Origin of the sequence: Streptomyces sp. NBC_01298 (genome assembly GCF_035978755.1) — a bacterium.
Classification (GTDB): domain Bacteria; phylum Actinomycetota; class Actinomycetes; order Streptomycetales; family Streptomycetaceae; genus Streptomyces.
Genome location: NZ_CP108416.1, coordinates 114,671 through 161,412, shown reverse-complemented (window position 1 = coordinate 161,412; position 46,742 = coordinate 114,671). Strand labels below are relative to the sequence as shown.

Below are 46,742 nucleotides of genomic sequence, written 5' to 3'. Positions count from 1 at the left end.
CAGCGCTGCGCGCTGGGGACTAGAACCGCCTCGCTGCGCTCGGCGGGCTGCGCTGAGCGCAGCTAGAGCCCGCTCCTTCGGAGCGGGTACCTGAGCGCTGCGCGCTCAGGACCGAAGGCCCTGGCTGCGCTCGGGCGAGGCCCTTCGGGCTTGCCTCTCCGCTTCGCTCCGAGTCATAGCCGGGCCTTCGGCCCGGAGTCCTGCGCTTTGCTCTGGACTGCCACCGGTTCCGCTGCGCTCCACCGGTGGGGGCCGCTTTGCGGCCCAGAGCCTCTCGCTTCGCGAGGGGACCCCTCCGCTTCGCTCCGGGGCTGGGAGCTTTGGGCCAAGGGGTACCGAAGCGCTTCGGACTGAAGCTGCCGGCTGAGTTCGGCGGAGGCCGCTTTGCGGCCTGGTGCCTCGCGCTTCGCGAGAGGGCCCCTCCGCTTCGCTCCGGAGCAGTGACATGCCTCGCTTCGTTCCGGGGTCCTTCGCTTGGCTGCGGACTGGCTCTGGTGGGAAGAGCCTGCTTGGGGGCCCCAGTGACGTTGTGTCACATAGTCAGGGCTGGCGGTTGGGAGAGTCATTCTTACTCGCTCATGGACGAACATGTTGGGCTTCGCCTTGTGAACTGTGGCAAGCGTGGAGTGTTGAAAAAGGGCTGTTGGACCTTGAAGGAATCGGCCACCGCGGTTTCCTACAGGGTTGAGGTCGTTTCCTGGGCAAGCATCGGGGTTAGCACACGTGAAGGGTGGTTCTTGGGGTGCGTCGGGTGAGGTTGAGAGTGAGGGGCTGTCACCTCGGGTTTTGGTTGTGGTCTTAACGGCGTTAACGGGTCTGCTGAGTGGGTTGTTAACGGCGTTAAGGGTTGTAGATGAGGGCTGCTTCAAAATGATGGGTGGATAGAGATGGGAATCAGTCAGATTCTGCGGGGTTGTGGCTGAGGAGCGAGGGGTTCCGGTGGGGTGGGCGGGCTTGGGGAGGGGGTGGTTTTTGGGGCGGATGGGAGGTCTTGCGTGCGGGTTGAGACGGTGTTTAAAGCTTGGGCGGGAGCGTCCACCGGCCTATAGAAGGTACGGAGATGCGTCGTTGCAGGTCAGAGGGGGTACGGGGGAAAAGATATGTCCCCTCAGGAGGGACATATCTCGGGTGTTGTGTCGCTGCTAGGGGGACACAACGACTGCAAAATGTCAGTGGTACTGACGTAAAATGCGCTAAAACGTCGGCGGGGCTGACGTATGGGGGGAGATCTGCCGGCTAACTGGTGGTGGGGTGGGTGCGGTTGGCCGGGGAGGGTCGGGAGGGGGTCCGGGGGGTGTGTGGCTGAGATATGTCACCTGTGAGGGGACACAAGACACGCCGAACGTCAACGAGCGTGACACTTGTGTCACCCTTGTTGACATACTGATCTCCGCAGATCAACGGAGTGGAGAGCAGCCTCGTGTCATCAGAGCCACAGCGCCGCCGGGGCAATCCGGTAGGGACCCCGCGTCCCGATCTGCCGGTGGACGATGCGATCTCCGCGTGGAGTCAGCCCCTGGCTCCGGTCAAGGATCTGGACAGCCTCGCGAAGCGGTACCCCACGCGGAAGCTGACCTTGGACGGTGAGCGCAAGCCGCTGGAGTTCTACGGGACCGAGAATCAGCCGAATGCGTTCTCGATGGACAGCCTCGAGTTCTTCCTCGTGATCGCCCAGTACTTCCGCGAAGCGCTGCCTCTGCGGCTGATCCTGCTGCTCATCGCCTGCCAGCGGGCGGGGGGGCGGATTCCACTTACCCAGGAGGAGATGGCTACCATCCTGGATGTCAGTCGGACGAAGACGTCGGAAGCTCTGCACACGGTGATGTCTCATGGGATCGTCTTCAAGGTGCGGCGGGGTGTCTATCAGTTCAACCCGCCCTACAGTTACCGGGTAGCGGAGTTCATCCCGGGTACCGAGATGACGGGTGAGTTCGTGAAGGTGGAGCAGCACGGGACCATCTCGCAGATTCGTAGCGATACGAGCCTGCCGGACCTGGTGCGCTTCCCCTCGCTGGACCACATGAGGCAGGCCATCGCGGAACTGCGGGCCGAACGGGCAAGAGAGCGCGCTGCGCGTCGGGTGAGCCGGACGAAGCGCACGGGAGAAGGGACGGCTCAGTGAGTACCTTGCGATTCGCTGCGGTCAACGCAGACGGGCTGCTCTCCGACCTCGACCTGCCTCCGGCGGCGTACCGGGTGTTGCTGAAGTTGCGCTCGCTCAGCGAGCCGGGCGGGCGGATCCTCATCGACCAGGCGACGGTCGGCGGGATGCTGGACCTGAGCCGGCCGAGCGTGAACGCCGCGCTGCGGAGCCTGGAACTGGCGAAGTTGGTCAGGAAGATCCGGAACGGGGTCTACCAGATCAACCCGATGCTCGCCGGTTACACCTCGTTCGAGGATGCGGTCGCGGCCGTGAACGAGATGGACGCGGAGGAGCGGCTGGACGCTCGGGGCTATGTGGCCAGCTACCACCGGGCAGTGGCGGCGTATCAGGACCAGCTCGCCGAGCAGCGCAAGAAGCGGGCGGCTCAGGCCGTCGCCAAGAAGGCGGCTGAGTCGAAGCGGCGTAGGGCGCTGCACGCGGTTGGCTGAGTGAGTGGTGTTTGCAGGGCTTCTGAGGGGTGCTCAGGGGCTTGTGGGGGCCCCGGAGCACTCCGGGGCCCTTTGTGTTGGCTGAGGGGCTCAGGGGGGCTTGGAAGGGCTCGGGGGTGGGAATTGGCCACGGTGCCCTCGGTGCCGTTGACAAGTTGCCCCCTGCTGCTTTGCGGGGGGCGTTGTCCGGTTTCTAGAAGTTGAGCTCCACGTAGTCGATGTCGGTGAACTCGACCAGGAGGCCCTGGGCGCGGGCGCCGTTGTCCTTGAAGTAGATCTCCTGGAGCCCTTCGGCGGTGATGCCGCGGAGCTGGGCTTCGGAGGCTCCGGCCTCGTGGGCGCTGAAGAGGCGGGAGGCGTACTCCGGGGGGAGGTGCTGGGTGATGCGGCGCATCCGGCCGTCGTCGGTGGTGCCGGGGGCCGCGCTGAAGCCGAAGCGGGCGCGGGTCTCGATGACCAGCCCGGTCTGCTTCGCGGCCTTGTCGCGGGCGCGCTTGCGGACCAGGGGCTGCCAGCGGCGGCGCACCTCGCGCTCCAGGCGGGCGGAGAGGGCCGGCTTGGGCTGTTTGATCTGGTCCTTCACGTACCGCTCGACCGTGCGCCGGGAGATGGCGAGGAGGTCGGCCACGGCCTTGGTTGATTTGAGCTGTTTGACGAGGTATCGGATTTGGGCGCCGGCCGATTTGGGGATGGGACGGGTGAAGTTCTGTTCGTCGGCGCGGTCGAGGCTGTCGCTGATCTCGGACATGGGTGGCTCTTACTCTCCGTCGGCCGCGGCGTCGTGGCCCTTGATGTGACGGGCGGGGTTGTGGCGTTCGTCGAGTAGTTGAACGGCCCAGAGGAGGGGTTGGGTGCCCTCGTGCTTGACCATGCCGGGGCTGACGCCGAGACGGAAGCCGCCGGGCAGGGGCTTGCCCTCGGGGGTGCGGGGGAGGAAGTCGAGGGGGCTGGGGCCGTTCGAGAGGTAGACCGCGCAGTCGGAGAGGACGGCGATGGGGTAGAGGTCCGCGGCTGTCGCGAGTTTCTGCATCTTGCGGTGCATGTTGACTCGGGCCGTGGAGATGACGGCGGCTCGGATGTCGGGGCGCCAGGTGGGGCGTTCGAGGGCGGGCCAGCTTTCGCCGGGGCGGTAGCCGGCGCCCTGCGGGCGTTCGCGGAGCTTGCCGATGCCGCCCTTGACGGTGGACTTGATCGCGGAGAGGACCGCTGTCTGCGGGGCGGGGGAGTCGGGGTCGCCCTTGTACTCCGCCATCGCTTGGAGGAAGGCGGAGTCCGTGAGGGAGGCGTGGACCCCGAGTTCGGCCATCGTCGCCATGTAGGCGTCGCGCAGGCGGGTGTACCAGGCGTCGAGGTACGGGCCGTGCTCCGGGCGGAGCCAGGCCTCGGTGGGCCGGACGGTGAGGCCGAGCTCCTGGGCGTAGGCGAGGGTCGGAGTGGCGTACCAGGCGGGGCCGGTGGGCGGGAGGCCCTGCGGGGTGAAGGGGCTGGGGAGCCGGGGGTCCATGGCTGCGGCTTGGGCGGAGAGGTCCACCAGCCAGGAGCCGGGGAGCTTCGGGTCGAAGCGGGGGCCGTCGGTGTGGACCGCGGGGCCGGTGCCGACGAGGAGGCGGTTGGCGGCCGCGGCGAAGGCCATGTTCACGTCGATGCCGACGGCGTGGGTGCGGGTGCACTCGGCGTCGCTGAGGAGCTGGGGGTCGCGGATCCAGTCGTACGCCTCCTCGTCGAGGACCTGGTCCGGGGTGCGCTGGTGGGACCGGGGGTAGAGGGCCGCGACGACCGGGTGCTCGTCGGGGGCCTCCGGGGGAGCGGGGTCGACGGGGCGGGTCAGGGAGCCGGGTACCGGGGCGGAGACCCAGGTGTTCGTCGACTCGTCGCGGGCCGCGCGGGTGGGCGGGCGGAGCGCCGTCATGAGTTCCAGGCCCGAGACGGCCGTGGAGCCGCGGGGGGTGAGGACGCGGGTCGCGTAGGAGGTGAGGAGCTCGGCGAGTTCCGGTGCGGGGAGGTCGGCGGTGTGCTCGCCCCAGGCGCGGGGGTCGAGGGCGCCCCAGGGGAGGATCGCGAGCTGGACGCACTGGCGGCCGGTGGTGGGGGTGGCGGGGCGGTAGATGCGGGGCCACGGGCCGAAGCCACGGCGGGTCAGCTGCCATTTCGCCTTGGTGAGCTGCTTGATGACCGGGTGGTCGTCGGGGAGGCGCAGGCCGCGGCGGTCTTCGAGGACCAGGGGGAGTCCGAGTGCCTCGGTGGCGGCGGGGGTGAGGACGAGGAGGGGGTCGCCGTCCTTGCCGTTGCGGTGGAGGCGGGGGGAGCGGAGGTCGGCGGCGGGGGAGAGGGCCCATTCGACGAGGGCGGGGAGGGTGGGGGTGGCGGGGGGTGAAAGGACCGCGCCGTGGGCCGCGTGGGCCTTGCCCGCGCCGTCCAGTACGGCCAGGGGGCCGTTGCCCTCCGGGTGGGGTGTGAGCCTTCCCGCTCCCGTTTGGGGGTGGGGGGCGCGGGGCGCGGGGTGTGGGTGGGTGGGGGGTGTGGTGGGGCTCTGCGGGGCTGTTGCCCTGCCCGTGCCTTCCCGGAACTGGGGCTCCGCCCCAGGCCCCGGGTGCGGGGGTGAGGCCTCGGGGCGGGCGTCCATGGAGTGGGGGGTGGCGTTAACGGCGTTAACGCCGTTAACGGGGGTGGCCGGTTGAGGGGTCTCGGCCTCAGGGACGACAACCTGCGGTGCGGGGGCCTGCGGGGCGTTAACGGCGTTAATGCTTGGGGTGGCGTGAGGGGCCGCGGGCCGGGGTGGGGCGGGGGCGTTAACGGCGTTAATGCCGTGGAGGTCTGCCAGGCCGTTGAGGAGGCGGGCGTAGGCGGCGCGTTTCGGGGGGCGGGGGGCCGTGCGGCCGGTTTCCCAGGAGGTGACCGTTTCGCGGCGGACGGCCAGGGCCTGTGCGATCTGGTCCTGGCTCAGGCCCGCGGCCTCGCGGAGGCGCTTGCGCTCGTCCGGGTGCGGGAGGGCGTCCTGTGCCGCGGCCTCTTCCAGCAGGGCATCGACCGCGGCGAAGAGCGAGGTCTGTTCGTTTTCGTGCGCGTTGGGCATGGGCACCTCCAGGCGCAGCTTATGCGAACCGCACCATGGAACGCACCTGAAACACACGTGGGGGCGATGGTGGTCCGACCGGGCCAACGCCCCCTTCGTGTCGAGTGGGGTCGGGTCTGGGTGGGGTGGGGTGGGTTAGATGCGGGTCAGGAGGAGTTCTGTTACCGCCTTCAGGTCGTCCGGGGTGAGGTGGGCGGTGAGGGCGTCCGCGATCGTGTCCGGGGAGTCCGCCGCGATGGTGATGCGGCGGGGGGACGCGGAGGGGGAGAGCTCAGGCCCGGGCTCGGGGGTGGGGGCGGGGGCCGGGCGGGTGCGTTGGCGCGGGGGGTTAACGGCGTTAACGGCCTCCTCCGCCGCGGACGCCTGGTCCCCCTGGGGGAGGCGGCCGATGCGGCGGGCCGGTTCCACCTTGAGTTCGCCGGTCTCCACCTTGTCCTGGAGCTCCGGGGTGAGGTTGAGGAGGGTCAGGCGCTGGGAGACCCAGGCCGGTGTCTTGCCGAGGCGCTTGGCGACCTGGGCCTGGGAGCCGTGCACCTCGACGAGCTCCTGCAGGGCGCGGGCCTGGTCCATGGGTGCCACGTCGACGCGGTGGACGTTGGCGATGAGCGCCGACTCCAGGATGTCCGCCGCCGAGGAGGCGAGGGAGTCGTTGACGTGGATCTGCATGGTGCGCAGGCCGGCGCGCTGGGCCGCCGCCAGGCGCCGGTTGCCGTCGATGACCACGTACGGGGCGCGGCCCAGGCCCTCGGCGTTGCCGGGGTGCGCCTCCATGAAGGCCATGCGGGTGGCGACCGCCAGGGGCTGGAGCTGACCCCGGACGGTCAGGGACGCGGCCAGCTCTTCGAGCTCCGTGAGGTCCTCGCGGAGGTTGAACGGGTTGTGGGCGAGGGCCTCGATCGGCACCTCGGAGGGCGGGATCACGCCGGAGGTGGGGGCGCCGGTGGCTTCGGCGATCGCCGCGCGGCGGGAACTGACGCCGACGGGCTGGGCGCGGGCGAAGGAACTCGAGACTCCGAGTTTGTCGGCCTTGCTCATGAGATCTCCCTTGCGAGCGCGCGCAGGGCGACGGCCTGCTCGCCCTTGGGTGCGTAGACGAACAGCGGTTGCTTCACGCGGACCGCTTCGCGCTGTTCCTTGAGGTCGGGAACGATGGCCACCACGCGCGGATCCTTTATGTCCATCCAGGCCTGGAGGGAGGAGGTCGCGATGTAACCGCGGCGGCCGTCGTAGAGGTTGACGACGAGACCGAGGTAGTCGATGTCGAGGCTGAGGTCGTCGCGGAGATCGTTGATCTGGGAGGTGAGGAGGTCGTAGGCGTCCGCCGAGGAGTCCTCCGCCTGGACCACGATCAGCGCGCCGGAGGCTCCCGGCTGTTCGGCGTCGCGGCGGCGGCCGTAGTAGATGGCGGCGTCCATGCTCAGGCCGAGGCTGGGCGGGCAGTCGATGAGGATGACGTCGTAGTCGGCCTCCACGGGGGCGAGGGCCCGTTCGAGCGCGGCCTCGCGGGCGCGGACCGTGGAGAGGCGGACGTCGAGGAGGAACGCGTCCGTGCAGGCCGGGAGGATGTGGAGCCGGTCGCCGAAGTGCTCGTCCGGGATGGGGACGATCAGGTCGGCGAGGGGGCCCTTGGCCTCGCCCGCCATGTGGCAGGTGAGGCTGTCTCCGCCGATGGGCAGTGGCTGCCGGCCGAGCTGCTTGGTGAGGTGGCCCTGGGGGTCGAAGTCGACGAGCAGGACGCGCATGCCGAGTCCGGGCAGGTCTTCCAGGTCTACCGGCGGGCCGGAGGTGGCGGACGCGATGGCATCCGGGGCCGCCTGGTCGGAGTCCTCGGTCGCCGACAGCCGGGCCAATTGGCGGGCCACGCGGACCGGGTGGAGGGTGTCCGGGTCCTCCGCGAGGGCTTCGGCGGTGCCGGCGGTGATGGCGGTCTTGCCGACACCGCCCTTCTGGTTGCACACCACGATGCGGCGCACGACCGAGGGCCGCATCACGGTGGGGGCCGGGTTCATCTCCAGCCAGAGGGAGACGGCTTGGGCCAGTCCCTGGATGAGGGAGACGCCGCGGTCCTTGGAGTCGGAGCGGAAGGACTCCCACTGGCCGGCGGGCAGCCAGGTCGAGAAGGACTCGGCGCCGGAGGTGTCGACGGGGGAGGGGGAGGAGGCGAGCGCGCTCCAGTGGGCGATGCCCTGGTGGACGGCGTCCTGGATGTCCACCCTCAGTTGGGCGGTGCGGATCTTGAGCTCCTGGCGCAGCCACGGAGGGAGCTTGGAGACGACCTTCTCGCGGTCGCTCGGTGACGAGGGTGAAGTCATGCGAGGGACTTTACTAACGTTCAAGGGTGTTCGTGGGCACCACGCTTGAGTTTTGCTAACGGAGTGGTGTGGATCGGCCGGGATTCGCCTCCCGGGCGGGGGTGAGGCCGCCCGGGACGCGTCGTCAGCCGGTCGGGGAGGGTGCGGAGTCCGGGGCCGACGGGCCCGGTTCGGACCGGCACTCGGGCGAGCGGGCCGGGTCGAAGCGGAGGTGGAAGCAGGGGCAGCGTTTTTTGGGGAAGTGGATCATTAACGGCGTTAACGCCTTGATGTGGTGTGGGGGTTCGCTGCCGTTGCCCGGCTGGGGGAGGTGGCGTGGGGCGAGGGCGGAGGCGCGAGGTATTAACGGCGTTAACGGCTGAGGGTGTGGGCCTGGACGGTTGGCGGTGCGGTGCGGTGGGGCATTAACGGCGTTAACGATCGAGGGGCTGGGTCTCGCGGGTTGGCCGTGGGAAGCATTAACGGCGTTAACGCTGGAGGGGCGGCGGGCTCGGTGGTGGGGCAGGGCATTAACGGCGTTAACGCCGGGTGGAGCTGGACCGGGTGGTGAGGTTGGCGTTAACGGCGTTAACGCCGGAGTCGCGTAGGGGCTTGGCGCGGTGGGGTGGGGTGGGGGCATTAACGGCGTTAACGCCGGAGGGCCGGGGGTTGGTGGAGGGGGCGGGCATTAACGGCGTTAACGCTGGGTGTTCCGGGCGCGCTCGGTGACGTCCGGGACTTCTGCCGCGCGTTGTGGGGCAGGTCACCCTTCTGTCGTGTCACCTTCCGGGGCTCCCGTTTGTCCCATGGATGACATCGCGAAGAGCGAGCGACGAGGGAGACGGCCATGAAGGTTCTGCTGGCGGGTGCGAGCGGGGTTCTGGGACAGCGGGCGGTACGGGCTCTGCGTGCGGCCGGGCATGAGGTCGCCGGTCTCGGGCGGGGCGCCGGGATGGATGTCCGGGCCGACTTGCTCGACCGGGAGGGCCTGTTGCGGGCCGTGGACGGGCTCGGCTTCGACGTGGTGGTGCACGCGGCCACGGCGCTGTCGGGGAAGACCATGGCCCGGCACCAGGACATGGCGGGGACCAACGTGCTGCGCACCGAGGGGACCGCCCATCTCCTGGCCGCCGCGCGGGAGACCGGGGCGCGTCGGTTCGTCGTGGAGTCGATGATGTTCGGCTACGGGTACGGGGACCACGGCGGGGCCGTGCTCGGCGAGGACGACGGCTTCGGGCCGCAGGGGGCGAACGTCTGGCTGGAGCGGCACGTGGGCGCGATGCGGACCAAGGAGGAGCTGGCCTTCACCGCCGACGGGATCGAGGGCGTGAGCCTGCGCTTCGGGCTGTTCTACGGAGCCGGGATCACCGATGTCCACGTGGTGTCGATGCTGCGCAAGCGCGCCCTGCCCGTGGTGCCGTCCAAGGGGCGGGCGCTGAGTTGGGTCGACGTGGACGACGCGGCGAACGCCGTCGTGGCCGGCGTGGAGTCGGGGCGGCCCGGGCAGGCGTACAACATCGTCGACGACGAGCCGCTGGGGTGGGACGCGCACATGCGGGCGGTGGCCGCGGCGTTCGGGGCGCCCGCGCCGATGACCGTACCGCTGTGGGTGCTGAAGCCGGCTCCGCTCGCGCACACCATCATGGGGACGGATCTGCGGCTGACGAACGCCAAGGCGCGGCGTGAGCTGGGCTGGGCTCCCACGTACGCGAGCAGCGCGGCCGGGGCGCGTGCGCTGGCGGGAGCGGCGCGGCAGCATGATCGTTCGTGAGCGCTGCCGCGCCCCGGAAGCCCCTGCCGATGCCATCGGACCCTTCACCGCGCATCGGCGGGTGCTGTTCGACGTCGCCTGCCGCATGCTCGGCAGCCTCGTCGATGCCGAGGACGTGCTCCAGGACGCGTGGTTGAACGGGGACCGCGCGGACCGGTCGGCCGTCCTCGACCCGAGGGCGTATCTGGTGCGCACGGTCACCAATCTGTCCTCGAACCGGCTCACTTCCGGCCGTGCCCGACGGTGCGGAGCGGGTGGAGCCGGCGGCCCGGGCCCATGTACAGGCCCGGCGGCCGCGGTTCGCCACCGAGCCGGGGCAACGGGGCGAGGCGGCGCGGCGGTTCCTCGCGGCATGTGTGGGTGGGGAGCTGAACGCGGTGATGGAGTTGCTCGCTCCCGAGGTGACGGCCTGGTCGGACGGCGGCGGCCCGGCGGCCGCTGCGCGTTGCCGACCACGTGGCGCGCTGGCTGCTGGGGATGCCCGCCAAGCCCGCGCTGCGGGCGGTGACCCTGGAGTCCGCGCGGGTCAACGGGGAGGAGCCGGTGGTGTTCGTCCACGGGGGAGTCGCGTGCGCGGCGCTGACCTACGACCTGGACGCGATGGACGGGCGGGTCGTGGACCTGCGGCTGCAGGTGAATCCGGAGAAGGAGGCGGCCCCGTCCGCCGTGTCCGTGATGTGAAATCGCGGTGCGGTCATTGCCGTAGGGCTGTGATCATCATCCGATGATCGATGAGCAGCGGACCCGGCCCGTGCTGGTGGGCGACGAACGGGCCACTTTGACCAGCATGCTCCAGTGGCAGCGGGACACCCTGATGATGAAGTGCGCCGGGCTGTCCGACGAGCAGCTGCGGCGCAGGGCGGTGGCTCCGTCGGGGCTGAGTCTGCTCGGGCTGGTACGGCATCTCGCGGAGGTCGAGCGCGGCTGGTTCCGCAATGTCGTGGGCGGCGAGGACGTCCGCGGGTACTTCCCGAAGAACGAGGCGGGGGAGTGGACGGAGTTCCACGTGGACGACGCCGACGTCGCCGGGTCGTTCAAGATCTGGGAGGACACCTGTGCGCGCTCGCGGGCGATCGTGGACGCGGCCGAGTCCCTGGACGTCATCGGCTCCTACGAGGAGCAGGCCTACTCCCTGCACTACGTACTGGCCCACATGATCGAGGAGTACGCCCGGCACAACGGGCACGCGGACCTGCTGTGCGAGGCGATCGACGGGGTCACCGGGGAGTAGCGGCGCCCCGGGCGGGCTACGCGGCGGATACCGCCGTGCGGTCCACCTCGGCCAGGGCTGCCGCCCAGGGGAAGTGCGCGGGGGCGTCGGGGCCGGCCGGTCCGGGTACGAATCCGCCGTCGCCGAACAGGACCGAGACGCCGGCGCCGCGCAGGACGGCCAGGGACTGGTCGAACTGCGGGTGGGCGGTGAGGGCGGAGTTCGCGCAGGGCATGGTGACGACGGGGGTTCCCTTGCCGATGGCCTCGGCTGCGACCCCGACGACGAACCGGTCGGTCAGGCCGAGGGCCCAGGCGTTGACGGAGTTGAACGTGGCCGGGGCGAAGAGCAGGGCGTCGGCCGTCGGCCATACGTCGGGATCGCCGGGCAGTTTGTACTGCCAGCGGACGGGATGGCCGGTGAGCGCGGCGAGACCGTCGAGGCTGCCGGAGAGCCAGTGCGCGGCGGTGGGGGTGAGGCCGAGGCAGACGTCCCAGCCGCGGGACTGGGCGTCCTCGATGACACGGGCCACGTCGAAGACGGGCGGGGCGGCGGAGCAGAGCAGGTAGAGGGTCTTCGTCGTGGTCATACCGCAATGTGATCATATTGCTTGACCTGTGGTTGACCCAGGTCGTGGTGGCTCGTGAGCGTCGTACCCGGGCGCCGGACGGACGAACCCCCGGACCGGATTCGGTCCAGGGGTTCGGGGGGATCCGCCGCTCCGAGGAGTCCGGGAGTCCGGGAGTCCGGGGTGAGTGTGCGGGTCAGCCGTTGGAGACGGTCTGCTGGGCGTTGCCCGCGGTGAACGCTCCGAACGCGCCCGAGAAGTCGGTCAGGTCGTCGCCGGCCTGGCCGGGCACCAGGCCCGCGATGTCCTGGGGGGCGTCCGCGACGGTGCTGGTGACGGAGTCGGCGAGCGGCGGCTCGGCGGCCATGGCGGGGGCGGCGATGGCGAGGGCGGCGGTACCGGCGAGGAGGGCCGTGGTGGCGATGCGCTTGATCATGTCCTGGTGAACGACGTGGTCGGACGGGGGTCACCAAGGCCACCCGGTTGCCGGAACTTCGGCTGCTACTCCGTCCGCAGCTCCGAAAGGAAGGTGGACAGCAGGCAGTGCACGACGGCGGGCCGGTCCAGGTGGACGTCGTGGCCCGAGCCCGGGACGGAGACCGCCGTCGTAGCGGTGGACGGGGCGGCCGAGTCGAGCATCCGGACGGACTCCTCCGGCGGCATGATCCCCTTCTCTCCGATGACCAGCAGGGTGGGGCACCGGACCGCGCGCCACTGCGGCCACCAGTCGCGGGCGCCGTTCTCGGCGATGGCCGCGACCATCACCGAGCGCTCGAAGCGGGGGTACCAGCCGTCCGCGCGCTGCTCCAGGCCGGCTGCCCAGGCCTCGCCGTTCAGCCCCTGACCGGTGAGGAAGGTGCGAGCCCCGTCGAGGCTGGGGAACGGGAGCGGCCAGGAGGCCAGCCAGCCGCCGATCTGTTCCGGGGTGTCCGGGTCGGCCCGGGCGGCGCCGGCGTCGATCAGCACGAGGCCCCGTACGAGGTCCGGGTGGGCGGCGGCGGTGAGCATCGCGGTGTGGCCGCCGAGCGACTGGCCCACCAGTACCGGGCGGTGCACGCCGAGCTGCTCGCAGACGGCCCGCACGTCCGCCACGTACGCGGCGCGGGAGACGTCCGCGGGGCGGCGCTCGCTGGCTCCGTGACCGCGCTGGTCCACCACCACCACGCGGTGGTGCGGGGCCAGGTGCGCGGCGGTGGCGTCCCATTCGCCCGCGTGGCCCGCGAGGCCGTGGAGGAGGACGACGGGGGGCGCGGAGGCGGGGTGGGGGGAGTTCCAGTCACGGCAGGTCAGACGGACGCCGGCTCGGGTGACGGCGCGTTCGGTCCACATCATGAAGCGGATCATCCGATATTTTCGGGATGGGGCCGATGAGTTTTCGCGGGGGCTCCGGTCTACCCCTTGTACGTCGCTTCGTGTGCACCAGAAGGCAACGAGAGAAGAGGATCGCCATGACCGAGCCGGTGAAGGGCCCCGCCAGTTACTTCCCTTCCATCGAGAAGAAGTACGGCCGTCCGGTCTCGGAGTGGCAGGAGCTCATCCGTGCCTCGCCGCTGACCAAGCACATGGAGCTCGTCGGCTGGCTCAAGACCGAGCACGGGATCGGGCACGGACACGCCAACGCGCTCGTGAAGCACACGCTCACCGAGCAGTAGCGGGAGCCGCCCGCGGGGGTGTCGACGGGGCCGTGGACGCAGGCGTATGCGGTTGAGCTTCTCGGCGATGTTCCGTCTCGGGCCCGGGGAGTTGACTGGTCCCCATGACGAAGACAACGCAGCAGACGCAGAACGACAACGACCTCCGCACGCTGGTCATCGGCGGCACGGGCAAGACGGGCCGGCGCGTGGCCGAGAAGCTCACCGCCCTGGGCCGTCTGGTCCGCATCGGGTCGCGCTCCGGTGAGCCGGCCTTCGACTGGAACGAGCCCGAGAGCTGGGGACCGGCCCTGGAGGGCGTGGACCGGGCGTACGTCACGTACTACCCCGACCTCGGTTTCCCCGGCGCCGCCGAACAGGTCGGAGCCTTCGCACGGGTGGCCGTGGCCGCCGGGGTACGCCGGCTGGTGCTGCTTTCGGGCCGCGGCGAGGAGGCGGCCCGGCGGAGCGAGGAAGCGCTGAAGGAGTCCGGGGCCGACTGGACGGTGGTGCGCGCGGCCTGGTTCAACCAGAACTTCGACGAGAGCTTCTTCCTGGAGCCGGTGCTCGCCGGGGAGATCGCCCTGCCGACGGCCGACGCCGTCGAGCCGTTCGTCGACGCCGAGGACATCGCCGACGTGGTGGTCGCCGCGCTGACCGAGGACGACCGGCACATCGGCCGTACGTACGAGCTCTCCGGCCCGCGGCTGCTCAGCTTCCACGATGTCGCGGCCGAGCTGTCGAAGGCGACCGGGCGCGAGATCTCGTACGTCCCGGTCTCGGACGGGGCCTACCGCGAGGTGCTGCGCGAGAACGGGCTGCCGGAGGAGTTCGCGGACCTGTTCACGCTGATCCTGGACGGGCGCAACGCGCACCTCGTGGACGGGGTCGAGGAAGTGCTGGGCCGGGGGCCGCGGGACTTCTCGGACTTCGCGCGGGAGGCGGCGGGCCGCGGGGCCTGGGACGTGTAGGGAGTGGACGGGGAGAATGGGGCGATGGATACGCTGACGGCTCTGCTCGAAGGCCCCAAGGCCAAATCCGCCTTCCTCATCAAGTGCGTGTTCAATCCGCCCTGGTCGATCCGGATCGAGGACCGGGCCCCGCTGTCGGTGATGACGATGGTGCACGGATCGGCGTGGCTGCTGCCCGACGACGGCGAACCGGTGCTCGTCGCGCCGGGTGAGGCTGCACTGGTGCGGGGACCGGTTCCGTACAGCGTCGCCGATTCCAAGGACACGCCCCCGCAGATCAGGGTGGGTCCTGACCAGCGGTGCAGCAAGGTCGAGGGCGGGGAGGACGTGTCGGACTCCATGGCTCTCGGGGTACGGACGTGGGGTGCGGCGGAAGGCTCGGCGGTGATGCTGAGCGGCACCTACCAGGACCCGGGCGAAATCGGCAGCCGCCTGCTCAACGCGCTTCCGCGGGTGTTGGTCGGTCCGGTGGACTCCGCGCTGGTCGGGCTGCTGGGCGTGGAGATCTCCCGTACGGAGCCGGCCCAAAAGCTCGTACTGAACCGGATCCTGGACCTGCTGCTGATCGGCGTCGTACGCGGCTGGCTCGCGGAGCGCGGTGGCGCCGAGAGCGATCCGGTCACCGGCCCGGCGCTGCGGCTGCTGCACGAGAACCCCGCCCACGGCTGGACGGTGGAGTCGCTGGCGCGCGAGGTCGGCGTCTCGCGGGCCGCGTTCGCCCGCCGTTTCACCGAGCTGGTCGGCGAGCCGCCGATGTCCTATCTGACGGGCTGGCGGCTGGCGTTGGCGGCGGACCTGTTGAGCGACCCGGCCACCACGCTCGCCTCGGCCGCCCACAGGGTCGGCTACAGCTCGGCGTTCGCGCTCTCGACCGCCTTCAAGCGGGTACGGGGGGTCAGCCCGCGGGAGTACCGGGTGGGGGCGGCGGCTGCCGCGGGGTAGGGACGGGGCCAGGGGGTGAGGTGGTTTGGGCGTCGGGTTCTTCGGGGTCAGGTGGTCCGGAGGTCCAGGACGGCCACCGTTTCGCCGTCGCTCTGTTCGCCCGTCGGGCGGAAGCCGAGGGAGAGGTAGAAGGGTTCGGGTGTACCGGGGCCCGGGTGCCAGGTGACGTAGGCGTGGGAGGTGCCGCGCCGGCGGAGTTCCTCGGTGACCGCCGTGACGGCGAAGCGGCCGTAGCCCTTGGACTGGTGGGCGGCCGAGACGTTCAGGCGCCAGAGGCCGGAGCGGATGTCGTGGGGGTCCTCGGCCGGGTCCCAGGGGATGTCGAGGAAGGCCATCACGAAGCCGACGACCTCGTCGCCGTCGACGATCGCCCGGGGCCAGGCCGTTTCCCCGTGGGCGTAGGCCTCCGCCAGCGACTTCACGACCGGCGAGACGAGGTGCTCCTGGTCGGGACGGACCGACAGCGCGGAGACTGCGGCGAAGTTCTCGGGGGTGACCGGGGCGAGACGGAGGGGCTTGGCGGGTGCGCTCATTCGAGCAGCCTACGTGTGCAGTACATGTGAGTTGGCAGGGGGTTGTGCGGGTCCGTGCGGGGGCCGTCCGGCACTGAGGATTCACTGGCAAGGCGGTACGGGTGATGGCACGATCAACAGCCGCGGACGTACAGGCATACGGACCTATACACATACATACGGGGGGCACATCCGATGGGATCCAACGGCACCAGACTCTCCACCGCGCTGCTCGGCCTGTCGACCGTCCTGGTCGGGCTGATGGCGGGGCTCTTCTTCGCCTTCGACGTCTCGGTGATGCCGGGACTGGCGAAGACCGACGACCGTACGTACGTCACGGCGATGCAGAGCTTCAACGCCGTCATCGACGGCAATCCGCTCTTCGGGACGGTCTTCGTCGTCGCGCTGCTCGCCGCCTTCGCCTCGGCGTTCGTCGAGGCGCGGGCCGGGCGCCGCACGGTCGCGCTGTGGGCCTCGCTGGGCGCGGCGGCGTACCTCGTCGTGCTCGTCGTCACCTTCGCGGTCAACATTCCGCTCAACAATGAACTCGCCGACCTGGGCGATGCCGCGAAGCTGACCGACTTCTCGGTCGTGGAGAAGTTCAAGGGCACCTGGGAGACGCCGAACATCGTGCGCACCCTGCTCTGCGCGGCGGCGCTGACCGCCCTGGCGCGGGCGCTCGTACTGTACGGGCGGGCGACGGGTACATCGGCGGCGTCCGGGGCATCGGGGGCGTCCGCGGCGTCCGGGGCCGGACGCTGAGGGGCTAGGCGGCCGCCAGGAGGGCACAGGCCTGGCAGGCCAGGGCGGCCGTGCACAGGGTGGTACGCCAGCGGTTGGCGGGTACCCACTTCTTCTCGAACGCCGCGCGTACGGTGGCCGGATCCGCGATCCGTTCGGCGGGTCCGGCCGCCTCCAGGGCGTTGTTGAGCGGGATGTTCACCCGGCCGGTGACCGCGACGGCGAGCACGTAGAGGACGAGGGCGCCCGTCAGCGCGGGCAACGGCGCGTGCTCGCCGGCGGGCAGATGCAGGGCCACCGCGAGGCCGGTGAACAGGAGCGCGCCCAGGAACGCGAGCATGAACCAGCCATTGATGATGGAAGTGTTCACGCGCTGCATCACGGAGATGAGGGTCCGGTCGTCGGAGCGCTTCAGCGCCGGCATCACCGCGACGTCGAAGGCGAAGAACAGGCCCGCCATCAGGCCCGTGGTGAGCGTCGCGGCGACGAGGGCGGCGACCCGTGCGATGTCCATATGGCCTGTCTATGTTCTGCCCCGTGCTCCTGTCCATGGTGGTGCGAAGATCGAGTCGGCCATGGTGGAGTGGTGCCGATGAGAGCAGGCCGGAAAGGCTCGTGGTCGTGGTCGGCGGGCGGGGTACCCTCCGGCTGGAGACTGTGTTCGGATATTGACTTCCGCGATGCGGAAACTTGGTCCGGAGCTTCGAGCCGCATCTCGGGGCCGGTCCCCACATCGAGACCTGGAGGAACAGACCGTGACGGACCCCAAGGACCCGCAGGGCCGGCTGGACGCGCTGCGCGCCGACATCGAGCGCCGCAACCCCGCCCAGCCCGAGTTCCACCAGGCCGTACGGGAGGTCCTGGACACCCTGGCCCCCGTCTTCGCGGCACGTCCCGAGTACGCGGAGCCCGGCGTGGCCCTGCTGGAGCGGCTCACGGAGCCGGAGCGGCAGATCATCTTCCGGGTGCCGTGGCAGGACGACCGTGGTCGCGTGCACGTCAACCGTGGCTACCGGGTGGAATTCAACAGCGCGCTCGGCCCGTACAAGGGCGGCCTGCGCTTTCACCCGTCGGTGGACATCGGTGTGGTGAAGTTCCTCGGCTTCGAGCAGATCTTCAAGAACGCGCTGACGGGCCTCGGCATCGGCGGCGGCAAGGGCGGCAGCGACTTCGACCCGCACGGGCGCTCGGACGCGGAGGTCATGCGCTTCTGTCAGTCCTTCATGACCGAGCTCTACCGTCACATCGGTGAGCACACCGATGTCCCCGCGGGCGACATCGGCGTCGGCGGGCGCGAGATCGGCTACCTCTTCGGCCAGTACCGGCGCATCACCAACCGCTGGGAGGCCGGCGTCCTGACCGGCAAGGGCCAGGGCTGGGGCGGCTCGCTGATCCGTCCGCAGGCCACGGGCTACGGCAGCGTGCTGTTCGCCGCCGAGATGCTGGCGGTCAAGGGGCTGTCGCTCGACGGGCTGACGGCCGTCGTCTCCGGCTCGGGCAACGTGGCCCTGTACACGATCGAGAAGCTGCAGCAGCTCGGTGCGAACCCGCTGACGGCATCCGACTCGCAGGGCTACGTGGTCGACGAGAAGGGCATCGACCTCGCACTGCTGAAGCAGATCAAGGAGGTCGAGCGCGGGCGCGTGAGCGAGTACGCGCAGCGTCGCGGGCCGTCGGCACGGTTCGTGCCGGGCGGGCGCGTGTGGGACGTGGCGGCGGAGGTCGCCTTCCCGTCGGCCACGCAGAACGAGCTGACCGCCGATGACGCGCGGACGCTGATCGCGAACGGGGTCAGGGCGGTGTCGGAGGGCGCGAACATGCCGACCACGCCGGAGGCGGTGCACCTGCTGCAGGCGGCCGGGGTGTCCTTCGGGCCGGGCAAGGCGGCGAACGCGGGCGGGGTCGCGGTCAGCGCGCTGGAGATGGCGCAGAACGCGGGACGCGTGGCGTGGAGCGCGGAGCGGGTCGAGTCGGAGCTGGCGGGGATCATGCGGGACATCCACGCGGTGTCCTACGCGACCGCCGAGCGGTACGGCTCCGCCGGGGACTATGTGGTCGGGGCGAACATCGCGGGGTTCGAGCGGGTGGCGGACGCGATGCTGGCGCAGGGCTTGATCTGAGGCGCCGACGCCGACGCCGGCCCTGACGTGCCGGGGTGGGGCGGGCGGGGGTTTCCCCGACCCGCCCCTCCTCCGTTCCCCGGGCTCTGCCCGGACCCCGCGCCTCAAACGCCGGCGGGGCTGGGTTCCGGTCGGGGGGCGGGGCTCGGGTGGTGGCGGTCGTAGGGTGGGGCGGTTGGATGTGATCGGACTCCGTAGGGGGATCAGTGCTGACCGCGCTCACCGGGGTGTATGGAGACCGGCCCGATGCCCTGAGGGTGGCCGGGCGGGACGCCTCCTATGAGGACCTGCTCGGGGCGGCCCGTGCCGTGGCCGCCGACGTCGCCGGGGCGCCCGCCTTCGCGGTGACCGCGACGGCCTCCCTGGAGACCGTCGCCGCCGTCGTCGGCGGGCTGCTGGCCGGGGTGCCCTTCGTACCGCTGCCGCCCGATGCGGGGCCCGCCGAGCGGGAGCACATCCTGCGGGACTCCGGCGCCGTGCTCGTCGACGTGGACTTCGCGCGGCGCGGCGGCGGTGGCGGTGATCTCGGGGCCGTGGCCGAGCCCGGTCGGGCGGCGCTGATCCTCTACACCTCCGGGACCACCGGCCCGCCCAAGGGGGTCGTTCTCACCGCCGAGGCCGTGGCCGCCGATCTCGACGCCCTCGCCGAGGCCTGGCAGTGGAGCGCCGAGGACACCCTGGTGCACGGGCTGCCGCTGTTCCACGTACACGGACTGGTCCTCGGCGTGCTGGGTGCGCTGCGTACCGGCAGCCGTCTCGTGCACACCGGGCGGCCCACCCCGGAGGCCTACGCGGAGGCCGGAGGCAGCCTGTACTTCGGGGTGCCGACCGTGTGGTCCCGTATCGCGGGGGCGCCGGCGGCGGCCGCCGCGCTGGGCGGGGCCCGGTTGCTCGTCTCCGGCAGTGCCGCGCTGCCCGCGCCGGTCTTCCGGGACCTGGAGCGGCTGACCGGGCTGCGGCCCGTGGAGCGGTACGGGATGACCGAGACGCTGATCACGGTGAGCGGGCGCGCGGGCGGGGAGGTGCGGCCCGGGACGGTCGGAACCCCGCTCCGGGGCATCCGTACACGGATCGTGGCGGAGGCGGGCGCGGAGATCGGCGAGCTCCAGCTCACCGGGCCGACGCTGTTCTCCGGGTACCTGGGCCGGCCCGAGGCCACGGCCGCCGCCTACACCGAGGACGGGTGGTTCCGTACGGGCGACATCGCGGCCGTCGACGAGGCCGACGGAGTCCACCGGATCGTGGGACGGGCCTCCATCGACATGATCAAGTCGGGCGGTTACCGGATCGGCGCCGGGGAGATCGAAAACGCGCTGCTGGACCACCCCAAGGTGAGCGAGGCGGCGGTGGTGGGGCTGCCGGACGCGGATCTCGGGCAGCGGATCGTGGCCTTCGTGGTGGCCGAGGGCGTCACCGGTCCGGAACTGACGGACTTCGTCGCCGCACACCTGTCGGTGCACAAGCGGCCGCGCGAGGTGCGGTTCGTGGCGGCGATTCCGCGCAACGCGATGGGCAAGCCGCAGAAGAAGCTGCTGTCGCTGGGCGACTCCTGACGGTACGTGCGTGCCTCCCCGGTTGCCGTAGGCGTGGTGAACGTCGAGGGTAGTGGGAGGTTTTGTCCGTTTCGGGTGGGGTCGATCGGAGTGCGCGTGGACGTGGAGTCGTTGCTGGAGCAGATCGCGCAGGGCCACGAGAAGGCACGCGGGGACGAGGGGTACTGGGCGGGGATGGCCGCGTTCCGCTACGGCTATCCGCTGGTGGAGATGCACCGCAGCCTGTGGGAGTGGCACGTCGACAGGAGTGCGCCCACCCACATGGGGGCGATCAACCAGGTGCACCACACTCCGCGGCGTGCGGAGCCGAAGGACACCTACTTCGTCACCCCGATCGTCGACGCACCCTACTCACGGACCTTCGTCGACCTCTCGGCCGGGCCGGTCGTGCTGTCCGTACCCCCGGTCGCGGACCGGTACTTCACCGTGCAGCTGCTGGACATGTACACCAACAGCTTCGCCTACGTCGGCACCCGCACCGGTGACACCACCGGCGGCGACTACCTGATCACCGGCCCCGGCCGGCGCGGCACCACACCGCCCGGCATCACCCGGGTCATCACCGCGCCCACCTCGCTCGTCTGCCTCCTGGCCCGCGTCACCATCCTCGACGACGACGTCCCCGCCGCCGTGGCCCTCCAGGGGCGGATCGCCCTGCGCCCGGCCGACCCCGGCGCACCCGCGCCCGACGCCGCCGCCAACCCGCCCGCGCGAGACTTCCGTACCGGCGACCCGCTCGACTTCTACCGCATGCTCGCCGACTGCCTCTCCGCCAGCCCGCCCCCCGCCGCCGATGCCGGTGTCCTGGGCCTGCTCGCGCCGCTGGGCATCGCCCCGCACCGCCCCTTCGACCCGGACGCCCTGCACCCGGCCGCGCTGGACGGCATGCGGCGCGCGGTGGCCGACAGCCTGCGGGACCTGTACGCCGAGATGCCCTTCGCGGGGCCCTCGCGCAACGGCTGGGTCATGGTCGACCCCGACACCATCGGCGACTGGGGCACGGACTACTTCTCCCGTCTGGAGATCGCCCAGCTCGGCCTGCTCGCCAACAAGGCCCAGGAGGCGTACTACGTCGGCGCCATGCTGGACGCCGACGGCAGGCCCATGTCCGGCGACCACACGTACGAGATCCGCTTCGCCCCCGACGGCTTTCCACCGGTGGGCGCCTTCTGGTCGGTGACCATGTACCTCAACCCCGAGGGGTTCCTCGTGGAGAACCCGATCGGCCGTTACCACCTGGGATCCCTGACCAAGGGCCTGCAGTACGGGGCCGACGGGTCCTTGGCCCTCTACCTGCAGCGCGAGAGCCCGGGCCCCGACAAGGAGGCCAACTGGTTGCCCACCACCGAACCGGGCACGCTGTTCCGGCTCATCCTGCGCCAGTACCTGCCCCACCCCGACATCCTCACCGGGCGCTACGCGCCGCCGGCGGTCGTGCGTACCGACGGCTGACACGGGGCTCGGCCCGGGCCCCTTCGCGGGGCCCCGGTTCGGGCGGTTCAGCGGGGGGCGCGGGGGACCAGGTGGCGGGCCAGGACCTCCAGGGCCCGGGTCAGCTCCGGCAGTTGTTCCGCTTCGGTCTCGCCGAGGGCGCGGGCGAGGGTTTCCTCGACCTTGGAAGCACCGGCGGCGCGTACGGCGGCCACGCGCGCGGAGGTTCCGGGGGACTGGCGGACCAGCGTGCGGCGGCGGTCGGCCGGGTCGGGCGAGGTCTGTACCGAGCCGGCCTCGCGCAGGCGGGCGACGGCGCCGGATACCTGGCTCTGCGGGAGGCCCGTGCGCTGGGCCGTCTCGCCGACCGTGGTGTCGGGGTGCGCGGCGATGTCCCCGGCCACGATCACGACGGAGCGGGTGCCGCCGGCGTATTGCCCGGTGCCGCCGGGGGGCTCGGGCAGGGCCTCCTCACCGAGCTTCATCAAGGTGCGGCCCAGCAGGAAGAGTTCGATTCCGTCCACGGGAGCACGGTACATCGGAACCCGGTGAACCATCGAAGAAGATGCATCTTTTTTGATCCATCGATATTGATGTATCCGATTCGATGGGTTACTGTGGTTGCAGAGAGTGACGGACTGGGGGTCCGGCGCCGAGGACAAGGAGTTGTCATGGGTGATGTGCTCCACTACCAACTGCAGGGCTCCGGCCCGATGCTGCTCATCGCGCAGAGCGGGGAGGGGGACGCCGACCGCACCGTGGATCTCGTGCCGCACCTCGCCGATGCGTTCACCGTGCTGACCTACGACCGCCGTGGACTCTCGCGCAGCCGGCCGGCGGAGCCCGGCCGGACGGCGTCGCTCGCCGAGCACGCCGAAGACGTCCACCGGCTGCTGGCGACCGTCACCGACGAGCCGGTGCTGATGCTCGGCTGCAGTCTGGGGGCCGTCATCGGCCTGCACCTGGCCGTTCGGCACCCGGAGCAGGTGAGCACCCTCATCGCGCACGAGCCGGTGGCCCCGCGGCTGTTGCCCGAGGGGGAGAGGGCCCGGCACGAAGCGGAACTGGAGGAACTGCAGGGGATCTACCGCAGGGGCGGGCTCGGAGCCGTCTTTCCGGAGATGGCGCGGGTCCTCGGGATAGACCTCGCGCGGCGCGACGCCGAGCCGGGCTTGACCCCGCAGCCCCTGGACGAGCGCCGGCGTGCCAACTTCGGCTACTTCATCGAGCACGACTTCACGGCGATCGTCGAGGACACCCTCGACGTGGACGCCCTCACCCGGACCCCGACGCGGATCATCCCGGCGCTGGGCGCAGCCACCCCGTCCACCGTCTTCGACCACCGGTGCGCGACGGAACTCGCGGCCCTCCTGGGCACGGAGATACGGGTCTTCCCGGGCGGCCACAACGGCAACACCACGCACCCCCGCGGCTACGCGGAGAGGCTGCGGGGCCTGCTGGCTCCGGAGGGAGCGTAGGCGCTCGGAAAAGGGCGACGGGCCTTTCGGGTGGGGCGGGTAGCTTGCTCGCATGAACAAGACGTCTGATCAGGTCAGGACCGACCGGCGGGCCCTGATAGCCGCCGGAGTCACCGTCGTGCTGTGGGCCTCCGCGTTTGTTTCCATCCGCTCGGCGGCCGCGCACTTCGGGCCCGGAGCGCTCGCGTTCGGACGCTTGCTGACCGCTTCGGTCGCGCTCGGGCTGGTGCTGGTCGTCAAGCGGGTGCCGCCGCCGCCGAAGCAGGCGTGGCCCGGGATCCTGATCTCCGGGGTGCTCTGGTTCGGGCTCTACATGGTGACGCTGAACTGGGGCGAGCAGCTCGTGGACGCCGGTACGGCGGCCATGATCGTCAACATCGGCCCGATCGTGATCGCCCTGCTCAGCGGCTGGCTGCTGAAGGAGGGTTTCCCGCCCCTGCTGTTGGCGGGCATGGCGGTCTCGTTCGCCGGGGCGGTGCTGGTCGGACTGTCCACCTCGAACGGTGGGTCCGCGTCGGTGGGAGGTGTCCTGCTCTGCCTGGTCGCCGCGCTCACGTACGGGGCCGGGGTGGTCGCGCAGAAGCCGGCGCTGGCGTATGCCAGCCCGCTCCAGGTGACCACGTACGGCTGCTTCGTCGGCACGGCCGTCACCCTGCCCTTCGTCGGGCAGCTCGTCGACCAGCTTCCCGGGGCTCCGCTCTCCGCCGTCCTCAACATGCTCTACCTGGGGCTCTTCCCGACCGCACTCGCCTTCACCACCTGGTCGTTCGCGCTGTCGCGGACCACCGCGGGGAAGATGGGCGCGACCACCTACGCGGTGCCCGCCGTCGTGGTGCTCATCGCCTGGATCGCCCTCGACGAGGTCCCGGCCGCGCTGACCCTGCTCGGTGGTGCGGTCTGCCTGGCCGGGGTCGCCGTCTCCAGGAAGCGCCGGGTCCCGGCCTAGGCCGGGACCGGGGCTTGGGCCTGGGCCGATGCCTCCCGGTTCCGGTTCGCGTCCGCGTAGCCGAGCGTGCGGTTCAAGGCGATGGCCGAGGTGTTCGCAGTCATGCCGCCCCACGTGCCGTCCTGGTTCGGGGCGACGATGGTGCCGGCCGGATCGCAGGAGTGGAAAGCGCCTCGCTCGGGGATGTTGGCCGAGCATTGTTTGTTCGGGTCGTCGAGCCTGCGGCGCTCGTCCTCTGTGTCGCTCAGCCGGGCGAGGGTCGTGGAGCTGAGCCCCGCCGCCCGGCACCGGTCGACCCACGGGGTGAACCGGGCGGAGTCGAAGGTGCGCACGGTGAGTTCGAGGCGTACCCAGCGGACGCTCACGCGAGGCGTAGGTCTACGAAGGCCACGGTGTCGCCGGGGAGGACGTAGCGGTCGAACTCGATGAAGCCGGCTCGGCGCGCGAAGTCCAGGCCCTCGGGGTTGGACGCGAGGACCACGGTCTCGATCACCTCGGCGCCGAGGGACCGTGCCTGGGCGAGTGCGTAGGAGTACAGCTCGCGGCCGAAACCCCGTCCCCGGTACGCGGGCAGGACGCGCGCGATCACGGTGGCGGTCGAGGAGCCGGTCGCGGGGGGCCGGACCGTCGTGCATCCGACGATGGTGTCGCCGAGATGGGCGATGTGAAGGACGTTGCGCGCGGAGCGCTCCCGTACGTCTTCCAAGGAGAGGGGGGTTGTTGGGATGACCGTGTTGTGGACGTGCTGCCAGTCGCTCAGCGCGGCTTCGGAGGCGGCGTCCACCGGGTGGATGCGAAGACCTGAAGCCGGCGGCGGGGCGTCCTGCGCGGCGGCGTCGAGGAGGACGCGGGCCAGGTCGGACGGGGCGGAGAACATCGGCCAGTGGCCCGTGTCCAGGGTGACCCACTGCCAGTCCGGGCCGGCGGCCAGGAGCTCCGCCACGTCGGGGTGGGGGTCGGCGCCGTCCAGCAGGCACTTGACGTAGGTCGCGGGGAGCTCGGTGAGGGGGTGGGTCAGTACGGCCGGTTCGGTGAGCGTGGCACCCGGGTGCGGGGTCGCACCGGCGAGGAGCCGGGCGCTCTGCTCGGCGTTGAGGCCCTGGCCCTCACAGTCGGCGGCCTGCAGGGGCGGCCAGAAACCGCCGTTCGCGGCGATCGAGGCCTCTACGGCTGCCCGGCCGTCCGGCCAGGCGGAGAGGAAGGATTCGTTGTGGACGGGGACGTTGGCATCGACGAAGACGACCCGGTTCAGGCGGGCGCCGATCCGCTCCGCGGCCTGGCCCACCGGGATGCCGGAGTAGCTGTGGCCCACGAGGACCACATCGCGCAGGCCGAGTTCGTCGATGGCGTCGACTATGTCCGTGACGTGCGTCTGCAGGCCGACCGTGACGCCCTGTCTGTCCGCGAGGCCGGACAGGGTCAGTGCGTGGACCTCGTGGCTGCCGTCCGTGGTGCGCAGTGCGGTGCGTAGTTCGGTGGCCACCTCGTCCCATGCCGCTGCTCCCAGCCAGGCGCCTGCCACCAGTACGAATTCGCTCATGAGCGTACGTTAATCGAACAGGATCTCGGCGGTGAGGGGCAGGTGATCGCTGGAGGTGGCGGGGAGCGTACGGACGCGGGTGACGTTGCCTGAGCGGGCCAGGATCTGGTCGATCCGGGCCAGCGGGAAGGCCGCGGGCCAGGTGAAGGCGAAGCCGGGGGTGGCGGGTGTTGCCTTTGCTACCAGGCCGGTGCGAAGGGGGGCCAGGCCGCGGTCGTCGGCAGTGCCGTTGAGGTCCCCGAGCAGGACGACGCGGTCGGCGGGTTCCGCGGCGAGGACGGCGCCGAGCCGCACTGCGCTCTCGTCACGGCGGGCGGATCCGAAGCCGGAGGTGCCGAGGCGTAGAGAGGGGAGGTGGACGACGTAGACGGCGACGGGCCCGCCGGGGGTGGCGGCGGTGGCGCGCAGGGCGCGGTTCCAGTGCGGGTCGCCGGTTAGGGCCGACGGTCTGATGTCGACGGGGCGGACGTCGGTGAGCGGGTACGCCGACCAGAGGCCGACCGTGCCGTGGGTGGCGTGGTGGGGGTAGTCCGCGGCGAGGGCGGCGGTGAAGGCAGCGAGGGCGGCGGGGGTGAGCTCCTCGACGGCGATGAGGGTGGGGTGGGAGGCGGCGAGGGCGCTGGCCGTTCGGGAGGGGTTCGGGTTCTCGTCGCTGATGTTGTGCTGGACGGCGGTGAGGGTGGGGTGGGTGGAGGCGGGGGCTTGGGTGGGGGTGTGGGGGAGGAGGTTGCCGAACTGGAGGAGCCAGGCTGCGGTGGGGAGCAGGAGGGCCAGGGCGGTGGCGGCGGAGCGGCGGTGTAGGGCCAGGGCGAGGAGGAGCGGGACGGCCAGGCCGAGCCAGGGCAGGAACGTCTCCAGGAAGCTGCCTAGGTGGCCGGGGGTGTTGGGGACGAGGGAGGGGCGGGTCAGGAGTACGGCGAGGAGTGTGGAGAGGAGCGTGGCGAGTACGGGGAGTGTGGGGCGTACGGGGACGGGTGTGCCGTTGAAGGCCGTGGGCCAGGGCCAAGGCCAAGGGCGTGGGCGGGGTTGGGGGCGGGGTGGTTGGCGGGGGAGGAGGCGGTGGGCGGGGTCGGGGGTTGGGGTGGGGGTCGGCCCCGAGTCTGCCTGGGTCATGGGGCCGTTCCTGCCTGTTCCGTTTGGGGTGTGTGGTGTGGGGGTGCGGCTGGTACGACGACGTCGGGGGCGGGGTACCGGTTCCCGTGGGTGTGTGTTCGCGGGTGGGAGTGTTCGGTTGGGGGTGTGGGGGGCCGGGGTGGTGGGGGTTTTTGTGGTGCTGGGCTGGGGTGTTGTGGGGTTTGGGGGTGGAGGTACGCGGTTGTTTTTTGGGGGTGGGGTGGGTCCAATGGGCGGGATGATCAGTTGGGTGCGCCGGTGGGTTTGGGCCTGTGGGCGTGGAGTAGAGGAGCGTTATCTGTGAACGCCTCGGCAGTGCCGTCGTCAGGGGGGCCGGCCGGTGGGGCGGTCGTGCGGCTGGGGGCTCTCGTGCCGTTGGCGCGGCCCGGGTGGGTCGATGCGGGGCGGCAGCTGCTTGCGGGGCTTGAGCTTGCCGTGCGGGAGGCCAATGACGCGGGAGGGGTTGACGGGCGGGCGCTGGAGCTCATGGTGCGGGACACCGCCGCCGATCCGGGGCGGGCCGCGGCGGCCGTGGAGGAGCTGGCCGGGCTGGGGGTGGCCGCCGTGGTGGGGGAGTACCACAGCGTCGTCGCCCGGGCCGCCGCCGCTCGGGCCGATGCCCTCGGGGTGCCGTACCTGTGTTCCTCCGCGGTGCTCGACGTGCTCACCGAGGAGCCGACGGAGTGGGTCGCGCGGCTGGCTCCGGCGCAGTCCCACGGCTGGCGGACGTACGCGGACTTTCTGTTTGAGGCGGGCCACAGGCGGATCGCGGTGGCGATCCAGCCGAGTGTCTACTGGGCTTCCGGGACGCGCATCCTGCGGGAGCGGTTTGCCGGTCGTGGGGGCGGCGTCGTCGAGATCGAGGTGGACGGGACCTCTGTTGAAGGGGTGTGTGACGTGCTCGCCGGGGAGGGGGCTACCGCGCTCCTCCTGCTGGTCGGATATCCGGAGCCGGCGGCGGCGATCGTCCGGGCGGTACGGGGCGACCGGCGGCTCGGGGAGGTGCTGATCGGCGCTCCGGCCGGACAGCCGGAGTTCGCCGGATGGGCCGAGGCGCTGGGCGGGGACGGCGCCGGGGTCCCCTTCCTGCGCTACCTGCCCGAGCGGCTCGGTCCGCTCGGGGAGCGGGTGGGGAAGGAGCTCCGCGAGCGGCTGGGCGAGGAGCCCTCGTTCGTGGCCTTCGAGGGCTGGGACAGCGTCACCGTCCTCGCCGAGGTGTTCCGTTCGCACGGCACGGACCGGGCGGCCATCGCCGCGGCATGGCCGCGGGTGGAGGTCGAGGGCACCCGTGGGCCGATCCGGTTCTCCCGGACGCCGGGGATCGGTGTCTGGCAGTGGGTCTGGGCACCCGTCCGTGTGGTCGACCGGGACCCGGCGGACGTCACCGGTCCCTTTCGGATCCTCCACGGCGAATGAGGCCGGTGGTGGCCTTCGTTCAGGTGCCGGCCAGGTGGGTGCGGTACCAGGGGGCCGCGGACGGGAGCAGGGTGAGGGGTGTGGGCGTGGGGCGCAGGCCGGTCAGCTGCCAGATGGTGTCGGAGCGCTGGTAGTAGTCGCGGGCCAGTAAGGAGAACTGGCGCTCCGTCACCTGACCTGGGCGCGCCCGGAGTTGTTCCACGCAGCGGTCCCACGGCCAGTTCTCCCGTACCACCGGCAGGATCCCTTCGGCGGCGAGGGCCGACATGAGGCCGGAGCTGGTCACCGCGGCGGGGTGGCTCGCGTGGTGGACCCCGCCCACGGCGGGGCCGGGGGCCGTGGCCAGGGTGTCGATCAGGCGGGCCAGCTCGCCGACGTCGACCACGGACAGCAGGGCGCGGCCGCCGTCCCAGCTGGCCGGGACCCGGTCCATCAGCTCGGCCAGGGCCGGGACCACCCAGCGGTCACCGGCGCCCAGCACCAGACCCGGCCGCAGGACGGTACCGCCGGCGGCCAGCACCGGGGCCTCCGCCGCCAGCCGGGTGCGGCTCGCGGCGGACGCCGGATCCGGGGTCACCTCGTCGACCTCGATCCCGCGGTGCGGGAGGTTCCCGTAGACCGCGGCCGTGGACAGGTGGACGATCCGGTCCACCCCCGCCCGCACGGCCTCCGCGAGGAGGGACGCGCCGCCCAGAACGTTGACCGTGTGGCAGCGCTCCTCGTCCCGCCCGATGTACGAGGCCAGGTTCACCAGCGCGGCCGCGCCCTCGCAGGTCCCTTTCAGGGAGCAGGGGTCGCCCAGATCCGCGCGTACCCACTCCACGCCTTCGCGCGCCGCACCGGGGGTGCGGGCGAGGGCCCGCACCAGGATTCCGGGATGGCGGGCCAGGGCGTCCAGTGCGGCCGAGCCGACGAAACCGGTGGCTCCCGTGAGGACAATGACCCTGGGTCTTTCAGATGTCTGCATAGGGGCGATTTTATCGGTCTGTGGGTGGCCGGGCCGGGTGCTCTGAAGTGCTCGTACAGCTCTTCGCCTGTTCGTTGCCGCCGAGTTCCGCCGAGTTGCCCGGTGTTCCGGTTGTACGGCCGTCGCGGCCGGCCGGTGTCGTGCGGAGCGGTCAGCGGGCGGTCCAGCCGCCGTCCACCGGGACGGTCGCGCCGACCACGAAGGACGCCTGGTCGCTGAGCAGCCACGCGGCCGCCCGTGCGATCTCGCGCGGGTCCGCCGTACGCGGCAGCGGGGCCCTGGCGTGCAGTTGCTCCTCCAGCCCCGGGTTCAGATCGAACCATTGGGCCATCATCTCGCTGCGGGTGGTGCCGGGCGCGACGGCATTGACCCGGACGCCCCGGGCGGCGTACTCGGCCGCGGCCTTCGTCAGCCCGATGACGGCGTGCTTCGCCGCGATGTACGCCGCGGACGCCGGGGTGCCGACCAGGCCCGCGACGCTGCTGTTGTTCACGATGGCCCCGCCGCCCGGCAGCATCGCGGCGATCTCGTACTTCATGCAGTTCCACGTGCCGCGGACATTGGTGGCCATGACGGCCTCGAACTCCGCGTCCTCGGTGAGGTGCAGCGGCGCGGGCACGGTACCGAGTCCGGCGTTGTTGAAGGCGGCGTCCAGGCCGCCGAAGAGCCGTACCGCCTTGTCCACGGCCGCCTCGACCTCTTCGGCGCGGGACACGTCTACGACCGCGTAGGCGGCGGTGAAACCCTGGTCCGTCAGCTCGCGGGTGAGCGTGGCCAGTTCCTCCTCACGCCGGGCGGTGAGGAGCACCGAGGCCCCGTTCTCGCAGAACACCCGGGCGGCGGCCGCCCCGATGCCGCTGCTCGCGCCGGTGATCAGGGCGCGCCTGCCCTCGAGGAGGCCGGTCTTTTCCGTCATGGTGACTCTTCCGTCTGTCGTCTTGCGCCTTGTGACTGCCGTGGTCCGGTGGGGCCTTCAGGGAGGGGATGCCCGGCACTATTGGCTGAAAATTGCCGCGTTGTGAGAGCTGGGCCCGCCCAGGATCACCGGAACCGTGCGGTGGCCGTTGGAGACGAAGGAGAACTTGGGCCGGAGTTCATCGGCCGGCACGGCCAGGGCGATGCCGGGGAACCGCTCGAAGAGCGCCGACAGTGCGATGGCGACCTCCATCCGGGCCAGGTTCACGCCGAGGCAGTGGTGGGCTCCGTACCCGAACGACACGTGGTCGGCCCGGGTGACGCGGGTGATGTCGAAGTGGTCCGCCCCGGCCCCGTGGTGGAGGGGGTCGCGGCCCGCTCCGGCGAAGCAGATGACGATCGCGTCGCCCTGCGGGATCCGCACGTCGTCGTCGATCTCGATCGTCTCGACGGCGTAGCGCAGGATGCTGTGCGCGCCGGGCGGGTCCACGCGCAGGGATTCGTCGATGACGTCTTCCCAGGAGGCCTTGCCGTCCCGTACGAGGGCGAGCTGGTCGGGGTGCGTGAGGAGGGAGACGACCGCGTTGTCTATGAGGTTCACGGTGGTCTCGTAGCCGGCGGTGAAGAGGAGAATGAGGTTGTCGAGCAGTTCCTTCTCGCTCATATCCGCCATGCCCGAGTCGCGTGCGGAGATGAGGCCCGATGCCAGGTCGTCGGCGGGATTTTTTCTCTTGTGGGCCACGACTTCGTTGAGGATTTCGTACATGGCTATGCCGTTCGCCATCGCGTCCTCGGGGGTGATCGAGGTGGCGAAGAATCCTTCGATGATCTTCTGGAGCGGGTCGCGCGCGGAATCCGGTATTCCGAACAGCTCGCAGACCACGGCGTGCGGCAGTAGGTGGGCGAATTCCTCGCGGAGGTCCACGGGCTCTTCCCGCGGTCCCCGTTCCAATCGGTCGAGCAGTCCGGCGGCGATTTCCTCGACCCGGGGCCGCAGGGCCGCCACGCGGCGCATGGTGAACTCCCCCGCCACCGGCTTGCGCAGGCGCGCGTGCTCCTCTCCGTAGGCGGTGACCATGTTCTGCACCGAGACCCAGATGGCCAGCGGCCACTCCTGGTCGACTTCTCCGTTGATCCACGCCGGCCAGTGCCGGTAGGCGTCCTTCGATACCCGGGGATCGGTGAGCAGGCGTTTCACGAGCGCGTAGTCCGTGACGGACCACGCCTCCACTCCGCCGGGGAGCACGATCCGCACGGCCCGGCCAAGGGAGCGTATTTCCTTGATCTCTCCGTGTATGTCCTGGCCGAGCGGATCGATGGCGAACGGGCACTGCCTGCTCACAGGAGTATCCCTCCTACAACTGCTGGTGACGGTGAGTCGGATGACGTCACAGGCTGACACGCCCACGACCTTCCCGCCACTTTGCGCATGGGTCCGTCGGCCAGCGGATCGCAGGGAACCGATGCCCATTTCGTTCGAAAGTGAGGTGATCAGGAGGAAACGGGAATTGCTTCCAGGTGGGCGTCGAAGACCCGCTGGCCGCTCTGATGGCCGGTCACGCTCAGGGAGAGGGTGTTGTCACGGCTCCGGGCCATCGGCTGCGCCTGGATCAGACAGGGGGAGTGGAACTCCACGTACCGCTCGAAGGCCAGGCGCAGGGCCACGGGGTACAGCCGGGTGGTGCCGGCGACGGCGAACGCGGCCTGGTGGGTGGCTTCCAGGAGGACCATGCCGGGCACGTGATCGTTCTTGTGCGCGAACAGCGTGGTGTTCGTGGTGTACGGCCGCAGCGTCCAGCAGAGGGGATCCATGGTGGGAGCCAGCAGGACATGACTCGGATCGGTCCGCAGGACGAGGGAGGGGTGCACCGGCTCCGGCACGGGCAGGACCGGGCGGGCGTCCGCGTACTCACCGCGCATCCGGCGGTAGGCGCCGGGAGAGGTGCACGTCATGCTGCCGTCGCCGGTGGCGATGACCCGGCCGCTCTGGATCACGTCCATGTGGCACACCATGCCGGAGAAGCGGGTGCCGCGGCGGTTGACGTTCGTGCAGGTGACGTCGATGTGCATGGGGGAGTCGTCGTCCGCTGCCAGCAGTTCGGGATTGATCCGGTACTGGAGGTCGGACATCAGGAAGTGGTGCCCGAGGGGGACGTCGTACTCGGCGTGCGAGAGCAGGATGCCCGTCTGGCGGATGGCCTCCGCGATGACGGCCGGCGAACGGAAACCGTGGAGCCCGGTATGGAACGGGTGGTTTTCAGGCCAACGCACGGTGACGTCGAATCGGTCGGGAGCTGTGCGTTTCCAAGCCGAGAGGAAAACCTCGGAGGTGTCAGGCCGGTGCACGAGCCAGTTGGGTACGGCCGGAGGCCTTGCATCTGAGACCCCGACCGGCGGTCTTTGGGCGTTTTCGTTCGCATACGAGGTGATTAACATGAATTCCCCTCCGGACTTCGAGGCAGATTCGAGCCACTCGTGGTAAGTCTTGGTCCGCCGCAAGATACGTGCTGCCTGGTATAATTTGCAACGGCTGTTTTCGGTGACATGCTCATACCCCCGAGGAGGTGCATTCAGTTGGCCACCAGCAGCGTGGAAGGAGCGAGGGTGTCTCAGAGGGAGACTTCTCGGCGCACCCGGCAACTCATCGTCGAGGCCGCCGGCGCCGTGTTCGCAGAGAAGGGCTTCAACGGGGCCACGATCGCGGACGTCTACCAGCGGCTCGGGCTGACCAAGGGCGCCTTCTACTACTACTTCAAAGGCAAGGAAGAGCTGGCCCAGGCCGTTTTGGCCAGCCAGATCGACACGGTCGGCTTCCCGCTCGTACCGCGGAGCACCCGGCTGCAGGAGCTGATCGACAAGGGCATGCTCTTCGCCGTTCAGATCCGCAGCGATCCGATCGTGCAGGGCAGTCTGCGGCTGTCCCTGGAGCGCGGCAGCCACCACGAGCACCGCATGCGCCCCTACCAGGACTGGATCGACCACAACCGGTTCGCCCTGGGCGAGGCCCGGGCGTGCGGTGAACTCCACGCGCACGTGGACCTGGACGCGGTCGCCAACCTGTTCGTCGGCGGCTTCACCGGAGTGCAGGTGCTCTCGGAGGTGATGGCCGACTGGGAGGACCTGGAAGTACGGGTATCCGTGCTGCTCAGGCACATCATGCCGATCATCGCGCTGCCGACGGTGCTGGCCGAGCTCGACATGGCACCCGGTCGCGCCGAGCGGGTCATGGCCGACCTGGAGAAGCACCTGCGGGAGCGGGCCGAGGCCGAACTCGTCGAGTCGGCCGAGCTCCAGGCCTAGCACCGCCGCGCAGCACCCCGCGGTCGGGCGTCCTGTGGGCGGCCCGGTTCCGACACTTCCCTCCGCCGGGCGTCATCGACGCCCGGCGGAGGCGTTTGCGCAACCCATTCGGCGCTCCGGGCGGCGACATCAGATCTTCCGATGAGCCGTTGCCTACCTTCATGCACGTTTGTTTCCATGGGCGCGGCCCCGGGCCACATACGAGGCTCTTGACCGACCACGGAGAACCCACATGATCAAGCTCGATGACATCCGCCGGCACGCGGCGGGCGGCGTGACGCGGGATGCCTTGGTCGACGGCCAGGTGCGGCTGACCTGGGGCCAGTTCGCCGAGACCGTGGAGCGGACGGCGGCCGGACTCACCGAGCACCTGCCGCAGGAGGGCGCGGTCCGGGCGGTCTTCCTCGCCGGGAACAGCTGGCAGCTCACCGTCGCGATGAGCGCCTGCGCCACCCTCGGCGTCTCCTGCACCGGTCTCGACCCGCAGAGCGGCAAGGACGATCTGGGTCAGGTGCTCTCCTGGCTGGAGCCGTCCGTGGTCTTCGTGACCTCGGAGCACCACGCCACCCTCGACCAGCTCGTGTGGCCCAGCGGCCCGAAGGCCGTGCACGTCCTGCTGGACGGGATCACGGCTCCCGGCGCCCCGGCCGCCCCCGGCAAGCACGAGGCGCTCAACTTCGACCTGCTGACCTCGGCCGAACCCCTGCGCACCCTGCCGGCTCCCCGGCCGTACGAGTCCTTCGCGGTCAGCGCGCGCAGCGAGGGCCCCTCCCGCCTCGCCGTGCGCCGCACCCCCTCCGAGGGCCGCCACCTGGTCGACCTCGTGGACGAGTTCGGGCTCAACCGGGACGACGTGCACCTGGCCTGCGCCCCGCCGACCGAGCCCACCGCTCTGGCGCTGGCCCGCACGATGCTCGGCATCGGCGCCACCGTCGTCCTCGCGGACGGAGCCGGCCCCGAGACCCTGACCGCGCTGCTCGTCGCCGAGCGGGTCAGCACCGGGGTGATCACCCCCTCCGCCCTGCACGGGCTGCTCGGACTGCCGGAGACCGCCGATCCCTCGCCGCGCACCCGCCACCTGCGGTTCCTCCTCACCCCCGGCGCCCACCTGGGCCGCTGGACCGTCAACACGGCCTGGGAGCGGCTCGGCCCGGTGCTGCACACCGCGCTCGGCAGCGCGGAGACCGGGCTGACCGCCGTCATGGGCCCCGAGGAACTGCTGGTCTCGCCGCCGCGCTCGGGCCACACCACGCTCGGCACCACCGTCGCCGTCCTCGGCGAGGACGGGCAGCCGGTGCGGCAGGGCGAGAGCGGGCGCCTGGCGTTCGCGGGCCACCAGGTCATGGACGGCTACCTGGACGGCGAGACGCAGGTCGCCGAGCTGGACCTCGGCTGGGGCGCGGAGCGCTTCCTGGTCACCGACGAGTCCGGGTACGTGGACGAGACCGGCCGGCTGCTGGTCACCGGGCGGGTCACCGAAGTACCCGTGGTGGTCCGCGATTCGGCGGTCGACACCGAGCTGTTCCGGCTGGAGTCGGACCTGCTCAACCTGCCCTGCCTGCGCGACACCGCCGTCATGCGGGTCAGCAACGCGGTGCTGGGCGACGCGATCGTGGTCCCCTTCATCGCCGTGGCGGTCGGCCGCGAGGCCACCGGGTACCAGGCGCTCAGCGCCGCCTGCGCCCGCCGGGTCCCGTCGCTGCCCGCGCACGTCATCGCCGTCGACACCATCCCGTACAGCCCGACGGGCCGGATCCGCACCGGGGACCTGCTCGACGCGGTGCTGCCCATCATCACTCTGAACCTGCAGCTTGAGCAGTCGATGCAACAGGAGATGTCCGCGTGAACCTGCCCTCCTTCGACGACCAGCCGTACGACGAGGTGCTGGTGGAGGACTTCGAGGCGGCCTTCTTCGCGCTCGAACTCGAACTCCTCGACCTGCCCTGCGTCCAGGACATCGCGGTGATGCGCACCAGGCTCCCCGAGGTGGGAGAGACGCTGGTGGTGGCCTTCGTACCGCTCCTGGAGGAGGACCAGGAGGCCGGCGGGCGCCAGGCCGCGCTGGCCGCCTGCGAGCGGCGCATGCCATGGGTGCTCTCGCACGCGGTGGCCGTCGACGCGATCCCGCGGGCGGCCGACGGATCCGCGCGCACGGGGCTCCTGATCGACCGTCTGCTCCCGCAGATCGCCCGGGACCTCCTCTCGCCGATGGAGATGTCCGACTAGTCCACTCCGCCCAACCCGCTGTCAACCACGAAGCAGCGGCTGACCTGTGGCCATGCCCTCCCTGCGGGCATGGCCACAGGTATGTCCGGGGTACGTCGGGAACGTGAAGCGCGAATCCTCGTACTGCAGTTATACCTGCACCGTGGTATGTTCCCAGTCTCCGAGGCTCTGAGTCTCGCAGAAGGGAGCCCCTGCCGTGCAGTTCCAGCAGTTACGCTCGTTCCGTGAAGTGGCCGCCGAGATGAGCTTCACTCGCGCCGCTCGCAACCTCCACTACTCGCAGCCCAGCGTCACCGCCCACATCAAGAACCTCGAGGACTACATCGGGGCCGAGCTGTTCCATCGCGCCGGCGGCCGGGTCCAGCTCACCGAGGCGGGCATGCGACTGCTGCCGCACGTGGAGAAGATCATTCTGATAGCCGAGGCCGCCTGTATCGACGCGGCGTCCGCCAGCCACACCCGTCCCGCGGCCTGACCAGCCGGCCGACATCTTTTGCGGTTCTTTTCCATTCGGCCCGGCCGCGTATCCGAATTACCTGGATCAATGCCGGGCCGAAGTTATTTCGGAGCATCCGGAACGCATGACTCCGCAATATCGAGAAGCGTGGAGCGCCCCTTCTCTCTGAAGTCAACAAGGCTTCTCCTGCTCGCAGTTGACGTACCCCCTCGAACGTGATGGCGCCAGGGTTGGCGTAGATGGGCAATTGTCCGTGCGCGGCCCCGCAAGAGCGGATCGGCGGCCGAGCCTACGCTCGGGGCAATCGAACTGTGCGTCCGGCAGCGGTCGCGTGTATTACCCCTGGAGAGGACACCAAAATGGGTCAGGTCCCGATAGTGGATCAGTCGGCCGGCGAGGCTCCGAACGACCTCATGACGGGCGACTCCTACCTGGAGAGCCTGCGCGACGGTCGCCAGGTCTTCGTGGACGGCGAGCTCGTCAAGGACGTGACGACGCACCCGGCCTTCGCCATGGCCGCGCGGTCGACCGCGCACCTCTACGACGCGCTCCACCACCCGGACACCAAGGACCTGATGACGACGGTCGACCGGTACACGGGGTACCGCGTCCACCGCTTCTTCACCCCGGCGCACTCGGGCGAGGACCTCATCAAGGCCCGCGACGCCATCGAGCACTGGGCCCGCCTGAGCTACGGCTTCATGAACCGCACGCCCGACTACAAGGCGTCGTTCATGGCCGGCCTGGCCGTCACCCACGACTTCTACGAGCCCTTCGGCGACAACGCCCGCGCCTGGTACGAGAAGTACGCCCGCCAGGGCCTCTCGATCAGCCACGCGATCGTCAACCCGCCCGTCGACCGCAACAAGTCGGCGCACGAGATCCGCGACGTCTACCTCAAGGTCGTCGAGGAGCGCGAGGACGGCATCGTCGTCGAGGGCGCCAAGCTCATGGCCACCGCCTCGGCGCTGAGCAACGTCGCCTTCGTCGGCCAGATCCACCTGGCCAACCTCGAAAAGGGCAAGGCCGAGGACATGGCGCTGGCCTTCCTGGCCCCGCTGAACACCCCCGGCATGAAGGTCGTCTGCCGCACCTCCTACGAGTCCAAGGCCACCAGCCCGTTCGACAACCCGCTCTCCAGCCGGTTCGACGAGAACGACGCGGTGCTGGTCTTCGACAAGGCGTTCATCCCGTGGGAGAACGTCCTGATCTACCGGGACACCGAGAAGATCCACCAGTACTTCCCGCGCTCCGGCCTGCTCTCCCGCGGCTTCTTCCAGGGCGCGATCCGCATGTCGGTCAAGCTGGAGTTCATGGCGGGCGTCCTCGACCGGGGCACCCGCATCAACGGCACGGACGGCTTCCGCGGCGTCCAGGCCGGCCTCGGCGAACTGCTCGCCTGGCGCCACCAGACCTGGGCCGTCACCACCGCCATGGCCCTGGACCCGGAGGCCGGCCCGGCCGGCACCGTCCTGCCGCGCATGGACTACTCGGCCGGCTACCGGGCGCTCGCCCCGCTCAGCTGGGAGCGCACGCACCGCTTCTTCGAGGAGCACCTCGCGGGCGCGCTGCTGATGACCCCCTCCAGCGCCAAGGACCTCCAGCACCCCGAGCTGCGTCCGCTGCTCGACCGCTACTACCGCGGCACCGGCGCCACCGCCGAGGAGCGCACCAAGCTCTTCAAGCTGGCCTGGGACGCGATCGGCACCGAGTTCGGCGCCCGCCACGAGCTGTACGAGCTCAACTACGCCGGCGGTCCCGACCAGGTGCGCCTCGACACGCTGAACTGGTCGCGCGGCGCCGGTCTGCTCGACAACTACGGCGACCTCGTCCAGAAGGCCCTGGACGACTACGACCTCGACGGCTGGACCCGCGGCCGCTGGGCCCAGGACAGCTGACCGTCAAGCCCGCGTACGGACGGGTGCCCGCGGCCGAAGCGCCGCGCGCACCCGTCCGCGCCCAGCAGAGAGGCCCGGCCATGAACCACGACCTGCGCGATGTGATGCGTTCCTTCGCCACCGGGGTGTGCGTCGTCAGCACCTACACCGACAAGGACGGCGCGCGCACCCACAACGCGATCACCGTCAACTCGCTCACCTCCGTTTCCCTGGAACCGCCGCTGGTGTCCCTGAGCTTCCGTCACGACTCGGAGTTCTTCGCCGAGCTGCTGCGCACCGGGGTCGTGGGGATCTCGATCCTCGGCGCCGAGGGCGAGTCGACGGCCCGCGCGTTCGCGCGCCGGCGGCCCGAGCGCGACCAGGCGCTGACCGAGGTGGCCGGGGCTCCGGGCGAGGCCACCGGGACGCTCCTGTTCGACGCGGCTGCCTGGATGGAGTGCAGCCTGCGCGACCACGTGGTGGCCGGCGACCACGTGATGGTCATCGGCGAAGTCGTCGCCATGGGTGCCCGCGAGACCCAGACCCCCCTGATCTTCCTTCAGGGCGGATTCCACAGATTCGAACTGGAACAGGTGTGAAGTGCGCGCGAAGAAGCTGCTGAGCTGGCGGGTGCTCCTCGGAGCTGCCCTGGCCATATCGGCCCTGACCCTGCTGATCCTGCCGGGCGACCCGGCCCAGGCCACGGACTCCACCGCGGAGGCCGCGGCGCGTACGTCGGGCCCGGTGACCGTGTGCCTGGTGACGCGGGACGCCCCGACCCGCGAGCGCACCGTCAAGGTCGCGCAGTGGGCCTCGCAGGTCCTGCTCCAGGAGACGCTCTCCTACGCGGGCCCGTGCTCCTCCTACGGCACCCCGAGCGCCCTGGGCAACGGCACGGTGCGCACGTACGCGCAGATCAACGGCGTGAAGCCGCAGACCGTCGGCATCGTATTCCCCCAGTCCATGCTGACCAACCTGCCGACCACCATGACCGACGGGCACCACTGCTTCGACGTGAACGGTGACGGCTCGGTCGACCAGCACACCGAGTGCGTCGGCGGCCACGAGCGCCCGCTGGACCTTCCCTCGCAGCTCACCGCGCTGCCCGGCATGCCGCTCAAGTGGGCCCTGGTCAACTTCAACCCGATGGGCCACGGGCCGGAGCACATCTACGACACCCCGCACTTCGACTTCCACTTCTACACGCAGTCCAAGGCGGAGCGCGACGCGATCCGCAGCGGCCCCTGCGGCCTGGCCATCAACTGCGACGACTACGCGACGGCCATCGAGCCGATCCCCCCGCAGTACCTGCCGGCGGACTACGTGAACAACAACGTGGCCGAGGCGGCCATGGGCAACCACCTGATCGACCTCAACTCGCCCGAGTGGAGCTCGATCGCCTTCACCCAGACCTTCATATACGGCGCCTACGACGCCAAGATCAGCTTCCTCGAGCCGATGATCACGAAGGCCTGGTTCGAGGGCATAGCCGCCGGGGTCAACCCGAGCCGCTGCTGGCCCATAAAGCAGCCGCAGCAGTGGCAGATAGGCGGCTGGTACCCGCAGGAGTACTGCATCGACTACCGCGCCAATCGCGGGGACTTCACCGTCTCGATGAAGAACTTCAAGAACTCCGCCGCCTGAGTCGCAAAGACCCAAACCCTTGGCCGACCGGTTCCGCCCCCGCCGCACCGGGGGTGGCCGGCGGCTCCCACTGAATCCCCGGAGTAGGCGAGGAAAGGGCCACCGTGATCGCGGACAGCAAGGCCGGCGCACGACGACCCCGCGCCTTCCACGAATTGATAGGTGACTGACACATGTCCCGTGGATTCTCGATCGGCATCGTCGGAGGAGGCGCGGCTGCAGTCTGCTTGATCGACGCGTTGTCGCGAACACAAAGCGAACCGGGCAGCCTCACGGTCTTCGAACCGTCACCGCACCTGTGGCGGGGGCGCGCCTACCAGGTGGACACCGAGACCCTCAAGGTCAACGCGACCCCCGACGACATGTCCGTGCGCGCCGGCGACCTCCAGCACTTCGAGAACTGGCTGGAGACGCGGGACAAGGTCATCGGGGTCCGCACCGGAGTCGACCGCTGGTCGGGGAGCCGCTTCGCCCCCCGCACCGTCTACGGCGAGTACCTGGAGCAGACGGCCTACGCGGCCCTCGGCGAACTGCGCCGCCAGGGCTGGCGGGTCGACCTCGTCGGCGAGGGGGTCACCTCCGCGAGCCGCGCCGCCAACCGGGTGCTGCTGCGCACCGGCAACGGCCGGGCCCGCGCCTTCGACTACGCCATCCTGTGCGTCGGCGGCGACAGCCCCAAGGACGTCTACGGTCTGGGCGACACCCCCGGCTTCGTCGGGGACCCGTACCCGATCGTCAACAAGCTGGCGAACGTCGGCGAGCGGGAGCACGTCGCGATCATCGGCAGCGGCCTGACCGCCATCGACATCATCCTGTCGCTGGCCGCCCAGGGGCACCAGGGCAAGATCAGCCTGCTGTCCCGGCGAGGCGTCCTGCCCGGCGTACGGCAGAAGGCGGTCCCCTTCGAGCTGCGGCACTTCACCCCGCACCGGATGGAGGAGCTGGCCGCGATCCACCCCGAGATCTCCCTCGAGGACATCGCCACCATCATGCGGGCCGAGTTCCGCGACGTGGGCGCCGACCTCGACGCCGTCGTCTCGGAGATCATCCGGGTTGACCTGGAGGACCCGGTCGACCGGCTGCGCCGGCAGATCGAAGAGGTCGACTCCCCCCACATGGGCCTGCGCATCCTCCAGCGCGCGGTTCCCGAGACCGGCCCCGACGTCTGGCCGATGCTGCGCGAGCAGGACAAGGTCCAGCTGCTGCGCGCCCACTACCGCACGATCATGAGCCTGTGCTGCCCGATGCCGCCCGGCAGCGCCGGAGTCCTCCTCGACCTCGTCGAGGCGGACAAGCTGGAGATCGTCGCCGGCCTGCAGAACATCACCCCGAACCCCGAGGCCGGCTTCGACGTCGTCACCGCCGAGGGACACGACTTCACGGCCGACCGCGTCATCAGCGCGGTCAACGCCTCCGAGGGGCGCATCCCCACCAGCGCCGCGCCCCTGGTCACCTCGCTCATGCGCAGCCGCGTCGCCAGCCGGCACCCCCACGGCGGCCTGCACATAGCGCGTCCGACCAGCCAGCTGACCACCAACGGCCGGCCCGACCCGCGCCTGTACGGGCTCGGCAACATCGCCGCCGGCTCGCTCTTCTTCACCTTCGGGATCCCCTCCCTGGTCGACCGCAGCCAGGACATCGTCGGCGCGATCCTGCAGCACGCCGAGACCGTCACGGCCGCCACCCAGGAGAACGAGGACGTCCTGCTCACGGTCTAGCGCCGCCCGCACCCGCATCCGTACCGCCGCCCGCACCAGTACCCGTAGCCGTACCCGCACCGACACCGGAAGACGACCCGGAGATTCCGGAGATGAGGACCCCCGAGCATGAGCGTCACCGAGACCGACCGGCCCGCCTACCTGGCGGACACGCACACCGGCCTGCCGATCCCCAGCGAGCCGGTCTTCGCCACCCACGAGGAGACGCGCCGCCACCGCAAGCAGCGGCTCGCCGCCGCGCTGAGGCTGTTCGGGAAGTACGGCTTCGGTGAGGGCATCTCGGGCCACATCTCGGTCCGCGACCCGGAGCACGAGGACCGGTTCTGGGTGAACCCCTTCGGCGTCTCCTTCAACCTGGTCCGCGTCGCCGACCTTATCTGCGTGGACTCGGCGGGCAACGTCGTAGAGGGTAAGCACCGGGTCAACCCCAGTGCGTTCGTCATCCATTCGGCCATCCACGAGATGCAGCCGGGTGCCACGGCGGCCGCCCACGGCCACACCGCGCACTCCCGCGCGCTGGGCGCCCTGGGCCGCCTGCTGGACCCCATCGACCAGGAATCGTCGGCCTTCTACAACCGCCAGGTCCTCTACGAGGAGTACGAAGGCCCCTCCGTCTCGGCCGAACTCGGCCGCGACATCGCGGAGAAGCTGGGCGACAACCGCGCGATCCTGCTGCGCCACCACGGCCTGATAACCGTCGGCGGATCGCTCGACGAGGCCGTGCACTGGTTCTTCACCTACGACAGCTGCGCCCAGGTGCAGCTGCTCGCCAGGGCCGCGGGCACGCCCAAGAGCTTCACCCATGAGCAGGCCGTCGCCGCTGGGGACGGCTTCGGCAACGAGCAGCTGGGCTGGTTCAGCTTCCAGCTGCTCTGGGACGAGATCATCCGCGAGCAGCCCGACTTCCTCGAAGAGGACTAGCCCGCGCTCCTCGTCCGGCACCACCCCCGAAGAATCACCGAGGAAGAAGAGGCACCACCATGAACATCCTGCTTTTCGGAGCCAGCGGACACATCGGCAGCGCCATCGCCGGCGAACTGCTCTCCCGCGGCCACGCCGTCACCGGCGTGACCCGCACCGGCGAGATCGCGGGCAACGGCCACGAAGGCCTCAAGGTCATCGCCGGTGACGCCACCGACGCGGACACCGTGGCCGACCTGTCCGCGGCGGGCTACGACGCCGTCGCCTCGGCCGTCGGCCCCAAGCTCGGCGTCGACGACGACCACAAGATCATCGTCGGTGCGGCCAACGCGCTCATCGAGGGCCTCACCCGCAGCGGCGTACGCCGTGTCGTGGTCCTCGGCGGCGCCGGCAGCCTGGAGGTCGCCCCGGGCGTCAAGGTCATCGACAACCCGAACTTCCCGGCCATGTGGAAGCAGAACGCGCTCGCCCAGAGCGAGGCGCTCGCCCTCTACCGCCAGGCCGGCTCCCTGGACTGGACGTTCATCTCCCCCGCCGCCCAGATCGAGCCCGGTCCGCGCACCGGGACCTATCGCGTCGGTGGTGAGCAGCTCCTGGTGGACGCCGAAGGCAAGAGCCAGATCAGCATCGCCGACTACGCGGTCGCCTTCGCGGACGAACTGGAGCGCGGCGACGCGATCCAGGCCCGCATCACCGTCGCCTACTGATTCCGCGTCCCCCGGAGGGGATCAGACACATGACTTCATCCGCCACACCGAAGAGCGCCGGCATCGTCCGGTTCGCGATCATCCTCGGTGCACTCACCGCTCTCGGCCCGCTGGCCAACGACGCCTACATGCCGGGCCTTCCGCAGATCGCCGAGGACCTGAGCACCAGCGCCTCGGCGGCCCAGCTCAGCCTCACCGCCTGCCTGCTGGGCCTCGGCATCGGCCAGCTCATCGCCGGACCCGTCAGCGACGCGCTCGGCCGCCGCCGGCCGCTCATCGCGGGTCTGGCGCTGTTCGCCGTCACCGCCCTGCTGTGCGCCTTCGCCCCCAACATCTGGACGCTGGTCGGGCTGCGCGCCCTCCAGGGCCTCGGCGGCGCCACCGGCATCGTCATCGCCTCCGCGGTCGTGCGCGACCGGCACACCGGGCCCGCCGCGGCCCGGTTCTTCGCGATGCTGATGCTCATCACCGGCATCGCGCCGATCCTGGCCCCCGTCCTCGGCGGCCAGCTGATGCTCGTCACCTCGTGGAAGGGCATCTTCATCGCCCTCGCCATCATCGGCGCCCTGATGCTCATCGGCGTCGCCGGCGCCCTGCCCGAGACGCACCCCGCCGAACGGCGCGTGCACGGCGGCCTCAAGGCCACCGGCCCGATCTTCCGCCGGCTGCTCGGCGACAAGGTGTTCGTCGGCTACAACCTGGCCTGCGGCTTCGCCTTCGCCGCGATGTTCGCCTACATCTCCGGCTCGACCTTCGTGCTCCAGTCCATCCACGGAATGTCCCCGCAGGCGTACAGCGTCGTCTTCGGCGTCAACGCCCTCGGCCTGGTCATCGCCGCGCAGGTCAGCGGCCGCATCGTGCACAAGACCGGCCCGCGCGCCCTGCTCGCCACCGGTCTGGCCGTCTCCGCGGTCGGCGGCCTCGGGCTGCTCGCCGTCGTCCTCACCGACGCCGGTCTGGCCCCGCTGCTCGTCGCGCTCTTCCTGGTCGTCTCCAGCGTCGGCCTCGTCCTGCCGAACTCCTTCGCGCTGGCCCTCCAGGACCACGGCGACGTGGCCGGTTCGGCCGCCGCGCTGCTGGGCCTGTCCCAGCACCTGATCGGCGCGGCCGTGGTGCCGCTCGTCGGCCTGGCCGGCGAGGACAGCGCGGTTCCGATGGGCATCGTCATCGCCGTCCTCGGCGTCGGCGGTCTGCTCTTCTTCGGCCTCACCAAGGGCCACAAGGCCGCCGGTGAGGAAGCCGGGCCCGGAGCCCAGGCACCCGAGGCCGTTCCTTCCGGGGTCCACGAGCCGGTCTAGGCCCCTGGCGAGACAGGCACCCGCAACGGATTGCCCACCGGGGGTCCGTACGGCCGCACCACCGTACGGACCCCCGGCTCCCGGGGCCGCCATCCCGGGCGGCGACAGGCCCACACCTCTTCCCTTTCCCACCGAAACCGATCGAGGCACAGCCACCATGACCCTCGCCACGCACGCCACGGCCGTCGACTCCTGGCGGCTGCTGCCCGCCGCCCAGCAGCCGTCCTACCCCGATCCGGTCGCCCTGCGCTCCGCGCTCGACGACCTCGCCTCCTTCCCGCCCCTGGTCTTCGCCGGCGAGTGCGACCGGCTGCGCGACCGGCTCGCCGACGTCGCCCGGGGCGAGGCCTTCGTCCTCCAGGGCGGGGACTGCGCCGAGACCTTCGACGCCGTCAGCTCCGACCAGGTCCGCGACAAGGTGCAGACGCTGCTCCAGATGGCCGCCGTCCTCACCTACGCGAGCTCCGTGCCCGTGGTGAAGATCGGCCGGATCGCCGGGCAGTACTCCAAGCCCCGCTCCAAGCCCACCGAGATCCGCGATGGTGTCGAACTGCCCGTCTACCGCGGTGACTCCGTCAACGGCCTCGCCTTCACGCCCGAGTCCCGCACCCCGGACCCGGAGCGGCTCAAGCGGATGTACCACTCCTCCGCCGCCACCCTGAACCTCGTACGGGCCTTCACCACCGGCGGCTACGCCGACCTGCGCCAGGTCCACGAGTGGAACCGCGACTTCGTCGCCGCCTCCCCGGTCGGTGAGCGCTACGAGCGCCTCGCCGGGGACATCGACTACGCCCTGACCTTCCTCGCCGCCTGCGGCGCCGACCCGGCCGCCGTCCACTCCTCCGAGATCTTCGCCAGCCACGAGGCCCTGCTGCTGGACTACGAGGCCGCGCTCACCCGCGTCGACGCCCGTACCGGCCAGCTGTACGACGTCTCCGGCCACATGATCTGGATCGGTGAGCGCACCCGTCAACTGGACGGCGCCCACATCGAGTTCGCCTCCACGGTGCAGAACCCCATCGGAGTCAAGCTCGGCCCCACGACCTCCGCCGACGAGGCCCTGCGCCTCATCGACAAGCTGGACCCGCAGCGCGAACCCGGCCGCCTCACCTTCATCACCCGGATGGGCGCCCGCAACATCCGCGAGATCCTCCCCGAGCTGATCGGCAAGGTCACCGCCGAGGGCGCGCGACCCGCGTGGATCTGCGACCCGATGCACGGCAACACCTTCGAGGCGCCCAGCGGCCACAAGACCCGGCACTTCGACGACGTCCTCGACGAGGTCACCGGCTTCTTCGAGGTCCACCGCGCGCTCGGCACCCACCCCGGCGGCATCCACATCGAGCTGACCGGCGACGACGTCACCGAATGCGTCGGAGGCGGCGCCGAGGTCCGGCTCACCGACCTCGGACAGCGCTACGAGTCCGCCTGCGACCCGCGGCTGAACCGCAAGCAGTCGCTCGACCTGGCCTTCCGGGTCGCCGAGCTGTACCGCGGTCGCGCGACGGCCGGCGCGGCCCGCCCCGAAGCCGTACCGGCCGCCGCCTGATCCCGAGCGACCGATCGACGTACCGTCCTGAAGCAAAGGGAGAAGCCCATGTCCGTGCGTGCCCTGCGCGGTGCCATCCAGCTGGAAGTCGACGAGCGGGGCCACCTGCTGGACGGGGTCCGAACGCTGTTCCAGGAGATGCTCGCCGCCAACGGGCTCGACCAGGAGGAGCTGGTCAGCCTGTTCTTCACGGCGACCCCCGACCTGGTCAGCGAGTTCCCGGCGGTCGCCGCCCGCGAACTGGGCGTGACCGACGTGCCGATGATGTGCGCGCAGGAACTGGACATCGCCGGGGCCCTGCCCCGGGTCGTGCGGATCCTCGCGTACGCCGAGACGGAACTGTCCAAGCGCGAGATCAAGCACGTCTACCTGGGCGGTGCGGCCGCCCTGCGCCGAGACCTGGTCACCGCCGGGGAATCCAGATGATCCGCTCCGCCGCGGTGGTGGGGACGGGCCTCATCGGAACCTCCATCGCACTGGCCCTGTCCCGCCGAGGGGTGGCCGTCCACCTCATGGACGCGAACGACTCGGCCGCCCGCACCGCCGCCTCGCTCGGCGCCGGCACCGTCGGCGCCCCGAAGACCACCGTGGACCTGGCCGTACTGGCCGTCCCGCCGGCCCAGGTCGGCACCGTGCTCGCCGCCCAGCAGAGGCTGGGCCTGGCCCGCTCGTACACCGACGTCGCCAGCGTCAAGACCGAACCGGAGATCGGGGTCCTCGCCGCCGGCGCCGATCCCGTCAGCTTCATCGGCGGACACCCGATGGCCGGCCGGGAGCGCTCCGGCCCGCTCGCCGCCTGCGCCACCCTCTTCGAGGGCCGCTCCTGGGTGCTGACCCCCACGGCCCACACCAGCCGCGACGCCCTCAACATGGCGCTCATGATGGTCTCCCTGTGCGGGGCGATGCCCGTCGTCATGGACAGCGACGTCCACGACCGGGCCGTGGCCCGCGTCTCCCACACCCCGCACGTGGTGGCCTCGCTGATGGCCGCCCGCCTCCAGCACCTCCCGGAGGACGCCTGCCGGCTGGCCGGACAGGGGCTGCGCGACGTGACCCGGATCGCCGGGGGCGACCCCCGGCTGTGGAGCGACATCCTGGAGTCCAACGCCACCGCGGTCGCCGACGTGCTGACCGAGCTCGCCGAGGACCTCCAGGTCACCGTGGCCGCCCTGCGGGGCCTCGCCACCGACGACGCCGACGAACGCGCCCAGGGCACCACGCTCCTGGCCGACCTGCTCGGCCGCGGCCTCAGCGGCCGCGACCG

The 46,742-nt window shown here is 70.7% G+C and carries 47 protein-coding genes and 1 pseudogene (1 of these 48 cut by a window edge); 30 read left to right on the top strand and 18 right to left on the bottom strand.

The genetic code is table 11. The annotated features are described in order from the left end of the window. Positions 1–1,483 precede the first annotated feature (1,483 nt). Complete coding sequence (locus OG730_RS43520) at positions 1,484–2,122, top strand: helix-turn-helix domain-containing protein (RefSeq protein WP_239516702.1); 639 nt, start codon at positions 1,484–1,486, stop codon at positions 2,120–2,122. Beyond that, positions 2,119–2,592 (top strand): MarR family transcriptional regulator, encoded by a 474-nt coding sequence (locus OG730_RS43515; protein ID WP_250744360.1) that lies wholly within the window; start codon positions 2,119–2,121, stop codon positions 2,590–2,592. The genes OG730_RS43520 and OG730_RS43515 overlap by 4 nt, the downstream gene beginning before the upstream one ends. Positions 2,593–2,785: 193 nt before the next feature. Here OG730_RS43515 and tpg read toward each other — a convergent pair whose 3' ends face one another. The 4 genes from tpg to OG730_RS43495 all read right to left on the bottom strand — a co-directional run bounded on the left by tpg (position 2,786) and on the right by OG730_RS43495 (position 7,977). Next, a complete protein-coding gene (gene tpg, locus OG730_RS43510) occupies positions 2,786–3,340 on the bottom strand; it encodes a telomere-protecting terminal protein Tpg (RefSeq protein WP_327310023.1) in 555 nt (184 codons plus the stop codon). Between the two features lie 9 nt (positions 3,341–3,349). Next, positions 3,350–5,665, bottom strand: coding sequence for a telomere-associated protein Tap (gene tap, locus OG730_RS43505; RefSeq protein WP_327310022.1), 2,316 nt, complete (start codon positions 5,663–5,665; stop codon positions 3,350–3,352). 135 nt (positions 5,666–5,800) lie between these two features. Continuing rightward, positions 5,801–6,700 (bottom strand): ParB/RepB/Spo0J family partition protein, encoded by a 900-nt coding sequence (locus OG730_RS43500; RefSeq protein WP_327310021.1) that lies wholly within the window; start codon positions 6,698–6,700, stop codon positions 5,801–5,803. Next, positions 6,697–7,977: a ParA family protein gene (locus tag OG730_RS43495; protein ID WP_327310020.1), complete on the bottom strand. Its 1,281-nt coding sequence runs from the start codon at positions 7,975–7,977 to the stop codon at positions 6,697–6,699. The genes OG730_RS43500 and OG730_RS43495 overlap by 4 nt, the downstream gene beginning before the upstream one ends. Positions 7,978–8,803: 826 nt before the next feature. Here OG730_RS43495 and OG730_RS43490 point away from each other — a divergent pair. From OG730_RS43490 to OG730_RS43475, 4 genes are read left to right on the top strand one after another with little or no spacing between them, the layout of a single operon-like run. Continuing rightward, a complete protein-coding gene (locus OG730_RS43490) occupies positions 8,804–9,727 on the top strand; it encodes an NAD-dependent epimerase/dehydratase family protein (RefSeq protein WP_327310019.1) in 924 nt (307 codons plus the stop codon). Beyond that, on the top strand, positions 9,714–10,235 hold the full coding sequence (locus OG730_RS43485) for a sigma factor (RefSeq protein WP_327310018.1): 522 nt from the start codon (positions 9,714–9,716) through the stop codon (positions 10,233–10,235). The genes OG730_RS43490 and OG730_RS43485 overlap by 14 nt, the downstream gene beginning before the upstream one ends. Continuing rightward, positions 10,205–10,408: a hypothetical protein gene (locus tag OG730_RS43480; protein ID WP_327310017.1), complete on the top strand. Its 204-nt coding sequence runs from the start codon at positions 10,205–10,207 to the stop codon at positions 10,406–10,408. Before OG730_RS43485 ends, OG730_RS43480 begins: the two co-directional genes overlap by 31 nt. A gap of 43 nt (positions 10,409–10,451) precedes the next feature. Continuing rightward, positions 10,452–10,958, top strand: coding sequence for a DinB family protein (locus tag OG730_RS43475; protein ID WP_327310016.1), 507 nt, complete (start codon positions 10,452–10,454; stop codon positions 10,956–10,958). 16 nt (positions 10,959–10,974) lie between these two features. Here OG730_RS43475 and OG730_RS43470 read toward each other — a convergent pair whose 3' ends face one another. The 3 genes from OG730_RS43470 to OG730_RS43460 form a co-directional block, all read right to left on the bottom strand. Then, positions 10,975–11,526 (bottom strand): flavoprotein, encoded by a 552-nt coding sequence (locus OG730_RS43470; protein WP_327310015.1) that lies wholly within the window; start codon positions 11,524–11,526, stop codon positions 10,975–10,977. A 175-nt stretch (positions 11,527–11,701) separates the two neighbouring features. After that, the gene (locus tag OG730_RS43465; protein ID WP_327310014.1) at positions 11,702–11,941 is read right to left on the bottom strand and encodes a hypothetical protein; all 240 of its coding nucleotides are present in this window, start codon (positions 11,939–11,941) and stop codon (positions 11,702–11,704) included. A 65-nt stretch (positions 11,942–12,006) separates the two neighbouring features. Further along, complete coding sequence (locus OG730_RS43460; RefSeq protein WP_327310013.1) at positions 12,007–12,837, bottom strand: alpha/beta fold hydrolase; 831 nt, start codon at positions 12,835–12,837, stop codon at positions 12,007–12,009. Positions 12,838–12,953: 116 nt separating this feature from the next. Here OG730_RS43460 and OG730_RS43455 point away from each other — a divergent pair, with 116 nt between their 5' ends. From OG730_RS43455 to OG730_RS43445, 3 genes are all read left to right on the top strand, one after another. Then, positions 12,954–13,157, top strand: a complete 204-nt coding sequence (locus OG730_RS43455; protein WP_327310012.1) for a DUF4287 domain-containing protein — start codon at positions 12,954–12,956, stop codon at positions 13,155–13,157. Between the two features lie 104 nt (positions 13,158–13,261). Further along, positions 13,262–14,107, top strand: coding sequence for an NmrA family NAD(P)-binding protein (locus OG730_RS43450; protein ID WP_327310011.1), 846 nt, complete (start codon positions 13,262–13,264; stop codon positions 14,105–14,107). 24 nt (positions 14,108–14,131) lie between these two features. Further along, positions 14,132–15,049, top strand: coding sequence for an AraC family transcriptional regulator (locus tag OG730_RS43445; RefSeq protein ID WP_327310010.1), 918 nt, complete (start codon positions 14,132–14,134; stop codon positions 15,047–15,049). Positions 15,050–15,096: 47 nt separating this feature from the next. Here OG730_RS43445 and OG730_RS43440 read toward each other — a convergent pair whose 3' ends face one another. Then, on the bottom strand, positions 15,097–15,582 hold the full coding sequence (locus tag OG730_RS43440; protein ID WP_327310009.1) for a GNAT family N-acetyltransferase: 486 nt from the start codon (positions 15,580–15,582) through the stop codon (positions 15,097–15,099). A gap of 174 nt (positions 15,583–15,756) precedes the next feature. Between OG730_RS43440 and OG730_RS43435 the strand changes: the two genes are divergently transcribed. Continuing rightward, on the top strand, positions 15,757–16,323 hold the full coding sequence (locus OG730_RS43435; RefSeq protein WP_327310008.1) for an anthrone oxygenase family protein: 567 nt from the start codon (positions 15,757–15,759) through the stop codon (positions 16,321–16,323). A 4-nt stretch (positions 16,324–16,327) separates the two neighbouring features. Here OG730_RS43435 and OG730_RS43430 read toward each other — a convergent pair whose 3' ends face one another. Continuing rightward, a complete protein-coding gene (locus OG730_RS43430) occupies positions 16,328–16,816 on the bottom strand; it encodes an anthrone oxygenase family protein (RefSeq protein WP_327310007.1) in 489 nt (162 codons plus the stop codon). A 241-nt stretch (positions 16,817–17,057) separates the two neighbouring features. Here OG730_RS43430 and gdhA point away from each other — a divergent pair, with 241 nt between their 5' ends. The 3 genes from gdhA (at position 17,058) to OG730_RS43415 (ending at position 21,427) form a co-directional block, all read left to right on the top strand. Beyond that, positions 17,058–18,422, top strand: coding sequence for an NADP-specific glutamate dehydrogenase (gene gdhA, locus OG730_RS43425; RefSeq protein ID WP_327310006.1), 1,365 nt, complete (start codon positions 17,058–17,060; stop codon positions 18,420–18,422). Positions 18,423–18,628: 206 nt separating this feature from the next. Beyond that, positions 18,629–19,975, top strand: a complete 1,347-nt coding sequence (locus OG730_RS43420; protein ID WP_327310005.1) for an AMP-binding protein — start codon at positions 18,629–18,631, stop codon at positions 19,973–19,975. Positions 19,976–20,071: 96 nt separating this feature from the next. After that, positions 20,072–21,427, top strand: coding sequence for a DUF1254 domain-containing protein (locus tag OG730_RS43415; RefSeq protein WP_327310004.1), 1,356 nt, complete (start codon positions 20,072–20,074; stop codon positions 21,425–21,427). A 47-nt stretch (positions 21,428–21,474) separates the two neighbouring features. On the opposite strand, the gene OG730_RS43410 is transcribed toward OG730_RS43415, so the two are convergent. After that, positions 21,475–21,930: a MarR family transcriptional regulator gene (locus tag OG730_RS43410; protein WP_327310003.1), complete on the bottom strand. Its 456-nt coding sequence runs from the start codon at positions 21,928–21,930 to the stop codon at positions 21,475–21,477. Between the two features lie 147 nt (positions 21,931–22,077). Here OG730_RS43410 and OG730_RS43405 point away from each other — a divergent pair, with 147 nt between their 5' ends. Further along, on the top strand, positions 22,078–22,884 hold the full coding sequence (locus OG730_RS43405) for an alpha/beta fold hydrolase (protein WP_327310002.1): 807 nt from the start codon (positions 22,078–22,080) through the stop codon (positions 22,882–22,884). Positions 22,885–22,936: 52 nt separating this feature from the next. Continuing rightward, positions 22,937–23,830 carry a DMT family transporter gene (locus tag OG730_RS43400; RefSeq protein WP_327310001.1) on the top strand — a complete coding sequence of 298 codons (894 nt, stop codon included), beginning with the start codon at positions 22,937–22,939 and terminating at the stop codon, positions 23,828–23,830. Here the strand turns inward: OG730_RS43400 and OG730_RS43395 are convergent. From OG730_RS43395 to OG730_RS43380, 4 genes and pseudogenes are all read right to left on the bottom strand, one after another. After that, positions 23,827–24,195, bottom strand: coding sequence for a hypothetical protein (locus tag OG730_RS43395; RefSeq protein WP_327310000.1), 369 nt, complete (start codon positions 24,193–24,195; stop codon positions 23,827–23,829). The genes OG730_RS43400 and OG730_RS43395 overlap by 4 nt on opposite strands. Continuing rightward, complete coding sequence (locus OG730_RS43390) at positions 24,192–24,614, bottom strand: GNAT family N-acetyltransferase (RefSeq protein WP_327310031.1); 423 nt, start codon at positions 24,612–24,614, stop codon at positions 24,192–24,194. Before OG730_RS43390 ends, OG730_RS43395 begins: the two co-directional genes overlap by 4 nt. A gap of 39 nt (positions 24,615–24,653) precedes the next feature. Next, positions 24,654–25,370, bottom strand: a pseudogene (locus OG730_RS43385) (alpha/beta fold hydrolase); the annotation flags it as partial. A 9-nt stretch (positions 25,371–25,379) separates the two neighbouring features. Beyond that, the gene (locus OG730_RS43380; protein WP_327309999.1) at positions 25,380–26,483 is read right to left on the bottom strand and encodes an endonuclease/exonuclease/phosphatase family protein; all 1,104 of its coding nucleotides are present in this window, start codon (positions 26,481–26,483) and stop codon (positions 25,380–25,382) included. Positions 26,484–26,783: 300 nt separating this feature from the next. Between OG730_RS43380 and OG730_RS43375 the strand changes: the two genes are divergently transcribed. Then, positions 26,784–27,899, top strand: a complete 1,116-nt coding sequence (locus OG730_RS43375; protein ID WP_442815248.1) for an ABC transporter substrate-binding protein — start codon at positions 26,784–26,786, stop codon at positions 27,897–27,899. A 19-nt stretch (positions 27,900–27,918) separates the two neighbouring features. Here OG730_RS43375 and OG730_RS43370 read toward each other — a convergent pair whose 3' ends face one another. The 4 genes from OG730_RS43370 to OG730_RS43355 all read right to left on the bottom strand — a co-directional run bounded on the left by OG730_RS43370 (position 27,919) and on the right by OG730_RS43355 (position 32,217). Further along, the gene (locus OG730_RS43370; RefSeq protein ID WP_327309998.1) at positions 27,919–28,866 is read right to left on the bottom strand and encodes an NAD-dependent epimerase/dehydratase family protein; all 948 of its coding nucleotides are present in this window, start codon (positions 28,864–28,866) and stop codon (positions 27,919–27,921) included. A gap of 151 nt (positions 28,867–29,017) precedes the next feature. After that, positions 29,018–29,782, bottom strand: coding sequence for an SDR family NAD(P)-dependent oxidoreductase (locus OG730_RS43365; protein WP_327309997.1), 765 nt, complete (start codon positions 29,780–29,782; stop codon positions 29,018–29,020). A 78-nt stretch (positions 29,783–29,860) separates the two neighbouring features. After that, positions 29,861–31,123 (bottom strand): cytochrome P450 family protein, encoded by a 1,263-nt coding sequence (locus OG730_RS43360; RefSeq protein ID WP_327309996.1) that lies wholly within the window; start codon positions 31,121–31,123, stop codon positions 29,861–29,863. Positions 31,124–31,272: 149 nt separating this feature from the next. After that, positions 31,273–32,217: a ScbA/BarX family gamma-butyrolactone biosynthesis protein gene (locus tag OG730_RS43355; RefSeq protein WP_327309995.1), complete on the bottom strand. Its 945-nt coding sequence runs from the start codon at positions 32,215–32,217 to the stop codon at positions 31,273–31,275. Between the two features lie 168 nt (positions 32,218–32,385). Here OG730_RS43355 and OG730_RS43350 point away from each other — a divergent pair, with 168 nt between their 5' ends. From OG730_RS43350 to OG730_RS43285, 14 genes are all read left to right on the top strand, one after another. Beyond that, positions 32,386–33,081: a ScbR family autoregulator-binding transcription factor gene (locus OG730_RS43350; protein ID WP_327309993.1), complete on the top strand. Its 696-nt coding sequence runs from the start codon at positions 32,386–32,388 to the stop codon at positions 33,079–33,081. 232 nt (positions 33,082–33,313) lie between these two features. Continuing rightward, a complete protein-coding gene (locus OG730_RS43345; protein ID WP_327309992.1) occupies positions 33,314–34,927 on the top strand; it encodes a class I adenylate-forming enzyme family protein in 1,614 nt (537 codons plus the stop codon). Then, the gene (locus OG730_RS43340) at positions 34,924–35,307 is read left to right on the top strand and encodes a hypothetical protein (protein WP_327309991.1); all 384 of its coding nucleotides are present in this window, start codon (positions 34,924–34,926) and stop codon (positions 35,305–35,307) included. The genes OG730_RS43345 and OG730_RS43340 overlap by 4 nt, the downstream gene beginning before the upstream one ends. A 196-nt stretch (positions 35,308–35,503) precedes the next feature. After that, entirely contained in the window at positions 35,504–35,782 is a 279-nt protein-coding gene (locus OG730_RS43335; protein WP_327309990.1) for a LysR family transcriptional regulator, read from the top strand. Between the two features lie 341 nt (positions 35,783–36,123). Further along, positions 36,124–37,662, top strand: coding sequence for a 4-hydroxyphenylacetate 3-hydroxylase family protein (locus OG730_RS43330; RefSeq protein ID WP_442815247.1), 1,539 nt, complete (start codon positions 36,124–36,126; stop codon positions 37,660–37,662). 80 nt (positions 37,663–37,742) lie between these two features. After that, complete coding sequence (locus OG730_RS43325) at positions 37,743–38,240, top strand: flavin reductase family protein (RefSeq protein WP_327309989.1); 498 nt, start codon at positions 37,743–37,745, stop codon at positions 38,238–38,240. 1 nt (position 38,241) lies between these two features. Then, positions 38,242–39,285, top strand: a complete 1,044-nt coding sequence (locus OG730_RS43320; RefSeq protein WP_327309988.1) for a hypothetical protein — start codon at positions 38,242–38,244, stop codon at positions 39,283–39,285. A gap of 173 nt (positions 39,286–39,458) precedes the next feature. After that, positions 39,459–41,003, top strand: coding sequence for an FAD/NAD(P)-binding protein (locus OG730_RS43315; protein WP_327309987.1), 1,545 nt, complete (start codon positions 39,459–39,461; stop codon positions 41,001–41,003). Positions 41,004–41,111: 108 nt separating this feature from the next. Continuing rightward, complete coding sequence (locus OG730_RS43310; protein WP_327309986.1) at positions 41,112–41,924, top strand: class II aldolase/adducin family protein; 813 nt, start codon at positions 41,112–41,114, stop codon at positions 41,922–41,924. A 59-nt stretch (positions 41,925–41,983) separates the two neighbouring features. Then, on the top strand, positions 41,984–42,631 hold the full coding sequence (locus tag OG730_RS43305) for an NAD(P)-dependent oxidoreductase (protein WP_327309985.1): 648 nt from the start codon (positions 41,984–41,986) through the stop codon (positions 42,629–42,631). 29 nt (positions 42,632–42,660) lie between these two features. After that, the gene (locus OG730_RS43300) at positions 42,661–43,929 is read left to right on the top strand and encodes a multidrug effflux MFS transporter (RefSeq protein ID WP_327309984.1); all 1,269 of its coding nucleotides are present in this window, start codon (positions 42,661–42,663) and stop codon (positions 43,927–43,929) included. 157 nt (positions 43,930–44,086) lie between these two features. After that, positions 44,087–45,478, top strand: a complete 1,392-nt coding sequence (locus tag OG730_RS43295; protein WP_327309983.1) for a class II 3-deoxy-7-phosphoheptulonate synthase — start codon at positions 44,087–44,089, stop codon at positions 45,476–45,478. A 48-nt stretch (positions 45,479–45,526) separates the two neighbouring features. Next, positions 45,527–45,904, top strand: coding sequence for a chorismate mutase (gene aroH / locus OG730_RS43290; RefSeq protein WP_327309982.1), 378 nt, complete (start codon positions 45,527–45,529; stop codon positions 45,902–45,904). Then, positions 45,904–46,742, top strand: the 5' portion of a protein-coding gene (locus OG730_RS43285) for a prephenate dehydrogenase (RefSeq protein ID WP_442815250.1). It continues 286 nt past the right edge of the window; 839 of the gene's 1,125 nt are visible here — the first part of the coding sequence; the start codon lies at positions 45,904–45,906; the stop codon falls past the right edge of the window. Before aroH ends, OG730_RS43285 begins: the two co-directional genes overlap by 1 nt.

Coding starts and splice junctions, on each gene's coding strand:
- tpg (WP_327310023.1), bottom strand. CDS start 3,340: ATGTCCGAGATCAGCGACAGCCTCGACCGCGCCGACGAACAGAACTTC.
- tap (WP_327310022.1), bottom strand. CDS start 5,665: ATGCCCAACGCGCACGAAAACGAACAGACCTCGCTCTTCGCCGCGGTC.
- OG730_RS43500 (WP_327310021.1), bottom strand. CDS start 6,700: ATGAGCAAGGCCGACAAACTCGGAGTCTCGAGTTCCTTCGCCCGCGCC.
- OG730_RS43495 (WP_327310020.1), bottom strand. CDS start 7,977: ATGACTTCACCCTCGTCACCGAGCGACCGCGAGAAGGTCGTCTCCAAG.
- OG730_RS43490 (WP_327310019.1), top strand. CDS start 8,804: ATGAAGGTTCTGCTGGCGGGTGCGAGCGGGGTTCTGGGACAGCGGGCG.
- OG730_RS43485 (WP_327310018.1), top strand. CDS start 9,714: ATGATCGTTCGTGAGCGCTGCCGCGCCCCGGAAGCCCCTGCCGATGCC.
- OG730_RS43480 (WP_327310017.1), top strand. CDS start 10,205: ATGCCCGCCAAGCCCGCGCTGCGGGCGGTGACCCTGGAGTCCGCGCGG.
- OG730_RS43475 (WP_327310016.1), top strand. CDS start 10,452: ATGATCGATGAGCAGCGGACCCGGCCCGTGCTGGTGGGCGACGAACGG.
- OG730_RS43470 (WP_327310015.1), bottom strand. CDS start 11,526: ATGACCACGACGAAGACCCTCTACCTGCTCTGCTCCGCCGCCCCGCCC.
- OG730_RS43465 (WP_327310014.1), bottom strand. CDS start 11,941: ATGATCAAGCGCATCGCCACCACGGCCCTCCTCGCCGGTACCGCCGCC.
- OG730_RS43460 (WP_327310013.1), bottom strand. CDS start 12,837: ATGATGTGGACCGAACGCGCCGTCACCCGAGCCGGCGTCCGTCTGACC.
- OG730_RS43455 (WP_327310012.1), top strand. CDS start 12,954: ATGACCGAGCCGGTGAAGGGCCCCGCCAGTTACTTCCCTTCCATCGAG.
- OG730_RS43450 (WP_327310011.1), top strand. CDS start 13,262: ATGACGAAGACAACGCAGCAGACGCAGAACGACAACGACCTCCGCACG.
- OG730_RS43445 (WP_327310010.1), top strand. CDS start 14,132: ATGGATACGCTGACGGCTCTGCTCGAAGGCCCCAAGGCCAAATCCGCC.
- OG730_RS43440 (WP_327310009.1), bottom strand. CDS start 15,582: ATGAGCGCACCCGCCAAGCCCCTCCGTCTCGCCCCGGTCACCCCCGAG.
- OG730_RS43435 (WP_327310008.1), top strand. CDS start 15,757: ATGGGATCCAACGGCACCAGACTCTCCACCGCGCTGCTCGGCCTGTCG.
- OG730_RS43430 (WP_327310007.1), bottom strand. CDS start 16,816: ATGGACATCGCACGGGTCGCCGCCCTCGTCGCCGCGACGCTCACCACG.
- OG730_RS43405 (WP_327310002.1), top strand. CDS start 22,078: ATGGGTGATGTGCTCCACTACCAACTGCAGGGCTCCGGCCCGATGCTG.
- OG730_RS43400 (WP_327310001.1), top strand. CDS start 22,937: ATGAACAAGACGTCTGATCAGGTCAGGACCGACCGGCGGGCCCTGATA.
- OG730_RS43380 (WP_327309999.1), bottom strand. CDS start 26,483: ATGACCCAGGCAGACTCGGGGCCGACCCCCACCCCAACCCCCGACCCC.
- OG730_RS43370 (WP_327309998.1), bottom strand. CDS start 28,866: ATGCAGACATCTGAAAGACCCAGGGTCATTGTCCTCACGGGAGCCACC.
- OG730_RS43365 (WP_327309997.1), bottom strand. CDS start 29,782: ATGACGGAAAAGACCGGCCTCCTCGAGGGCAGGCGCGCCCTGATCACC.
- OG730_RS43355 (WP_327309995.1), bottom strand. CDS start 32,217: ATGTTAATCACCTCGTATGCGAACGAAAACGCCCAAAGACCGCCGGTC.
- OG730_RS43345 (WP_327309992.1), top strand. CDS start 33,314: ATGATCAAGCTCGATGACATCCGCCGGCACGCGGCGGGCGGCGTGACG.
- OG730_RS43330 (WP_442815247.1), top strand. CDS start 36,124: ATGGGTCAGGTCCCGATAGTGGATCAGTCGGCCGGCGAGGCTCCGAAC.
- OG730_RS43325 (WP_327309989.1), top strand. CDS start 37,743: ATGAACCACGACCTGCGCGATGTGATGCGTTCCTTCGCCACCGGGGTG.
- OG730_RS43315 (WP_327309987.1), top strand. CDS start 39,459: ATGTCCCGTGGATTCTCGATCGGCATCGTCGGAGGAGGCGCGGCTGCA.
- OG730_RS43310 (WP_327309986.1), top strand. CDS start 41,112: ATGAGCGTCACCGAGACCGACCGGCCCGCCTACCTGGCGGACACGCAC.
- OG730_RS43305 (WP_327309985.1), top strand. CDS start 41,984: ATGAACATCCTGCTTTTCGGAGCCAGCGGACACATCGGCAGCGCCATC.
- OG730_RS43300 (WP_327309984.1), top strand. CDS start 42,661: ATGACTTCATCCGCCACACCGAAGAGCGCCGGCATCGTCCGGTTCGCG.
- OG730_RS43295 (WP_327309983.1), top strand. CDS start 44,087: ATGACCCTCGCCACGCACGCCACGGCCGTCGACTCCTGGCGGCTGCTG.
- aroH (WP_327309982.1), top strand. CDS start 45,527: ATGTCCGTGCGTGCCCTGCGCGGTGCCATCCAGCTGGAAGTCGACGAG.